44 protein-coding genes, 1 tRNA gene and 1 riboswitch (1 of these 46 cut by a window edge) are annotated in these 57,671 nt (G+C 56.7%); of the genes, 30 read left to right on the top strand and 15 right to left on the bottom strand.

The window, feature by feature from the left end:
• A protein-coding gene (locus ABD796_RS08855; protein WP_344906038.1) for a response regulator transcription factor crosses the window boundary here: on the bottom strand, positions 1–255 show its beginning. The gene continues 456 nt to the left of window position 1, outside the view; the window shows 255 of its 711 coding nt (coding positions 1–255); the start codon lies at positions 253–255; its stop codon lies beyond the left edge, outside the window.
• A gap of 171 nt (positions 256–426) precedes the next feature.
• On the opposite strand from ABD796_RS08855, the gene ABD796_RS08850 reads away from it, so the two are divergent.
• The 4 genes from ABD796_RS08850 to ABD796_RS08835 all read left to right on the top strand — a co-directional run bounded on the left by ABD796_RS08850 (position 427) and on the right by ABD796_RS08835 (position 3,670).
• Complete coding sequence (locus ABD796_RS08850) at positions 427–1,338, top strand: ABC transporter ATP-binding protein (RefSeq protein ID WP_344906035.1); 912 nt, start codon at positions 427–429, stop codon at positions 1,336–1,338.
• A complete protein-coding gene (locus ABD796_RS08845) occupies positions 1,338–2,093 on the top strand; it encodes an ABC transporter permease (RefSeq protein WP_344906032.1) in 756 nt (251 codons plus the stop codon). The genes ABD796_RS08850 and ABD796_RS08845 overlap by 1 nt, the downstream gene beginning before the upstream one ends.
• Positions 2,094–2,096: 3 nt before the next feature.
• Positions 2,097–2,834 (top strand): ABC transporter permease, encoded by a 738-nt coding sequence (locus ABD796_RS08840; RefSeq protein ID WP_344906029.1) that lies wholly within the window; start codon positions 2,097–2,099, stop codon positions 2,832–2,834.
• Between the two features lie 266 nt (positions 2,835–3,100).
• A complete protein-coding gene (locus ABD796_RS08835) occupies positions 3,101–3,670 on the top strand; it encodes a beta-class carbonic anhydrase (RefSeq protein WP_344906026.1) in 570 nt (189 codons plus the stop codon).
• A 60-nt stretch (positions 3,671–3,730) separates the two neighbouring features.
• Here ABD796_RS08835 and ABD796_RS08830 read toward each other — a convergent pair whose 3' ends face one another.
• Complete coding sequence (locus ABD796_RS08830) at positions 3,731–4,792, bottom strand: carbohydrate deacetylase (protein WP_344906023.1); 1,062 nt, start codon at positions 4,790–4,792, stop codon at positions 3,731–3,733.
• A gap of 268 nt (positions 4,793–5,060) precedes the next feature.
• Between ABD796_RS08830 and ABD796_RS08825 the strand changes: the two genes are divergently transcribed.
• Together ABD796_RS08825 and ABD796_RS08820 are read left to right on the top strand one after the other, a co-directional pair.
• Positions 5,061–5,261, top strand: a complete 201-nt coding sequence (locus tag ABD796_RS08825; protein ID WP_138879127.1) for a cold-shock protein — start codon at positions 5,061–5,063, stop codon at positions 5,259–5,261.
• Between the two features lie 216 nt (positions 5,262–5,477).
• Positions 5,478–5,711, top strand: coding sequence for a cold-shock protein (locus tag ABD796_RS08820; protein ID WP_344906016.1), 234 nt, complete (start codon positions 5,478–5,480; stop codon positions 5,709–5,711).
• Positions 5,712–5,805: 94 nt separating this feature from the next.
• Here the strand turns inward: ABD796_RS08820 and ABD796_RS08815 are convergent, their stop codons facing one another.
• The gene (locus ABD796_RS08815) at positions 5,806–6,198 is read right to left on the bottom strand and encodes a hypothetical protein (protein WP_344906013.1); all 393 of its coding nucleotides are present in this window, start codon (positions 6,196–6,198) and stop codon (positions 5,806–5,808) included.
• Positions 6,199–6,402: 204 nt separating this feature from the next.
• On the opposite strand from ABD796_RS08815, the gene ABD796_RS08810 reads away from it, so the two are divergent.
• From ABD796_RS08810 to ABD796_RS08800, 3 genes are all read left to right on the top strand, one after another.
• A complete protein-coding gene (locus ABD796_RS08810; RefSeq protein WP_344906010.1) occupies positions 6,403–7,353 on the top strand; it encodes a ring-cleaving dioxygenase in 951 nt (316 codons plus the stop codon).
• A complete protein-coding gene (locus ABD796_RS08805; protein WP_344906007.1) occupies positions 7,350–7,967 on the top strand; it encodes an alpha/beta hydrolase in 618 nt (205 codons plus the stop codon). The genes ABD796_RS08810 and ABD796_RS08805 overlap by 4 nt, the downstream gene beginning before the upstream one ends.
• Before the next feature lie 262 nt (positions 7,968–8,229).
• A complete protein-coding gene (locus ABD796_RS08800; RefSeq protein WP_344906004.1) occupies positions 8,230–9,618 on the top strand; it encodes an ABC transporter substrate-binding protein in 1,389 nt (462 codons plus the stop codon).
• 44 nt (positions 9,619–9,662) lie between these two features.
• On the opposite strand, the gene ABD796_RS08795 is transcribed toward ABD796_RS08800, so the two are convergent.
• The gene (locus ABD796_RS08795) at positions 9,663–10,631 is read right to left on the bottom strand and encodes a helix-turn-helix domain-containing protein (RefSeq protein ID WP_344906001.1); all 969 of its coding nucleotides are present in this window, start codon (positions 10,629–10,631) and stop codon (positions 9,663–9,665) included.
• Between the two features lie 100 nt (positions 10,632–10,731).
• Here ABD796_RS08795 and ABD796_RS08790 point away from each other — a divergent pair, with 100 nt between their 5' ends.
• A complete protein-coding gene (locus tag ABD796_RS08790; protein WP_344905998.1) occupies positions 10,732–14,526 on the top strand; it encodes a heparinase II/III domain-containing protein in 3,795 nt (1,264 codons plus the stop codon).
• Complete coding sequence (locus ABD796_RS08785; protein WP_344905995.1) at positions 14,523–16,289, top strand: glycosyl hydrolase family 28-related protein; 1,767 nt, start codon at positions 14,523–14,525, stop codon at positions 16,287–16,289. The genes ABD796_RS08790 and ABD796_RS08785 overlap by 4 nt, the downstream gene beginning before the upstream one ends.
• 135 nt (positions 16,290–16,424) lie before the next feature.
• Here the strand turns inward: ABD796_RS08785 and ABD796_RS08780 are convergent, their stop codons facing one another.
• Entirely contained in the window at positions 16,425–17,852 is a 1,428-nt protein-coding gene (locus ABD796_RS08780; RefSeq protein WP_344905992.1) for an MFS transporter, read from the bottom strand.
• Positions 17,853–18,180: 328 nt separating this feature from the next.
• Between ABD796_RS08780 and ABD796_RS08775 the strand changes: the two genes are divergently transcribed.
• Positions 18,181–18,756: a TetR/AcrR family transcriptional regulator gene (locus ABD796_RS08775; protein WP_344905989.1), complete on the top strand. Its 576-nt coding sequence runs from the start codon at positions 18,181–18,183 to the stop codon at positions 18,754–18,756.
• 80 nt (positions 18,757–18,836) lie between these two features.
• Positions 18,837–21,071 (top strand): YhgE/Pip family protein, encoded by a 2,235-nt coding sequence (locus ABD796_RS08770; protein ID WP_344905986.1) that lies wholly within the window; start codon positions 18,837–18,839, stop codon positions 21,069–21,071.
• A gap of 125 nt (positions 21,072–21,196) precedes the next feature.
• Here ABD796_RS08770 and ABD796_RS08765 read toward each other — a convergent pair whose 3' ends face one another.
• Positions 21,197–23,554, bottom strand: a complete 2,358-nt coding sequence (locus ABD796_RS08765; protein ID WP_344905983.1) for a PHP domain-containing protein — start codon at positions 23,552–23,554, stop codon at positions 21,197–21,199.
• A 220-nt stretch (positions 23,555–23,774) separates the two neighbouring features.
• Between ABD796_RS08765 and ABD796_RS08760 the strand changes: the two genes are divergently transcribed.
• From ABD796_RS08760 to ABD796_RS08725, 8 genes are all read left to right on the top strand, one after another.
• On the top strand, positions 23,775–24,536 hold the full coding sequence (locus tag ABD796_RS08760; RefSeq protein ID WP_344905980.1) for a transporter substrate-binding domain-containing protein: 762 nt from the start codon (positions 23,775–23,777) through the stop codon (positions 24,534–24,536).
• A 278-nt stretch (positions 24,537–24,814) separates the two neighbouring features.
• On the top strand, positions 24,815–26,929 hold the full coding sequence (locus tag ABD796_RS08755) for a hypothetical protein (RefSeq protein WP_344905977.1): 2,115 nt from the start codon (positions 24,815–24,817) through the stop codon (positions 26,927–26,929).
• A gap of 190 nt (positions 26,930–27,119) precedes the next feature.
• Positions 27,120–27,809 (top strand): response regulator transcription factor, encoded by a 690-nt coding sequence (locus ABD796_RS08750; RefSeq protein ID WP_344905974.1) that lies wholly within the window; start codon positions 27,120–27,122, stop codon positions 27,807–27,809.
• Positions 27,806–29,272: a sensor histidine kinase gene (locus tag ABD796_RS08745; RefSeq protein ID WP_344905971.1), complete on the top strand. Its 1,467-nt coding sequence runs from the start codon at positions 27,806–27,808 to the stop codon at positions 29,270–29,272. Before ABD796_RS08750 ends, ABD796_RS08745 begins: the two co-directional genes overlap by 4 nt.
• 104 nt (positions 29,273–29,376) lie before the next feature.
• Entirely contained in the window at positions 29,377–29,892 is a 516-nt protein-coding gene (locus ABD796_RS08740; RefSeq protein ID WP_379116499.1) for an acyl-CoA thioesterase, read from the top strand.
• Positions 29,893–29,986: 94 nt separating this feature from the next.
• A complete protein-coding gene (locus ABD796_RS08735; RefSeq protein WP_344905968.1) occupies positions 29,987–30,418 on the top strand; it encodes an Rrf2 family transcriptional regulator in 432 nt (143 codons plus the stop codon).
• 213 nt (positions 30,419–30,631) lie between these two features.
• Positions 30,632–31,309 carry a response regulator transcription factor gene (locus ABD796_RS08730; RefSeq protein WP_344905965.1) on the top strand — a complete coding sequence of 226 codons (678 nt, stop codon included), beginning with the start codon at positions 30,632–30,634 and terminating at the stop codon, positions 31,307–31,309.
• A gap of 108 nt (positions 31,310–31,417) precedes the next feature.
• Positions 31,418–32,404 carry a polysaccharide deacetylase family protein gene (locus tag ABD796_RS08725; RefSeq protein WP_344905963.1) on the top strand — a complete coding sequence of 329 codons (987 nt, stop codon included), beginning with the start codon at positions 31,418–31,420 and terminating at the stop codon, positions 32,402–32,404.
• Between the two features lie 14 nt (positions 32,405–32,418).
• On the opposite strand, the gene ABD796_RS08720 is transcribed toward ABD796_RS08725, so the two are convergent.
• Positions 32,419–33,201, bottom strand: a complete 783-nt coding sequence (locus tag ABD796_RS08720; protein ID WP_344905961.1) for a 3D domain-containing protein — start codon at positions 33,199–33,201, stop codon at positions 32,419–32,421.
• A gap of 9 nt (positions 33,202–33,210) precedes the next feature.
• Positions 33,211–33,374: riboswitch (cyclic di-AMP (ydaO/yuaA leader) on the bottom strand.
• 632 nt (positions 33,375–34,006) lie between these two features.
• Here ABD796_RS08720 and ABD796_RS08715 point away from each other — a divergent pair.
• Together ABD796_RS08715 and ABD796_RS08710 are read left to right on the top strand one after the other, a co-directional pair.
• Complete coding sequence (locus ABD796_RS08715) at positions 34,007–35,368, top strand: ABC transporter substrate-binding protein (protein WP_344905959.1); 1,362 nt, start codon at positions 34,007–34,009, stop codon at positions 35,366–35,368.
• Positions 35,369–35,582: 214 nt separating this feature from the next.
• Positions 35,583–40,127, top strand: a complete 4,545-nt coding sequence (locus tag ABD796_RS08710; protein WP_344905957.1) for a glycoside hydrolase family protein — start codon at positions 35,583–35,585, stop codon at positions 40,125–40,127.
• Between the two features lie 98 nt (positions 40,128–40,225).
• Here the strand turns inward: ABD796_RS08710 and ABD796_RS08705 are convergent, their stop codons facing one another.
• The 4 genes from ABD796_RS08705 to ABD796_RS08690 form a co-directional block, all read right to left on the bottom strand.
• Entirely contained in the window at positions 40,226–41,803 is a 1,578-nt protein-coding gene (locus ABD796_RS08705) for an extracellular solute-binding protein (RefSeq protein ID WP_344905954.1), read from the bottom strand.
• Between the two features lie 78 nt (positions 41,804–41,881).
• A complete protein-coding gene (locus tag ABD796_RS08700) occupies positions 41,882–42,754 on the bottom strand; it encodes a carbohydrate ABC transporter permease (protein ID WP_344905951.1) in 873 nt (290 codons plus the stop codon).
• Between the two features lie 27 nt (positions 42,755–42,781).
• Positions 42,782–43,729: an ABC transporter permease gene (locus tag ABD796_RS08695; protein ID WP_344905948.1), complete on the bottom strand. Its 948-nt coding sequence runs from the start codon at positions 43,727–43,729 to the stop codon at positions 42,782–42,784.
• Positions 43,730–43,965: 236 nt separating this feature from the next.
• The gene (locus ABD796_RS08690) at positions 43,966–46,263 is read right to left on the bottom strand and encodes a helix-turn-helix domain-containing protein (protein ID WP_344905946.1); all 2,298 of its coding nucleotides are present in this window, start codon (positions 46,261–46,263) and stop codon (positions 43,966–43,968) included.
• Positions 46,264–46,485: 222 nt separating this feature from the next.
• Here ABD796_RS08690 and ABD796_RS08685 point away from each other — a divergent pair.
• Positions 46,486–46,558: transfer RNA gene (locus tag ABD796_RS08685), tRNA-Thr, on the top strand.
• A 182-nt stretch (positions 46,559–46,740) separates the two neighbouring features.
• Positions 46,741–47,052: a hypothetical protein gene (locus tag ABD796_RS08680; protein WP_344905943.1), complete on the top strand. Its 312-nt coding sequence runs from the start codon at positions 46,741–46,743 to the stop codon at positions 47,050–47,052.
• A 106-nt stretch (positions 47,053–47,158) separates the two neighbouring features.
• Here the strand turns inward: ABD796_RS08680 and ABD796_RS08675 are convergent, their stop codons facing one another.
• Positions 47,159–48,103 (bottom strand): SPL family radical SAM protein, encoded by a 945-nt coding sequence (locus ABD796_RS08675; RefSeq protein WP_344905940.1) that lies wholly within the window; start codon positions 48,101–48,103, stop codon positions 47,159–47,161.
• A gap of 242 nt (positions 48,104–48,345) precedes the next feature.
• Here ABD796_RS08675 and ABD796_RS08670 point away from each other — a divergent pair, with 242 nt between their 5' ends.
• Positions 48,346–48,669, top strand: a complete 324-nt coding sequence (locus ABD796_RS08670) for a hypothetical protein (protein WP_344905937.1) — start codon at positions 48,346–48,348, stop codon at positions 48,667–48,669.
• Between the two features lie 258 nt (positions 48,670–48,927).
• Here ABD796_RS08670 and ABD796_RS08665 read toward each other — a convergent pair whose 3' ends face one another.
• The 3 genes from ABD796_RS08665 to ABD796_RS08655 form a co-directional block, all read right to left on the bottom strand.
• On the bottom strand, positions 48,928–49,248 hold the full coding sequence (locus ABD796_RS08665; protein ID WP_344905934.1) for a hypothetical protein: 321 nt from the start codon (positions 49,246–49,248) through the stop codon (positions 48,928–48,930).
• Between the two features lie 328 nt (positions 49,249–49,576).
• Positions 49,577–51,334, bottom strand: coding sequence for an ABC transporter ATP-binding protein (locus ABD796_RS08660; RefSeq protein ID WP_344905931.1), 1,758 nt, complete (start codon positions 51,332–51,334; stop codon positions 49,577–49,579).
• Complete coding sequence (locus ABD796_RS08655) at positions 51,331–53,088, bottom strand: ABC transporter ATP-binding protein (RefSeq protein WP_344905929.1); 1,758 nt, start codon at positions 53,086–53,088, stop codon at positions 51,331–51,333. The genes ABD796_RS08660 and ABD796_RS08655 overlap by 4 nt, the downstream gene beginning before the upstream one ends.
• Positions 53,089–53,522: 434 nt before the next feature.
• Here ABD796_RS08655 and ABD796_RS08650 point away from each other — a divergent pair, with 434 nt between their 5' ends.
• From ABD796_RS08650 to ABD796_RS08635, 4 genes are all read left to right on the top strand, one after another.
• The gene (locus ABD796_RS08650; RefSeq protein ID WP_344905926.1) at positions 53,523–55,349 is read left to right on the top strand and encodes a putative bifunctional diguanylate cyclase/phosphodiesterase; all 1,827 of its coding nucleotides are present in this window, start codon (positions 53,523–53,525) and stop codon (positions 55,347–55,349) included.
• Positions 55,350–55,406: 57 nt separating this feature from the next.
• Positions 55,407–56,075: a GNAT family N-acetyltransferase gene (locus ABD796_RS08645; RefSeq protein ID WP_344905924.1), complete on the top strand. Its 669-nt coding sequence runs from the start codon at positions 55,407–55,409 to the stop codon at positions 56,073–56,075.
• On the top strand, positions 56,015–57,307 hold the full coding sequence (locus ABD796_RS08640) for an acyltransferase domain-containing protein (protein WP_344905921.1): 1,293 nt from the start codon (positions 56,015–56,017) through the stop codon (positions 57,305–57,307). Before ABD796_RS08645 ends, ABD796_RS08640 begins: the two co-directional genes overlap by 61 nt.
• Positions 57,308–57,415: 108 nt before the next feature.
• Positions 57,416–57,601, top strand: a complete 186-nt coding sequence (locus tag ABD796_RS08635; protein ID WP_344905918.1) for a hypothetical protein — start codon at positions 57,416–57,418, stop codon at positions 57,599–57,601.
• Positions 57,602–57,671 lie beyond the last annotated feature (70 nt).

Here is a 57,671-nt window from a genome sequence, read left to right as displayed (position 1 = left end):
CGATAAAAAAAGAACCGGCACGTCCGACAGCTGCCGGAGGGAAGCGAGCAGGGAGAACCCGTCGCCGTCGGGCAGCATAATATCCAGAATCACCAGATCCGGCTTGACCGACTGGCAAAGCTCCAGCGCTCCCGCGCAAGTGGAAGCTTGATAGATGCGGGTAAACCCTTCCTTGCGTAAAAATCCGTCCACCATATCCCGCAAGTCGCGTTCGTCGTCCACGATAAGCAGCTTCCTGCTTTTGAAATCCTCCATATGCCATCCTCCCTTTGTTTAGTATACCTTGCTTTTTTCGTCCGGCGATCCGTATCGTTGCGTTTTCGCGCGATTTAAGGCTGCCGTAAGGTTCGCTTCAGCTTGATGAAAGACGGGACCGTTACCATGAAGATACAAATATAAGGGCCAGCCCGGTAGGAGACGACGACAATGAGTTCCATCGTAGCCACGTATAATCTTTGCAAGCGATACGGCAATACCCATTCGGTGCAGGATGTCAACTTGTCCGTGCAAGAGGGGGAAATTTACGGCTTTCTGGGTCCCAATGGCGCGGGGAAATCCACGACCTTGAAAATGATTCTGGGACTGGCGCATCCCACCGGAGGGACAGTCACCGTGTTCGGAAAAGAGTTTGCCGCGAACCGCCGCCATATTTTGCGCCAAACAGGCTCTCTGATCGAGTCGCCTTCCTATTACGGCCATCTGACCGGGCTCGAAAATATGCGCGTCGTTCAGCGGCTGCGCAACGTGCCGGATCGGAATGTATCGGAGGCGCTGGCGATCGTCCGTCTGGAAAAGCAGAAAGACAAAAAAACGTCGCAATATTCGTTGGGCATGAAGCAGCGTCTGGGCATTGCCATGGCTCTGCTTGCTTCTCCGAGGCTGCTCGTCTTGGACGAGCCGACCAACGGCCTGGATCCGGCGGGAATCGGGGAAATTCGCGAGCTGATTCAATCGCTGCCCCAGCGGTACGGGATGACGGTGCTGCTTTCAAGCCACCTGCTGTCGGAGATCGAGCAGATCGCTACGTCGGTGGGCATTATCAATCAGGGTAAAATGCTGTTTCAAGGCAGGCTGGACCAGCTGCAAAACAGAAGCAGGCCGGCGATTTCGATCAAGACGCTCAAAAATGAGGAAGCGGAGAAACTGCTCGCTGGCAAGGGCTATGCACCCGCAGTACAGGGAGACACGCTCCGGCTGGAAAGCTTGACGGATGTCCAAGTTGCGCAGATCAACCGGGATTTGACGCTGGCGGGCATCGGCGTGCTGCGGATAGAAGAACATAAGCGGAACCTGGAGAGCATTTTTCTAGACCTTACCGGAAAGGAGCACAGCCTTTAATGAAAGCATTCGGTCTCGAATGGTACAAATTGCGCCGAAAGCGCCTGTTTTTGATGGTCCTATTGCTGGCCGGCGTAGAGATGGCGTGGGCTTTTATGGCGGCGAGCATGTCGATCTCCCGCATCCCCGATCAGGCCGAATGGGAGCCGGTTGTGGCGATGGTCGCTTCCTTGAACGGTTTGTTTGCACCGATCTTGGTCGCCGTCTGCGTCTCGCGAATATGCGATATGGAGCACAAGGGAAATACATGGAAGCTGCTGCTGTCGGTATCGGCCAAGCGCGGGCAGCTCTATGCGGCCAAGTACGGCTGCGCATTCCTGATCATGGCGGGGGTCTGCCTTGCGCAAGTGTTGGCGATTGCGGCTTTCGGCGCCGCTCATGGATTCGGGCAACAAGTTCCCTTTGTGCTGCTGGCGCGGTTTTTCATCGGCACGGTGATCGCTCATGCGGTCGTGATCGCTGTGCAGCAATGGTTGTCCATGGCGGTAAAAAACCAGGCGTTCGCGCTCTGTCTCGGCATGCTCGGCGGGTTCGTCGGCATGGCGGCCGATTTGTTTCCGGCCGGGATACGAAGCCTGCTCCTCTGGTCGTACTATACGGGTTTAAGCCCGATTGCCCAAAGCTATGCGAATGACAACGTGCAGTTTATGGTGAGGGAACCGGCTGCGGGCGTACCGATCATGGCGCTGTTGATCGCGGCGGGCCTCGTTCTATATGCGGCGGGGAGCATTCATGTTTCCAGGCAGGAGGTGTAGGGGATGCAACTGCTAAAACAATGCATAAGCGCCGAATGGCTGAAGCTGCGCCATTCCCATCTGTGGGCCGTCCTGCTGGCCCTGCCAGTCGTAAGCGCGCTGATCGGCTGCGCCAACTTCTCGATCAACAGGGGAGCTTTGAGTCATGAATGGTACAGTTTGTGGTCCCAGGTCGGTTTGTTTTACGCGGAATTTTTCTTGCCTACGCTTATCGCCATATGCTGCGCTTATTTGTGCAGACTGGAGCATTTGAACAAAAATTGGAACACGATAATGACGGCGCCCGTACCGGCGTCCGGCATTTTTGCAGCCAAGCTTGCCGTAGCGGGCATGCTGATGGCGGGGGTCCAAGCGTTGATGTTTGTACTCTATTACATCGGCGGAAAAGTCATTGGACTCGTATCACCTCTCCCGCCCGAGCTGTTCGGCTGGCTGCTGCGCGGTTGGCTGGCGGCGGTTGCGATCTGCAGCCTGCAGCTGGCGTTGTCGCTCAGAATCCGCAGCTTTGCAGCGCCCGTCGGCATCGGCTTATGCGCCGCTTTTGCGGGGCTGGGGATGTATGTATTGAAGGCGGGACTGCTGTTTCCACATTCGCTGCTGACGATCGGAATGGGCGTGCTCAGCCAGACGAGTCTTTCGTTTCGCGACCAGCTTCTGTTCTGCATCATGAGTCTGCTTTATGCCGCAGCGTTCGGCGGGTGGGCGATCTACCGGCTGCGAACGTCCGACGTTACGGCGTAAAGGCGTAAAGGAGTGCGGAAAGGAGCTTTGTTGCCCGAACCCGGGGCACGGCTCCTTTTTGGCGATTATTGCAGGTTGGCGCCTTTAGGCAGCGGTTATGGCGAAACAACTGCTGTATGCAGCAAGCCTGTTTTTGTTAAAAAAACGTAAAATTCACTCGTACGGCAGGCATTGTTTTGCTACGAGGGGCGATGGAATGGTAAAATTGAAACACAAGATTATAGTATTGCCGGATATACAAACCGCGCATGCAAGGAGGCCACGAGATGTCTATCGTTCCAAGCTTATTGGAGGTTAACCGGAAATTTGTCGAAGAGAAACGGTATGAGGACTACTTAACGGACAAGTATCCGGAGAAAAAAGTGGCGATCCTGACTTGTATGGATACGCGGCTGAGCGAGCTGCTGCCGAAGGCTTTGGGGTTGAAAAACGGGGACGCGAAGTTTATCAAGAATGCCGGCGCCATATTGACCCAGCCTTTCGGGAGCGCCATGCGCAGCATCCTGGTGGCGGTGTACGAGCTGGGAGCGCGTGAGGTTATCGTGATCGGCCATCACAGCTGCGGCATGACCGAGATAGAACCGGGTCGGATGGTGAGCAAATTCGTCGAGAACGGCATCGACCCGACGGTAATCGAGACACTGGAAAATTCCGGAATCCGCATGGAAAAGTTTTTGCGCGGTTTTGAGCGCGCAGAGGATGGCGTTATGCACAGCGTCAAAATGATCCGGAGGCACCCTCTCTTTCCGAAAGCGGTGCCTGTGCATGGCTTCGTGATGGACCCCGAGACGGGGGCGGTGGAGGTCATCGTCGAGGACTACCGGGAAGAAGCTTGAAAATTTTACGGTACGTAGCGTCGTCTGACCTCGGAGTGGTTATTTGAAGCCTATGAGCGGTCAGCGGCGAACGCTTCTGTCGGCAGATGGTTTCCTCCTGCCGGCACGGGAGCGGTGCGGCTTTCGACGGCCCGGCGAGAGGGGCGGACGGTTTTTTTGAAGCGGCCGGAAGCTTTTTCCGGCGCGGCGCTTCCGGCTTGAGCGCTTGGAGCGCTTGCGTTTGGACGTTCGCGCGAAGCGAAGGTGACGGCTCGCAGCCTTATCTGGCGAGACTGGCGGTAGGTTGATATCGTCCGCGGAAGTGCCGCTGGCTGTCGATTCATCGACGAAGGAGACGGCGGCGTTAGTTTCCGGCGAATCGGCCTCGGCGGTCGCTTGCCGTTCCGAGGGAAGCTGGCCGAAGTGAATGAGCGCGACAGACGGATGCCTTGCCGCCTCGAGCACTCTCGGATCGGTCAGAGCTCCAAGCTCCGTGCTCTGCTCCGCTTGCCACGCAAAGCGGGAAGGCATGCGGGTATCAGGTGCGCTCGGATGGCACATGATTTCCGTACATCCTTCGGGCAGCGATTGCAGATGGGCGAGCAGCCGTTCCACTCCATCGATCGTATCGAAGGTGTCCAGAATAAGAAAATCCGTTGTGCGAGGATCCTCTGGATCGCGTTCGGCCCACGGATGCAGCCGTACGGGAATGCGATGAAGGCGTCCCAGCTTCCTCATCGCCGAATGGACGGCCGGAACTTCGAGATGGATATGGTGATGGGAGTCCAGATGGGTGGGAAGCAAACCGGCCGACGTCAGCTTGCCGTATTGCAGCCCCAGTTCCCGTTCGATTTCGTCCTCCCGCCATTCGCGGCGCCGATCCGAGAATGTCCCGTCCGGATTGACGAGCGAAGCTACCGTCTCCTTCGGGGAAAGCGCCTTGCCGATCGTCAGGTTGACATGGAGACCGACGCCGAGGGTCGGGATTTTCCGGGCCAGCGCGACGGCATGTAGGAAGCCGGGCATATTGGGCAGCAGCGACGTGCTGGAGACGAGGCCGCGGGTATGGGCAATCCGGATCGCTTCATTGACGCGGTCCGATAAGCCAAAATCGTCTGCGTTTACGATCACATAACGGGTCAAAGCGATCTCTCCTCCATGAATGCTTCCTTATTCTATGCGCATGCCATCGGCCCGGACAGGACGAATGACGGTATGCCGGTTGGGTCATTTTGAAATATTTGCTTTTCTCGATAAACCGTGTTATCATGTAGTTAACCATGATTGAAACCTATTCACATATTGGAAAGGGTTGCTATTGGGTGAAGTAAGTAACCTTTTCCAATATGTGAATTTTTATTTTTCTAAGCGAAAAAGAAAATCATGTAAATAACAATGTGGAGGTAATACCATGCAAACAGGAACAGTTAAATGGTTTAATGCAGAAAAAGGCTTTGGATTCATCGAAGTAGAAGGCGGAAACGACGTATTCGTACACTTCAGCGCGATTACGGGTGAAGGCTTCAAAACTTTGGACGAAGGCCAACGCGTTCAATTCAATGTGGTACAAGGCAACCGCGGACCGCAAGCTGAGAACGTAGTAAAGCTGTAAGCCAAAAAAGAAGAGCCGCCCTTGACGTCAGTTGAGGCGGCTTTTTTTTTAACTTCCGCAGTAACTTGATTTCGCTGAATAGCCGGTGGTCTGGCGATCGACGAGCCAATGTTTTTCCGGTTGAAGTGATGGAAACGGGCTCGGCTGCATATGCTAGATGGGACAGGGCTATTTTTGGCTGTTTTGGGTAAAACTGTGTAAGGGAGGGGCTCATCTATGTATTCAAGGAAAAAGCAGGTTGAGGAAGTTCCCGAAGAACTGACAGCCATTTGGCTGTGCGCGAAAGACGGTTGCAACGGCTGGATGAGAGACAACTTCTCGTTCGAGGAAGCGCCAACCTGTCGGCAGTGCGCGTCTCCTATGCAACGCGGTACAAGGATGCTCCCCTTACTGGTCAACACAAACAGCGACCAGAAGTCGTTGAAAAAGGGTGTAAAAATCGGCGATTAACACCGTCGCCAAGCAGAAAAAGAGCCTTCCCCGGTCAGCCGGAAGAGGGCTCTTTTTCGTTTGCCCCGGTAGGGGGGGGAGGAACGGCTTGCCGTCAAAGGTTGCCGTACACGCTGTCGGCGATCATCAGCCGCAGCTCGGCCTTGTGGGCTTCGTATTGATGGGCAGGCAGGCTGCCGCTCTCGTACCGTCGGTCCAATTGCTCGGACAATTGGGCGACCTGAAGGTCGATCAGCTGCTGCACGTCTCTCTGATTGGCGTCGGCGATATCCGCCAGACTCCGTCCGTCGTACAAAGCGTCGTATACTTCTTCATCGGAGCTGACGCCCAAGGCGAGATGAAATTCATCCAGGGCGTTCGAGCAGGACGGGCGGTCCAGCGAAGGCGCTCCAGGGCTTTGGGCATAAGCTTTATGTTCTTGCATCATGGAGCTGAAGGAGATGACGAGCGCCATTGTGCTGACGATAATAAATTGTTTGGGATTCATGCGATACATCCTCTACTTTCGCCATAAATAAGTCTCTCTTGTTTATACGGGCGAGTCGCAAATAAGTTACAAAAAAACTTTTGGCGAATATGTGCCAACGATTAGGGTATTGCCAAATTGCACATTTCGGTGTATATTTATCTTAAATTAAAGATAATACAAATTAAGATTAATCCGGATGCGGAACGAATGGAGGACTTTCAGATGACGATGAAAACGGCAGGTATTCATCATATTACTGCTTTTGTAACGGACGCGCAGCGCAACGTCGATTTTTATGCCGGGGTTCTCGGTCTTAGGCTGGTGAAGAAGACGATCAATTTCGATGCCCCGGAGGTGTACCATCTGTACTTCGGCAACGAATCGGGCAGCCCGGGCACGGCCATCACCTTCTTCCCGTGGGCGGGGGGACGCAAGGGCAAAATCGGGGGAGGTCAAGTCGGCGTTACGGTGTATGCCGTGCCTGTCGGTTCCTTTGAATTTTGGCAGGACCGGCTGAACCGGCTCGGAATCGCTTCGACCCGCACGGAACGGTTCGGCGAGTCGTTCATCCGCTTCGCCGATTGGGACGGTCTGGCAATCGAACTGGTCGAGCGCGAGCTGGGAACGCCGAGCCGTTGGTCGTTCGGCGGAGTTCCGGCCGATATGGCGATCAAAGGCTTCGGCGGAGCCGTGCTGAACAGCTTCGCCCCGGAGCGTACGATGCACGTGCTCGAATCGGTTATGGGGTTGGAGCGCGAAGGCCGGGAAGGGGAGCTTGTCCGCTTCCGCGCTTCCGGCGAGCTGGGCAATGTCATCGATGTGAATCATACCCCGATGGGGTGGGGCATCGGCGGAGCCGGGACCGTTCACCATATCGCCTGGCGGGCCAAGGACGAGGCCGAGCATCGCAGCTGGCGGGAGCATATTGTGCGGAGCGGGTTCGAGCCGACGCCGGTGATCGATCGGCAATACTTTAACGCTATTTATTTTCGCGAGGAAGGAGGCATTTTATTCGAGATCGCCTCGGATACGCCCGGATTCGCTCATGACGAACCGTTCGAGACGTTGGGCGAGAAACTGATGCTGCCCCATTGGCTGGAAGACCGGCGAGACGAAGTGGCGCAGGGCTTGCCGCCGATTCAAGTCCGGGAACTGGAGGGAGATACGCAATGAAGCACGTATTCAAGCAAGGAATCGTCGATGCGCCAACGCTGCTGCTGCTGCACGGAACCGGCGGGACGGAGCGCGATTTGCTGCCGCTCGCCGAGGCGCTGGCGCCGCAAGCTTCCGTTCTCGGCTTGCGGGGGAATGTGCTGGAGAACGGGATGCCGCGGTTTTTTCGTCGGTTGGCCGAGGGGGTGTTCGATGAGGAGGACCTCGTTCTCCGGACTCATGAGCTGCACGACTATGTCGGTGAAGCTGCCGCTCAATACGGCTTCGATCGCAGCCGGGTCATTGCGGTAGGCTATTCCAATGGCGCGAACATGGCGGCAAGCCTGCTGTTCCATTACAAGGACGCTCTCGCCGGCGCGGTGCTGCATCATCCGATGGTGCCGCTGCGCGGGATTGCCTTGCCGGATCTGTCGGGAACGCCGGTCTGGATCGGCGCCGGGACGAATGATCCGATCTGCGCGCCTGGCGAGACGGAGCAGCTTGAACGGCTGCTCTCCGGAGCCGGAGCTTCCGTGGAGGTGCATTGGGAGCGCCAGGGCCACCAATTGACCGGAACCGAGGTTCGGGCTGCAGCCGACTGGTTCGCCCGGCATTTTGGCGAAACGAGGACGTGAGCCGGATAGCGACGTGGATCGGATTGTGCTTTATCGGAATGACTTTCGGAAACGGGTGGAGTAGAATGGGTAGGGAACAAGCATGAAAAGGGTATGAAACAAGCATGGGGACGGAGCTGCCGGTGGCGGAGCTTCGTTTTCATGCTTGTTTCCTATGTATGCCGACGAAGAAGCAAAACTATCGGACTTTTTTGCACTGTTTTTTGCAGCGCTTTCTTCTACACTTACATCATTCAAACGATTTCCTAGAGGGGGAACACATATGACCGACACGACAGCTTCCAAACGATGGCTCGCTTTATCCGCGGCGTCTCTGCTCGCGGTATCTCTGACGGCCTGCTCCGGCTCGGGCAAAGATGAAAACGGTAACAAGGGTGCCGACGGCACCGCGCCGTCCCCGGCGCAGCAGCCGAAAACAGCGGCCAAGCTGGAGCCCAAGAAGGACTCGGTGGAGTTGGTGTTTTACTCCGCATCGGGCGATTTTGACAACGACGGGTTTATGAAGATGTTCGGCAATAAAATCAAGGAGAAGTTTCCCCATGTCACGGTCAAGTTTCTGCCTTACAACAGCGCCAACCTCATGGACAAGATGATCGCCGCCGGACAGACGCTCGATATTTTGTACTATTCCACCGGTCAGACCGGCGACCTGCTCGATTACAAGCTCCAGTACGACATCTCCGATCTGGTCAAAGGGTACGGGTTTGATCTGGAGAAGCTGGAGCCGACGGCGGTCGATTTTCAGCGCAAGCTGGCCAAGGGCGGACTGTACGGCTTGCCCGTATTCAATAACACGCTGACGCTCTTCTACAACAAAGACTTGTTCGACAAGTTCGGGGTCCCTTATCCGAAGGACGGACTGACGTGGGACGGCCTGTACGATATTGCGAAAACGATGTCGCGCGTCGACGGAGGCGAGCAGTACCACGGCTTGACGCTTTCGATGTCGCATTCGATGTTGTTGAACCAGCTTTCTTTGCCGTATATCGACGCGACGACGCAGAAGGTCAACTTCGACTCCGATACGTTCAAGAAGCTGTTCGATACTTGGACCAGTATGTATCAGATTCCCGGCAACGAGGTGGACAAGAAAACCGTCGACTTCGGCTCGCAGGTCAATATGTTCGACAAGGACAAGAAGGCGGCGATGTTCATGGGCTTGTCCGCGCTCGGCCCGTCGCGGTTCAAGGAGGCGGTCAATTGGGACGTCGCCTCGTATCCGGTGTTCGCCGACAAGCCGGGCGTCGGTCCGCAGCCTTATCCGAGCTATTTCTATGTAACGAACACAAGTAAGTACAAAGAACAGGCGTTCGAGGTCATTGCCTATTTGGCATCGGAGGAATTCCAGCTGCATTTGGCTAAAAACGGTTTGCTGCCTGCGCTGAAAAACCGCGACGAGGCGATGAAGCAATACGGCGCCGACATTCCTTATCTGAAGACGAAAAATGCCTCGGCGCTAATGCCCAAGCAGTTCGCGCCGCTCTCGATGACGACGAAGGAGCAGCTGCTGGCCAACACGAAGGCGTACAACAGCCTGCTTCCGGCCTACAATGCCGTGGTATTGAAGGAAAAAGACAAGAACACGGCGCTGCGCGAGGCGGAGGAGCAAGGGAACAAGGACATCGCGGCGTTTCTGGAGACGAAGAAATAGACCGTTGTTTAGGGCTGCCGGAATACGGCCTTGACCGCGCCGGGTCAGTCGTCCGGAGGCAGGTCGAGCAAAGGGGTGACGAGGAAGGGGTTCGCGGAGAGCGCGGTCAGGCTGGCGTCCCCTCTCCCGAAGCGCACCTGAACGGTCTTGCCGTATTCGGTCGGCTTCATGCCGCAGATTCGTTTGAACTGCTTGGAAAAATATTGCACATTATTGTATCCGAGCCGGTCGGCGATTTCGGTGACCGTGCAATTATTTTCGCGAATGAGCTTCTTGGCTTCTTCGATTTTGAGCAAATTGAAATATTCCATCAGCCCGTAGCCGGTGCTTTGCTTGAAGGAAGCGCTCAGCTGCGCTTTGCCGACGCCGAACTGGCGGCACAACGCCTCCACGGACAAGGGAGTCGACAGATGCTTGCGCATATGCCGGACGATTTCGGCGTGCAGCCGGCTGTCCCGGTTTTGCTTCAACGTGGACGTAATGCCCGCCTGTTCCGCGTCCGGCAGCGCTTGGCGGCGGATTAGGCGCAACAGCAAAATTTCCAGATAGTTTTTGACCAGCTGCTCACCGGCGAACGGGACGGCAGGCTTGCGGATAATCATGCAGTCCTGGGTCAGCAGCTCGAACGCTCCGTACGCCTCCTGAAGCAGGATGGAAATAATCTTCTTCTCGTCGTCCAGCAGGGGAAACGAGGCGTCGCGCAAGCCGTCCAGACAAGGCGAAGCGCAATCGAACGTAACGATCATGATGTTGGGCGCGTTTTTGCCGGTTGTCTGGCCCCAGTGATGGGTGTCGGGCGCATAAAGGATGATGTCGCCTTGCTTCAGCAGGCGTTCGCGTCCGTCGGTAAATACCCGGATCTCGCCTTTGTCCATATAGCACAACGTCCAGAAGTCGTTTTGCTCCTTCACGGTCGTGTAATGGGGCGGGAGTTCGAAGTAATAGTACGTATACAAATGCTCGATGGCGAGTTCCAATTGCAGCGTAAATCTGGGGTAACCGAGCGTGCTCAAGCTGGCGTCACTTCCCCGTATATCGGAATCTTCTACCTACATTATAGCGGAATTCGGGATTCGTCGCATGAGCCTAATCGGACAGGAAAGGAATGCTAGCGTGAGAAACGGGTCAGTAAAACATCCGCGCCGAACGGGGGAGGAACAAGCCGGACGGGGCGCGGTTCGCGGCGTATTGGCGGACAGATGGGCGGTCGTTCCGCTGAAGGAGGAGGCGGGCGAACGGGATGAGGGCGGCCGCAGCCGGATCGGAGACGGCTCGGCCGAGCCCGACTGGAATGCGGCGGCCTGTCTGTCGGACTTCCGCAAGCTGCGCAGCGGCAAGCCTGCCGAAGCGCGTACCGAAATTCGCATCGGTTGCGACAGCGTACATCTGTACATTCGGGTAACGGCTTTCCCTCCGGACAACGCCCCGGAGACGCCGCTCTTCGAACAGATCGACCTGATTATAAGCCCCGAGGGCGCCGAGGGACGTTTTTTCCAGCTGCCAATCCCGCTGTCCAACCGGGCGACGGACACGGAAGCCGGGCTCGCTTACGAGTTGAGATGGGATCATTTCGGACCCGAGCGGAGCCGTCTTCCGCTGCCTGAGAACGCCTGCCGCCTGACGACGCTGGCAGAAGGGGAAGAACGTATCCGTATCGCAGAGGCAGTTATTCCGTTCGCCTCCTTGACCCTTCCCGGCGGCGCGGCGTGCGGACCGGTCGGGGAATGGCGGTTCAATGCGGTTCGTTACCGCGAAGGCCCGGAGCCGGTCAGCTCGTGGGCGCCGTTATGGCGCTCGTATTACATGGACAGCGCCGTGGACGTGAAGCCGCTGGAGCGGAGAACGTATGTTGTGGCCTGCCACGCGGCCGGCGAAGGGCGGACGGGCAGCTTGTTTTTTGGTGACTTGCCGGCTGCCTCGGGGGACGAGGGGGACTGCGCCAAGCGCTCTGTCGCACCGTGGAAACCGGAAGGGGTAGAGGTTCGTTATCGATCGTTCGGGGAGAAGGAGCTGGCGCTGCCGATTCCACCCGAAACGGGGGATTCGGGCGAAGCCGATACTCGGCTTCATCTGGGGTGGCGCCACCCGGACGGAACCGGGACGACTGTCCGGGTGCTGAACTTGAGCCGGGAGGGGGATCGGTGGATAGCCCGCTTCGCCCATCCGAAGCCGGAAGGCAGCGGCGTCGTTCAGCTCCGCATTCGGCTGGAGGTGGGGAAGGACCGCGCCTATGCCGCTTTCGTCTCGTTCGAGACGGAATGCCTGATTGCCGCCGGCCATGAGCTGTACCGTCATCGCCTTGAAAGCGAGGCTGAAGAGCTGCGGGACGACGGGCAAAAGGCGAATGTGGAGCTTGTGCCTGCCTCGAAACGGGTGCGGCGGATCATGGGACTCATCCCCGATCGCGTCGGCTTTCTGTTCGCCGGAGTGCCGCACGACCCGGAAGCGCGGACCGACCGCGTCTACGCCTGGAGCGCGGATTCGCCGCAGCGGCTCGTGACGGTAAGCGACGGCGTCGAATACCCGCATCCGGATTACCCGGAGGACCGTACGCTTGTCGTCCGGAACCGGAAGGGCGAGGAGGTGATCTATCCGTACTATGAGGATGAAGCGGGAAGAAGATATTTCGTCACCGCCCACTTGTGGTACGAGCAGAAGAAATACGCTCTGGCGGCTACGCGAGATGTGGCCGCGGACGACCCGCTCGGAGCGGCGCGGCTGCTGTACGCTTGGGCTCTGGCCTATGCCGGCTATGTGCCGGTAAACGATTTTATATGGCGTAACTATCCCGTCGACCCGGCGTTGACGCCGCCGTATCCGTATTGGGGAGGCATCTTCGAGCGCTGGCACATCATGGAGCTGTACGCCATTATACCGCTGGCCGAAGCGTACGCCGCCGTTTCCCGTACGGATGCGTTCGAGAAGCTGGGCAAGGAAGTAGGGCAAGATGTCGGGCGTCTCGTCGTCGAGGAGCTGTTTCGTCCGGAGCTCGAGTACGCCGACAGCTACCCGATCATTGAAGGCAATATGGATTACGTCCATTGGCTCGGCCAGATCGCGCTGGGCAAAGCGTTGAACGAGCCCGACCTCATTCACCGGGCGACCGAGCGGATGAAGCGATTGTGCGAGCGGCGCTTTCTCGCGGACGGCCTGTGGGGCGAAGCGGCGTTCAGCTACCATGAACAGATCGCCAGCGGTCTCGCGGAATGCATGGAGGCTTTGAAAGGCTGGAGCGATCCTGCCGGATACGTCTCGCCGCGCACCGGGGAGCGTTACGACGACCTCGATATGGGGGCCCGTTTCCCTGCGCTGGAGCGCTCGCTGTCGCTTCGCCGGCAGTGGACTTATCCGGACGGACGTTACGTGCCGGTCAACGATACGTGGGCGTTCGAGCGCCATCCGGCACCGGCGGAGGACGCGCCTATGGCTCTGCTCCCGGCGGGCGGGCTGGTCAAGCTGTGCAGAGGGACGGGCGAGCGGCAGATGCAGGCCGTTCTCAACTTCTCGCCGAAATACGGCCACCACCACGCCGACCCGCTGGGGCTGCTTCTGTACGCGAAGCGTCTGGAGCTGCTGCCGGACATCGGGTACACGTATACGCGGTACCGGCTGCTGTTCAATTCCACGTTTGCCCACAATACCGTTGTGGTGGACGGCCGGGACATGTCGACGGCCGGGGCGGCCCGGCACGGAGGAAACATCCGCGCAATCTCCCCGGTGGACGAAGCGGTGCAAATCGTGCAGGCGGAGCAGGAGACGGCGTATCCGGGCATCGTCGACGCCTATTCGCGCGAGCTGTGGTCCGTCGGTTTCGACGGAAGCGATCCAGGGGAAGGCGAAGGCTACATCGTGGATTTGTTCCGTGTGGCGGGCGGCAGCCGGCACGAATATACGCTGAACGGCGCGGCCAACGAGGACTCGGCCTTCGAGACATCGATCCCTTTGTCCGACTATGGTCCTTACCTGCTGCCGCCCGGAACGCAAACGGCCGAGCCGGTGTCGGAATACGATAAGGGCCGGGCTGAGGACCATTACTACGCTTACTTGTATATGCGGGATGTGCGCCGCGGAGAGATCGCTGACGGCCGCTACGAGATGGTGATGACAACGGGCTCGGGTGCGAGGCTGCGCCTGTTCGGCTTTACCGAAGCAAGCGGCGGCGAGCTGTTTCTCGGTCGTGCCGCTTCGCTGCGGGCGACCCGTACGGGCGGCAAGCAGACGGATACGAACGACCAGCTGGACCGGCATTTTCTCCCCAAATTCGTGCTTCGGCGCGAGGGAGAGCATCTGCGCAGCACGTTTGCGAATGTTATGGAGCCTTATACGGGAGCGGCCGGACGTATCCGGAGCGTGGAACGCCCGGATATTGAAAGGGATGTCGAAGGGGACGCCGCACTAATCGTAACCTACGGCGAGACGGTCGACATCGTGCTCAGCTCGGGGGACCCCAGTCGTCCGATGCGGGTGCGGGATATGACGCTCCAAGGTCATAAGGGGTTTATCCGCCTCCGTCAAGGACGCGTTGTGCAGATGCGTCTGTTCGGAGGCAAGCTGCTGCAGATCGGCTCCACGGTATTGAGCGGCGAAGGTCCCCTGGTGGGAAGCGTGCGGGGAACCAGAAGGTCGGGTGCCGGCGACGGAGCGGACGGCTTCGTTACCGATGCCCTTGTGCCGTCGACCGCGGTAGGCTCGTTCGTCATCGTCACCCACCCCGACGGCCGATCGAGCGGCTACCGGATTACCGGCATCGCCCGCGAAGGACGGGAGACGCTGATCGCGACCGACGGCGATCCGGGCTTTGCTTTTCGCCCGGACGGCAGCTCCGCGCAAGTGTATATGCCGCATCTCGCCTGGGAGGGCGAGCATCGGTTTCGGATCGACAATTTGGAGAGGATGGATGAAGCATGAGCGACCACACGATGTCCAGAAGAAAGCTGTTAGGCACATTGGGGGCTGCCGGGGCGGCTCTGGCGGCGGGCAATTTGCTCGGCGTTCCGTACGGCAGCGCGGCCGGCTCCGTAACGGGCAGCGTATACGGCAGCAGCTTGGGCGACACCTGCTGCGATGCATGGATAAACGCAGCCGATTACGGCGTCGTAGGCGACAATGTGACCGACGATACGGCCGCCCTGCAAGCCGCGGCCGATGCCGCCCGCACGAACGGCAAGCCTCTGTTCATTCCGCAGACGATGCTGGTCAAGATTACGTCCACGGTCAATATGCGGTATATTCCGTACATCGAGTCGCTCGGTACGATCGTCTCCTATGTCGATCATACGTACGCCATCCTCGCCGGCAACGACTCGCGCAACTCCAAGACGTACCGGCTGTTCTTCGCCAGCGTGACGAAGAGCGGCACCTTGAACGCCGACGATATCGGAATCCGGCTAGTCGGGTTGAAAAACGGCAAAGTGACGGTCATGAACTGCTACTATTTGCAGTTGTTCGCCGATGCGGCCGATGTGACGATGTCCAGCATCGCTTATTCGGAATTTTACTTGGGCCGAATGATCAACACGCTAGAGCTCTACGGGGCAGCGGGATTGAGCTGGATTAACGAAAACACGTTTTACGAAGGCGCGGTCAAAAAGCTGGTTATTGACGGCGTAACCTACGCCCATAACAACAACGTATTCATCAAAACGTGCGTGGAAAGCGCGGGCTCGATCATTCAGATCAAGAAAGGCGTCCGCAACAAGTTTTACGATCTGCGCACCGAAGGCGGGACGCAGATCGAATTCGCCGCGGGCACGTACTACAATGTGCTTATCGACAACTTTATCTCGGCGCCTGGCAATACGGCCGGAGGAGCGGTCGTCACCGATAACGGGCAGGAAAACTTCGTGTTGTCCAGCATGGAAGCGCTGTACCGGATCGACGATGTCATGCGGATCGACAGGACAAGCCTTATCTATGACAATACCGCGGAGGTGAATAACGTACAGAAGGTGACCCGCAGCGGTTTTGACAAGCTGGTGGCGCAAAACTTTGCGGTCATCTACGAAACCGGCTTGATCCCGGTTCAGGACATTCGCCGGTTCAAGTTCGATTCGGACGCCAAGCTATTCCGCTTCCGGGTGTACGCTTACGACGAGAATAAAGTTTTGCTGAACGACCGGCTTTACATCAGTAATATCGGGGGCTGGACGTTGACCGGGGATTACGCCAGCTTCGGGACGAACGTCAGCACCGCGTGGGTCGTGTTTAACGATCCTGCGGTCAAATATGCCAACCTGGCCGTATACCATAACGGCCCGGGCAGCTTCGAATATGTGCGGCTGATGGCTTATTTGAAGCCGACGGCGAGCGCCCAGACGGTGGAAACGATCCGGCGCTTGCAGCAGCGGCCGCTCGTTCAGGCCGCAAAGCCGGTACGGGGACTTGCCTATGCCGGTCAGGCGGTGGCCAAAAGCGACGGCAGCGGCTTCTGGATGTGTACGGCCCGGATCGATTCTGCGCTTGCAGCGGCGGCGACATCGGGAGCGACATTGGTCGGCGTGTCGAGCGCGGCGGGCATGACGGCAGGCGATGTCGTCGCGGTACTGCTGGACGACCGCACGACGCATTGGTCGACGATCAGCGCCGTAGCCGGCAGCACGATTACGCTGACGAATGCGTTGACGGGAAGCGCCTCGGCGGGCGGAGCGGTCGCGGCGATTCGCTGGGTGTAAAAGGACGGAAGCAAGCGGCTTGCCCGGGTCTATAAAAGAAACAGCGGCAGACTAAGACTTGACAATAGAGTCTCAGACTGCCGCTGTTTTTATTGCGTTCCTATTCGGGTCTTCATCGTCAACAAGCATTTCGCGTTAGCTGTCATTTCGCAGTCCCAACGCGGCTATCCATGCAATACACACACTGGCGGCCGCAGCCAGAAATGCATCGGAATAAGGGATAGCATCCAGCCCGTACAAGGGATTCCAAGCATTCGCGGCTTCCCGACGAGCGGTTAATAATGCCCCGATCATCCCCGCTCCCACGCCTGCTCCAAGGTACAAACCACCCTGGAATATCCCCATCCCGACACCGACTTGTTCTTGGGTCAGCGCGCTTACCGCAGCGTTATTGGCAGGGGAAGTCGTAAGCGCAAAAGCGATCCCTGCGCCTAGGACCCCTAGACCAACCAAAACGGGAGATGCTCCAGAGGCATAGGTCGACAAGAATAGGGTGGATATCCCCATCACCGTCACCCCTACCATAATCAGGCGTTTCGTCCCCAATCGATCCGAGATACGACCTATGAATGGCGAAAGAATCGCCACAGCCGCACCTCCCGGCAATAGAAGCATTCCCGCCTGTCCGGGGAAAAGTCCGTGTACCTCCACGACCAGCAGCGGAACGAAAACAAGTACCGAAAAATAAGCAAACATCGAAAAAACGGCCACCATAACCGAACTCACATAAAACCTGTTTTTAAACAAGAGCGGAGGAACAAACGGATGCTCTACGGTGACAATACGCCAGACAAATCCGATCAGAGCTAAGAGAGACCCCGTCATACTGCCCAATGCAGGGAACGAGAAAAAACCGGCTGTTTCACCTTGTGTTACACCAAATAGAAGCAGCCCTGCCGTAAGTCCGAGCAGCCCTCCTCCGAGGAGATCAAATTTACGATGCTGTCTGGCCTCCAGCGCCGGTTCGATCTTCGGTAACGCACAGAGCGCTCCAATAACGATAAGGAGAGACAGTAGAAACGTAATCCAGAACAGAGACTGCCAACCTATAAGTTGCCCGATCTTTCCTCCCAATATGGGGCCACCGGCTGTTCCGACACCAATACAACCTGCTATGATGCCGAGAGCCCCTCCTTGTTTTCCCGGAGCAAAAACTTTGGAAATGGCAATGACGGAAAGGACGGGGATGGCTGACATCCCGGCACCTTGAACCATTCGGCCCAAAACCAGGACGAGAAGGTTCGGAGCGAAAGCGCAAATCAGACTTCCCAGCGACAGTATCGATACAGCGAAAGAAAACAGCTTCTTCAGCTCAAAGAAATCCGACATGCGCCCATACAGCGGAACTCCGATCGCCAGCATAAGTGCTATTCCGCTCACTACCCAGCTCACATGGGCCTCCGAGGCTTCCAATTGGTCGCTTATCAGAGGAAGTACCGGATTGACCATATCCACCGTTATAGCGGCCACGAGGACGGATAGAGCGAATACGGCCAACAAAAGCGTTGACGATCCTTGCTTTTGTAAACGTTTGGATGTTACGGACTTCATATTTGGTTTCATTGTTTTTTGCCTCCTAAAAACGATTCGTTTTATTTTTAGGAGGCAAAATCAACTGCTTTTTTCACTAAACTCCTCACCCCAACCGTATATGGATGCCAAAAGTCGCTGCATGAACGAAGCGTCTGGTATTACGCTTTTCATTGCAGCGAATTCCCCGATTTATCGTTATATTTAAAATAATAAATAATGTGGAGTAAGAGTGCAATGACATTCACTCCCTTGCGTGCTTATATTCGATTGCTCTTGTCAAATCGTTCGGCGGGTGTTACAATAACCCCTGACTAAATGACCGAAAATGAAAATTGGTCAATCGGTCGGAGGTGATGGAATGTCGGTTGATCGGCGCAAATGGATCATCGACGCGGCGGCCAAGTCGTTTGCCCTGTTCGGCTATAAAGCGACGACGATGGATCAGGTGGCGAAGATCGGAGGCGTGGGCAAAGGAACGATCTACACGTTTTTCGCCAACAAGGAAGAGCTGTTCCAGGAAATCATGAACCGGCTCGTTCAGGAAATGAAGCGGGTGGCCGAGGAGGTCGTCAACCCGGAACGCAATTTCTTCGACAATCTGCACCGGGTGCTCGACCGGGTGCTCGATTTCCGCGAGGAGCACGAGCTGGCTATCAAGCTCGCCCAGGAGGTACGGGAGATCGGCACGCCGATGGCGCAGGCCGGCATTCAGCAGATCGAGCGGGCGATCGTCGGCTACATCCAGCATCAGGTCGGCCTGGCGGTCGGCAAGGGCGAGATCAAGCCGTGCGATCCGGAGATGACCGCCTTCGTCATGCTGAAGCTGTACATGGCGTTGACCGCGGACTGGAAGAAGTCGCACGAACCGCTGCCCAAAGAGAAAGTCGCCGAGCTGCTGCGTTTTTATTTGCAGGGAGGATTGGCTCCGGATTAAACCGGAAGCCGTTTTTTTCATTATAAAATGACCAAATGACTGTTATGGTCATAAAGTTCAACTCAGGAGTGTGGACAGAGATGCTAAATGGCATGAAACAATTCGGCCGGGAGCTCGGCTCGATCGGGCGCAATTATAAAGTGCTGATCCCGGTATTGGCGGTTATTCTGATTCCGGTGCTGTATTCGGCGCTGTTCCTCGGGGCGTTCTGGGACCCGTACGGCCGCCTGAGCGATTTGCCAGTGGCGATCGTGAACAACGACAAAGGGGCGGAGTTTAACGGCAAAACGCTGCAGATCGGCAGCGACTTTACCGGCCAGCTTAAGCAGAACCCGCAGTTCGACTGGCAATTCGTCAGCAAGGAAGAGGCAGAGGCCGGTCTTACGGACAATAAGTATTACATGGCAATCGAAATACCGGAGGATTTCTCCGAGAAGACGACGACTCTTACATCAGACCGTCCGACGGCGGCCCGGCTTTCTTTTATGCCTAATGAAAGCTACAATTTCCTGGCTTCGCAGATCGGCAATTCCGCAGTAGAGAAGATGAAAGCTCTGCTCAATAAGGAAGTGACCGAGGCTTACGCCCGGACGGTATTCGGCCAAATGGAGCTGCTCGCTTCCGGCATCGGGCAAGCGAGCGACGGTGCTGGCCAACTGGCCGACGGCACGGCCAAAGCCAAGGATGGCGCGCGGCTGATCGAGCAAAATTTGAGCAAGCTGGCTGGCGGCTCCGTGTCGCTTCAGGACGGTATCGTCAAGCTGGAGGCCGGCGGCGGTCAGGTGAAGCAAGGAGCGGCGCAGCTGAGCGACGGAGCCGCTGCGCTGTCCGAAGGGTTGACCCGGCTGAATGCGGCCGGGCAAGAGCTTGGCGCAGGCGCAGCCGCGCTTGGCCACGGTGCGGAGTCGCTGCGTACCGGCTCCGCCAGTTTGAGCGGAGGCTTGGCCCGGCTCGCGGAGGGGAGCGGCCGGCTCGTGGCCGGCTCGGACCAGGCGGAGCAGGCAGCGGGTCAATTGGCCGGCGGACTCGGCCGGGCCGCAGCCGGAACGGTGAAGCTGGAGCAGGGAGCGGAGCAGCTGGAGCAGTCGCTAGCGCAGTTGGCTCAGGCGGATCCGGCTCTCGGGCAAAACGCCGAATTTCAGAAGCTGCTCGCCGCCAGCCGCCAACTGGCAGCCGGATTGGGTGAAGCGAAGCAGGCTCAGCAGCAGCTGAGCGCCGGAGCGGAACAGCTGCATACCGGCACCGTGCAGGTTAAAGAAGGCATCGCCGCGCTGAATGTCGGCATCGGGGAAGCCCGTACGGGCGGAGAGCAATTGGCCGCTGGAGGCCAGCAACTGGTTACGGGCGCCGGCCGGTGGCAAGCGGGGATGGAGCAGCTGGGCGGAAAGCTGACCGAGGCGAAGAACGGCGGAGAAGCGCTGGCAGCTGGCGCCAAGCAGTTGAACGGCGGCGCTGTCGACCTGTATCAAGGGCTGGGAAAGTTGAAGGAAAATGTCGTTCCTTTCGTGGACGGGACGGTTCAACTGGAGGGCGGCGCCAAGCAGGTAGCCGACGGCTTGCTGACCTTGGGCGACGGTTCGCGGCAACTGGCCGACCAGTTGGGCGAGGCCAAGGGCAAGACGGCCGGCTTGCAGGCAACCGACGCGATGTACGATATGTTCGCCGGTCCGATCGATCTCGATGTGGAGAAGGTCAATGAAGTGCCGAATTACGGTACGGGCTTCGCACCGTATTTCATTTCGCTCGGTCTGTATGTGGGGGCTCTGCTTCTGACGATCGTTTATTCGGTCAGAGAGCCCGCGGCGCTGCCGGCGAATGGGCGGAGCTGGTTCTGGAGCAAGGCGCTCACGCTCGTAACCGTCGGCATCGTACAGGCGCTGATCGTGGACGCAGCGCTGCTGTTCGTGTTGAGAATGGATGTGCAAAGCGTCCCGCTGTTTATCCTGTTCTCGCTCATCACCAGCGTTACGTTTATGATGCTAATTCAATTTCTCGTTACGGTGCTGCAAAACCCGGGACGATTCGTGGCCATCGTCGTGCTGATCTTCCAACTGACGAGCTCGGCAGGAACGTTCCCATTGGAACTGATACCGAACTGGCTGCAAAAGGTGACGCCTTGGCTGCCGATGACGTATTCCGTAGCCGGCTTCAAGGATGTCATCTCCAGCGGCGATACCGCTTCGATGTGGGCGAATGCCGGAGTGCTCGGCCTATTCGCGGTGCTGTTCGCCGCCTTGACGCTCCTTTACTTTGTGGTTACGCATCGTAAGCAGCACCGTCCGGCCGCACAGCCGACGACGGCGACCATGGCTTAAAGTTAAACATCAAGTCCGGTGAACAAAGTTCGCCGCGCTTCGGGGAACGCCTCCGATCGCGCGGCGGCTGCGTTCGCCGGACTTTTTGCTTGATCAATGGTTTGGCCTATGAATGGTTTACGTCATTAAAAATACGGATTTGCGGTTACGAGCAGCCGTCTGTCGTCGTCTTCTACGGCGAATGCCGCGTCTTGGGAAGCGTCTCCGCTGCCGAAGCGAAAACCGCGCGCCGTCATCTCCATGGCAACTTCGAGAGCCGCCAGGGCGGCCGCCGAGCTGTCGCCGGGGTTCGACTCGGCTTGCTCTACGCGCTCCCAGATATCCTCGTACCGGCCGCTGCCCGGAGCGAAGCGGCTGCGCGGCCCGTACACGGTGAAATAGGCGGCGTAAAACTCCAGCGGGCGATACAGCTTGTAATAGGCATGCCGGATGGCCGAAGCGACATATGTAACGGCATGGGCTCGGGGAAATAAATAGCCGATACGGCGGCACGATTCGATGTACCATTCCGCTATGCCTGCTCCGCGCATTTCTACTATGTATGATGGACAGAGACCTTTTCCTTTGCGCACGCCCTCGGCTATCCGGAAAGCTTGCTCCCGGTCGATGCCGCGTTCCGTTAGCTCCAGCATAATATCGTCCCGGCAGGCGATCACGGCGCTGATCGTACACGTCCTCGAACGGATTAGCTCGCGGGCGTTGTTTTCCCAGACGCCGGTGCCATGCGTCAGTCCGGATATTCGCAGCAAGTCGGAGAAGGCGGCTGGTTTCGTCTCCTCCAGCACGGCACGGACAAACGGGAGCCCCATCTCCGGTATGCCGTAAGTGGCTGCCTCCGTGCGGATTTGCCCGGCCGTAACGCCAAGCGCTGCGGGCGAGCGAAACAGGCTGAGCACGCGCGGATCGTTCATCGGAATCGAAGACGGATCGACCCCAGTCAGCCGATGAAGCAGACGCAGCATTGATAAAGGGCTGTGGGGAAACACGTCCAGCTTTAGAAGCGCCGTTTCCAAGTCGCGATAATCGAAATGCGCCATCCTCCAGCCGTCCGGCAGACCGGGAGCGAAGTCATAGACCGGCGTGAACTGTTCCGCCGTATGTTGTTCCGGCACAAGAACAACGCCGCCCGGGTAGAGACCGCCGCTTATCCGGCTCACCCGAAGAGCCCGCTCTTTCCCGAACCTGACCCCCAGTCCGTCCAATGCCCGCTCTTGGTATTCCTCCGGGACAAGAAGATCAAGGTCTGGTACTATATTGCCGTTCAGGCCAAGGAACATTTCGGCGGGAATATTATGCCCGTCCCCCTTCATAAGGCTGCCGCATACCGGACAGCTCCGGTCGGGAAAATCAAAGCCGCTCGTTGCCGCATCGCTGTCCGGCCATTCCGACCGGCTGCACGCCTCGCACACATAATGCGGCGGCAGCGGATTCGTTTCGGTCAAGCCGAGCAAATGGGCCACGAGACTTGCCCCGGCCGAGCCTCTCGTTTCGACCGGGCAGCCGTCGGCTCGGCTTTGCGCGGCCGTGTCGGCGGCGAGGATGTAAGGCGCGGCAAAGCCGTGCGCCGTGATCCGCTCGAGCTCCCAATCGAGGCGAACGGCCACCTGACGGGGCAGCTGCTGCCCGTACCGTTCTGCTGCGCGGTCCGTACACTTGGTACGAATAAATTGTTCCGCGCCTTCCACAACAGGAAGATGCAGTTGCTTCGGCATAAGCTCAAATTCTTCAATGAGATCGGCAAAGCGGTTCGGATGGTCGACGACCGCCGCATAAGCCTGCTGCGGCCCAAGATAGCCGAGTAATCCGGTAATAGGGTCGTCTGTTGCGCCAAACCGTTCCGTATCGCCCGCGGACTCTCCGACTGTGCAGCCCGCCAGCAGCGGCTTGCCGAGCTTGTCCGCGATGTCCGCTAGGAGTCGATGGGCTTCTTCCGTCTGCAGCCGGACTTCCTCGGAAACGATGGAAGATAAGCTGCGCGAGTCGGGTATGAAAGGCTGAATCTCGATCGCGTCGAACTGCCCGGCAATCCGTTCCGCTTGATCGCGGGCTCCGAGCAGAGCCGCCTCCAGCAGCTCGCTTCCGGGAAAGCCGGACGACAGGAGCAGTCTTTCCCGCAGCTTCTCCAGCGTCTGTGTGGAGACGGCCTGCGGCGCAGTGGATCGGTCTGGGCAGGATAGCGAGACGAGCTTGTACAGATGCTTCCGGCCGAAGTCGTTTTTGACATAGATGCGGCAGGGATAAGAGGGGACGTCGTCATGGCCGGTTGAGACAAGCAGCTCAAATCCGAAGATCGGCTTGATGCCGCACCGTCTGGCTGTCCGTTCGGCTCCGGGGAACCATTCGATGCCGGATCGGCTGACGAGGCGAAGCGCTTGGCGGCCCGAACGCGCAGCTTGCTCGATCCAGGCGTCCGCCGAGGATTCCGAACCCGGACATAGAACATGCAATTCCATCCGCATGGCGGGCGTAGGGTGGTCTGTCATTGCAGCATACCTCCAATTGTTTAAAAATTGAGTTGATAATCATATCAACAAACTCATTGTTGCTTATGTTGATGTTTTTGTCAACATACTGCCGTTGGAGTTTCGCGGACTGCATAATGTGCTTCTCTCCTACAAAAGCTAATTAAAAAGTCCGGTGATCCTTTCGGCCGCGTTGCCGGATCTGTTCACCGGCTTTCCAAAGCGTACAGGGAGGTAAGCGATGAATTTCGGACTGCGCGTCATTACAGGGCTGCTGCTATCGGCCGGATTGCTGCTGTCGGGCTGCGCCCAAAGCAAAACGCTGAAGGTCGGGGTGGAGAACGATTTTCGGCCGTTTACTTACATGGAAAGCGGGGAGCATAAGGGCTTCGAAGTGGAGCTATGGGAAGCCATTGCGCAAAAGGGCGGGCTGAGATACGAGCTTGTGCCGATGGAAACGCAGGAGATATCCCCGGCGCTGAAGAGCGGCAAGATCGATCTGGCTATTGCCGGAATGACCGTCAACAAAGCCCGGAAGGACGAGTTGGCCTTTTCCGACCCGTATTTTCAAACCGGTCTCGTCATGCTGACTACTGCCGACAATGAAACGATTCGCAGCAAGGACGATTTGCAGGGCAAGACGGTCGCGACCAAGCTGGACTCCACCTCTTATGTCTATGCCGGGAGCCTGCCGGGGCTGAAGGAGGCGAAAGGCTACCCCGACATCGATCAGGCCTACGCCGACCTGCTGGCCAAAAAAGCGGACTGCGTCATATTCGACGAACGGAACATCCACGACTTTATGCAGCACGCCGGGAACGGAAGAGTCAAGCTTGTCGGAGAAGTATTGAACAAGGAAAGCTATGCGGTGGCGGCCAAAAAGCGTAACCGCTACCTTGGGAGCGTGAACAGTGCAATCGAGCAAGTTTCCCGCAATGGCACGTACGAATCGTTGTATATGAAATGGTTCGGCAGCGAGCCGCGCAAGCTGCCTGGCGAGTAAAACGTGTACCCGAAACAGCCGACCGCGCCGGCGGGCCGGAACAACTGCTCAGCTTCAACAGCCCGTTATGCGGTGCGGTGCTGCATGGACGACGATAAATATTATGCCTGTGAAAATCGCTCTTCTGATGTCGGGATGGGCGATTTTCTTTTTATTTTTCTATATACCAACATTAAATTATATATGATATAGTACATATAGTGTTGAATTCAATAAATGAATTGGGCAAATTCATTGGCCAGCAGGGGCGGCTGACGCTTCCTGTACAGGAGGTTCCCATGGGAGAACGCAATTATGAATTTCGCAACCGGCTGGACGTCGTGCATAAGCCGAATCGGCGCGACCCTCGGCTGCAGCCGGAACCGGACGAATGCCGGATCGACGAGACGTGGCGTATTGTCATTTCCGAAGAGGCCAGCCCTCCGGTCGTTCACGTCGCTAAAGATTTACAGGATTATTTATTTACCAGCATGAATGTTTCCGTCTTGTTGACGAAAGCTTCCGATCTCGGGGAGGCGGCGGAGGGCGGGGAACGGCTTATCGTTCTTGGCAACCTCAATCAGTTAAGCGCTTACGGGGGTGAGCTGGAAGAGCCCCGCAGCTACCGGATCGTAAGCGGCGCGGACCGCATCGTCGTATGCGGCTTTGACGACAGGGGCGTAGGCCAAGGCAGCTATTTTCTGGAAGACTTGATGAATTTGCGCGAGGCGCCGTTCGTGAGCAGCCAGGATACGATACGGAAACCGCTGTTCTCGCCGCGTATGATTCATTCCGGGTGGGGGCTCGACGTGTATCCCGACGCGCATCTGAGCGCGATGGCCCATGCCGGTATCGATGCCATACTCGTATTCGTGAAAGATATCGACGAGACGCCGTTCGGCTATCTGGATTTTAACCATGTTATCGACCGGGCTGATTTGCACGGCCTGGATGTGTATATGTACAGTTATTTGACCAGCAAGAAGCATCCCGACGATCCGGATGCGGAAGCGTATTACGACAGCACGTACGGGCGCATTTTAAAGCAATATCCGCGATTCAAGGGCATTATATTCGTCGGCGAATCATGCGAGTTTCCGAGCAAGGACCCGAACACGACCGGCATGCTGCGTCTGGAGTGGCCGGCCGACAAGCCGAGGACGAAGCCGTCTCCGGGCTGGTGGCCTTGTACGGACTATCCGCAATGGCTCGATATGATCAAGCGGGTGACGCTGAAGCACAACCCTGAGCTGGATATCGTCTTCTGGACGTACAACTGGGGCTATGCGCCCGAGGCCGAGCGGCTGAGGCTCATTGCCTCGCTGCCGACGGATATCTCGCTGATGGCTACGTTCGAAATGTTCGAACAGTACGAGAAAGGCGGCGTCATTCACCGCTGCGTCGATTATACGGCGTCTTTCGAAGGGCCAGGCACTTATTTCGCCAGCGAAGCGAAAGCGGCCCACGAGCGCGGTATCCGGCTGTATACGATGGCCAATACGGGAGGCTTGAGCTGGGATATCGGAGTTATCCCGTACGAGCCGATTCCGTATCAGTGGGCCCGCCGGCATGCGGGGCTGCTTGCCGCGCGCAACGATTGGGGGCTTGCCGGGCTGATGGAATCGCATCATTTCGGCTGGTGGCCTTCTTTCGTAACCGATCTGACGAAATGGGCGTACTGGAGTCCGAGCCCGTCTTCGGAAGAGACGTTCGCCGCAGTCGCCCGGAGGGACTTCAGCTTGGAGGCCGAGCCGCACGTGCTGGAGGCTTGGCGACATTGGAGCGAGGGCATCCGCCATTACATCCCGACCAATTACGACCAGTACGGCCCTTTTCGCGTCGGTCCTTCCTATCCGCTGCTGTTTCAGGAGACGCATCATATTCCACAAGCCTGGTACGCCCATTTCGGCAGCGACAACCGGATCGTGACCCCGATCTATAATCCCATTAACGATCATCCGGATTATTTGCGGCTGAACGTCGAGATTGACAGTCTGCAGCAGATGGCCGAATGGTGGAGCAAGGGGAACGAGGCGCTGGAACGGGCGATCGCGTTGACGCCGCAGCGCAAGCTGGAGGAGGCGCACCTGCTGCTAGGCTTGAACCGCTTTATTCTGCGTTCGGTGTTAACCGTCATCCATACGAAGCAGTGGTGGAAGCTGAAGCACCGTTTGCTGCAGGAGCAGGACGCGACCCAGGCGCAAGCGTTGGCAGCCGAAATGGCCCAGTTGGGCGAGCGGGAGATCGCCAATGCCGAAGCGGCCATTCCGCTCACTGAGGCGGACTCGCGTCTCGGCTGGGAGCCGTCGATGGAATACATGACCGATCCCGAGCATTTGCGCTGGAAAATCGCCCAAGTTCGCGCTGTTCTCGATCGGGAGCTGCCCGAGTATATCCGATCTTTGCAAGGATAATCCACCGCCATAAGCGTAAGCGCATATCCCGGCCGGGCCAGGCCGGGTTTTTGCGTTGTCCGCCCCCGGTGTTTGGTGTATGCTGAATCCGAAACGTTCAGCCGGCATTCAGGATGCATTCAGCATGATTTAAGCCTTGTATCGGATAATAAAGGGATACGGTAATGACGTTGTCGGAGGGGATATACGTATGGCACATACCCAATTGAAAGGGATCAAAATTTTGCTTGTGGACGACGAGCCGAATATTTTGCAGTTTCTCGAGCTGGGGCTTATGAACGAGGGATTCGAGATGCAGACGGCTGCGGACGGAATGACGGCGGTGACGGCAGCCAAGTCGTTTCAACCGCATATCGTCATTCTCGACGTGATGATGCCCGGTATGGACGGCTTCGAGGTTTGCCGGCTGCTGAAAAAAACCGAGCATGTCGCCATCATTATGCTGACGGCCAGAGACGAGGTCGACGATCGCGTGAAGGGGCTGACGCTTGGGGCCGACGATTACGTCGTCAAGCCGTTCAGCTTCGAGGAACTGCTCGCGCGCATCCATGCCCGAATCCGCAACCAATTCCCGAACTTGCTCGGGGAAGTGACGGTCGGCCCTTTCCGGATCGACGACCGGCGCAAGGAAATCGCCCACCACGACCGGGTACTGGAGCTTTCTCCGACCGAATACGAGCTGCTGAAATTTATGGTCATTAACCATGGCCTGGTGCTGAGCAAGAGCGTCATTCTGGACAAAGTATGGGGCTACGATTTCGGCGGCGAAGAAAATATTGTGGAAGTGTACATCCGCTCGCTGCGCGACAAGCTGGGGGACAAGGAGCACCGGATTATACGCACGCTGCGCGGTGCGGGCTACAGGGTCGATGCGACATGAAGCTCCCGTTTAAGCTTCCGGCCGCAATGACCCCCCATTCGCTCCGGTTTCAGCTGCTGTCCCGTTCGCTGCTCGTGATGGCCGTGATCCTGCTGTTCATCGGCATCGTCCAGTATGCCGTGATGCGGGAGTTTTTGTTCCGGAATAAGGCCGATACGATGCAAAGCCAACTGCTCTCGGTTCCCCGCGAAGCGCTGCTCAATTTGGAGCAGGGCAACGAGGGAGGGGGACGGGGGCCGAAGCCGATGTTTTTTTTGCCCGACATGTCGCTCGCCGTTGTCGATCTGTCCGGAAATGTGACGAACGTGTCCAATTGGCCCAATTCCGGCAACCCGCCGAAGCTGGATCGGGAAATTTATGAAGCGGCCCGCAAGAAGAAAAGGCAGGACTATAAAATCGCCAGCGATGCGGAAGGCTATGAATATCTCGTCGTGCTCCAGCCGCTCGATGTGCGGGGGCGCGTGCAAGGCGTCGTCCAGCTGAGCGCGAGCACGAAGCCGTTGAAGGAAGTGGCGGTCCGGCAGTTCATGACCTTCGTATCGCTGTCGCTGGTCGCGCTTGTGCTAGGGCTGCTGGCCTTTATTCCGGTTTTGAAAAAGACGCTGGTGCCGCTGTCCAAAATGGTCAACACGGTCGGCAGGATCGATGCCGGAAGCTTGGGAGAGCGGCTGCCGCCGCAGCAAGGCCAGCAAGAGATCGACAGCTTGGCTCACTCGTTCAACGGCATGCTGGAAAGGCTGGAAGCGTCGTTTCTTGCCGAGAAGGAAGCCCGGGAGCAGATGCGGCGCTTTATCGCCGATGCCTCTCACGAGCTGCGTACGCCGCTCACATCGATACACGGGTTTCTGGAGGTGCTGCTGCGCGGGGCGATGCATCAGCCGAATCAGCTGCATAAGGCGCTGACCAGCATGCACGGCGAATCGGAGCGGATCAACAAGCTGGTGAACGATCTGCTGCTGCTCGCCAAGCTCGATCGCGCCCCACGGATGGAAGTGCGCCCAGGCGAGCTGGACCAGCTGTTGAAGGAAATGGAAGCGCAGCTTCGGCTGCTGGCCGATCAGCGCTCCGTGACGTTTAGATTGATGAACGGGGCCCAGGCTGTATACGACGCGGATAAAATGAAGCAGGTGGTGCTTAATTTGTTTCAGAATGCCGTTCAACATACCGATTCGGCCACTGGAACAATCGCCGTTTCGTTGACAAAGGAAGAGAACGCGGTCGAACTGGCGATCCGCGATAACGGCTCGGGCATTCCCGAGGAGCATCTGTCCCGCATCTTTGACCGTTTTTACCGGAGCGAGTCGTCGCGTACGCGCAAATCCGGCGGAGCCGGACTCGGCTTGTCGATCAGCAAGTCGATCGTGGAGGCGATGAACGGGACGATACGCGCCGAAAGCCGCATCGGGGAAGGAACGGTATTTTACGTTCGCGTGCCATCGGCTGAACCTGCCTCCCTATCGTGAACGGCGTCGTTGTGAACGGCTGTGCGGAGTAGTACAATAACCGTAAACGTGACCGGAGCCCCGAATCGATAGATCCGGCAGGCCGGCGGAAAGGCGTGGGAAATATGGTGGAACAACGATTTGTGAAAGAGACCCGCTGCTACAAGACGTTCCGGGTGTTTCCGACGGACGTAAACAACTACAATACGTTATTCGGCGGCAAGCTGATGGCGTATATCGACGATATCGCTTCGATCTCCGCAGCCAAGCATTGCCGGCGCTCGGCGGTAACGGCGTCTACCGACTCCGTCGATTTTTTGTCGCCCATTCCGATGACGGCTTCGGTATGCCTCGAATCGTTCGTCACCTATACGGGACGGACGTCGATGGAAGTATTCGTGAAAGTGATTACGGAAGATATGCTTTCCGGAGAGCGCCATATTGCGGCGACGTCTTTCCTGACGTTCGTAGCGCTTGGCGAAGACAAGAAGCCGGTTCCGGTTCCGCAGGTCGTACCGGAGACGGAGGAGGAAATCCAGCTCCATCAGACGGCTGTTGGACGGGCGCATATGCGGAGGCACCGCCGCGAGGAGAGCAAGAAGTTCGCCGACTTCCTGACTACCACGTATTCCTGGGAATAAGGCGACTTCGCCCGGTGACGGCTGTTGACGGGGATAGCGGTTCAAGCTACAATGACTGTCATGATACGGGTACACATTCAGGAGGTGCGGGCAGGTGGCGATCAACAGCCGTTTTGCGGTCGGCGTTCATATCTTGTCTTTGCTCGAAGTGAACAAGGATGGCCGCAACACTTCGGACTATATAGCGGCGAGCGTGAATACGAATCCGGTTGTCGTGCGGAGAATTACGAGCATGCTGAGCAAGGCGGGGCTGGTGCTGACGAGCCCGGGCGTAGCCGGAGCCAAGCTCGCCCGTCCCGTCGAGCACATTACGCTGTATGACGTATACAAGGCGGTAAGGGACGATGAAACGGACAGACTGTTCGCGATTCACGACAAACCGAATCCCGACTGCAGCGTCGGTCAGCATATTCAAGGCGCCCTCGAAACGAATCTCCGCCAAGTCCAGGCGGCCATGGAGAACGAGCTGGCCGGCATTACGCTTAGCCAGGTGATCCGCTCGATCGTTCAGCCGGAGCAGGTGTGAGCCGCCGCTCCTTTTCCTTCAATAACACCCGCTCGCCGGGATCTGCAAGACGCACCCCTTCTTTTCCTTTCCTCTTGCGGTAGTTCCCACCCTCTGTCCTCGAAGAAACATGCGTTAACTTTTCCCAGGGCAAATCTTCAATGCGGTTCATCTGGAGTTCATAAAATGGCGTTATACTGAGTTCACAAGAAATCATCAAAAGGGGGCTTTCTCGTGACCCGACTCTTGATCGTGGACGACGATCCGCACATTCGTGAATTGATCAAGCATTTTATGGAACGGGAAGGATTCGATACGATCGAAGCGTCTGACGGCGTGGAGGCTTTGTCCAAGCTTGGGACGATGCAGGCGGATATGGTTATCCTGGACATTATGATGCCGAATATGGATGGCTGGGAGCTTTGCCGCGAGTTGAGGGAGCATTACGATATTCCGCTGCTTATGCTAACGGCCAAAGGCGAGACGTCTCAGAAGGTAAAAGGGTTCGAGCTCGGCACCGACGACTATCTGGTTAAGCCGTTCCAGCCGGCCGAGCTCGTCGTCCGGGTCAAGGCTCTTCTGAAACGGTACAAAATCGCTTCCTCGCAAACCGTCCAGGTCGGCGAGCTGACGCTGAATCGCAAAACGTACGAGACGGCGGTGGACGGAAAAAGCTTGACGCTGCCGCTGAAGGAGTTCGAGCTATTGTTCCGGCTGGCTAGCTATCCCGGCAAAACGTTTTCCCGCGATCACCTGATCGAACAAATATGGGGGTTCGATTACGAAGGAGACGAGCGTACCGTGGACGTGCATATTAAGCGGCTGCGGGAACGGTTTCCGGAAGACAAGCATTCATTCAAAATCAAAACGATCCGCGGGCTCGGCTACCGGCTGGAGGCCGCGGCGGAATGAGAAGCGGCGGCATGAACGTGAAGCGCCCTTCCATAATCGAGTAACGGATAATTCCCTCCCGAACAAGCATACTAAGCCGTATTACGGGTCCTACGGGAGGGAAAGTCCATGAAGAGCGTTATCGGTATTGCGCTTTGCTGCGTACTTATTACGACAGCGGGATGCGCGGATTCGCGGCGGCCGGCCGGCGTTCCTGAGACCCGTTCCGAGCCGCACACAGGGGCAAAGATGCTGGGATCCGATCCCGCGACGTTCGTCTCCGACGGCGAGCTGTTGGCGGAGACGGCGAGCAGCGAAAAAGAGCGGGCGAAGACCTTTTCCGTGCCGCCGGTAGTGGCTGCTCCGCCTCCGGCAGAAGCTCCGGCCGTCAAGCAGAAGCCGCAGCCGAAAACGCCGTCCGTATCGGTTCAGAAATCGCAGTCCGGCTCTTCCGGCAAGCTTACGTTGCCGCAGCTGCGCGCCAAATATCCGGATATCTTCAAAGTAAGCGGCGCTTCTCAGGAGCGGGGTGTCGCCTTGACCTTTGACGATGGACCGGACGAACGGTTTACTCCGCAAGTGCTGGACGTGCTGAAGGAGCATGGCGTGAAAGCCACCTTCTTTTTGCTTGGCAAAAAAGCGGAGGCCCACCCGAACATTGTCAAACGGATCGTCCGCGAGGGGCATACGATCGGCAATCATTCTTACGGTCATCCGTTGTTCACGAAAATCACCGTCGACCGGTTTGCCGGAGAAATCGAGCAATCGGAGGAAGTGCTGAACCGTCTTGCGGGTTATCGTCCAAAGCTGCTGCGCCCCCCGTACGGCGAAATCAACGAAGAGCAGCTGCGATGGGCGAACAGTCGGGGTTATGTTATCGTGAACTGGAACGTCGATTCGCTGGATTGGAAAAACCTCGGCGAGCAGCAGGTAACCGGCAATATTCTGGGCCATACGAAAGCCGGATCGATCGTTCTTCAGCATTCGGCCGGCGGGAGCAGTCAGGATTTGAGCGGAACGGTCAAGGCGCTGCCCGGTATTATTACGAAGCTGAAAAGCCAGGGATATCATCTTGTGACGGTGCCCGAGCTGCTGCATTTGTCGAAAGACAAATAAAAAAGCCGTCGACCTTAGTCGACGACGTAGATGGTAACATTCTGATAACCGAATTTTTTCGCTTTTTCTCTCGTATCGGGCACATAAATATCGATCCGGCTTCCGTTGATCGCCCCTCCGATATCGGAAGCTTTGGCAATCATGCCGCCAGCTGGCAGGCCGTCATAATTGTATCCCGTCACGTACACGGTCGTGCCAAGCGGAATGATCTTGGGATCGACAGCGATCGTTCCGACCTGCAGCGCATTGCCGAAATAGTCTTTACCGGCGTAGCCGCCGTTCTCCGCGGCACTCCCTGTGTAGGCGGAAGCGACGGCGTCGATCGTTTGCTTCGGCGTAATCGTCGCCCCGGTAGCGGTAATGATTTTGTTTTTTGTTTCGACCAGTTCCGGTTCGACCGGCGCGGCCGCGGGCGCGATTTTTGCCTTGGGCGCGGCAGCGATCTCCGTCTTTTGCGCCGTGAAGAGGGCAGGGTCGGAGGTATCGCCCGACTTGACGGTGTAGGACAACGGCTCGATGGCGGCAAACAGCGGGCTAAGCCCTCCCGGCAGCATCGGGCCCCAGATGGGGGCCATTTCCGATAAGAGCAGCGGTTTATATAAGGATAACGTTTTGTAAGGAGAAGCATCCGCATTCGTTTTGGTCAGAAAATCGCTTTGCATTGTCAGCGGCGACCATACAGGCTGCAGCAAAGTCGGGTCCAGTGGACGGCCTGCGGCCGAAACCGCCGAAGAGGATAGCAAGAATAGGGCGAAGACGCCCGTAAGCCATATACGCTTCCAGGTCGATTTGAACACGGTATTCGTTTCTCTCCTTTTGTCCGCCTACGAGGTTAGTTGTCGGATTCGGATTGAGGGCTACAACCCTACGCGTCATTTCGCGATTCACCCCGAATGGAACGGCATAGTCCGCCATACCGCCCATGTGTAAAAATCCCCCGCACTCCAGAATAAAAGAGCAAGATTGAAAATCCCTGCAACTTCCATGATCCGGAGTTTCGGCTACTTGTAGAAGGCTACCATACATAAAGACCTCAGGAAAACCCTCAATTTCTGGAATCCGCCCTTTCGGAGCAAGGCCTAATCGCTCAAACCGTTGGGGGCGTAGCGTTAGAAGGCATGGCACAATTCTCCTTTTTTTCTACACATAGGATTGACGATTACAAAAGAAACCTATATCATAATAAGTAACGTTGTATTATGGTATGACCATGATATATCATCAATGTTACCGCCACCTCAGATACTATGCCCGGAGATTCCTCCAAAAGCCCTTCACTCCACGAGCACACCTTCAAGCGAATCTTGGTAAGACCTCCATCACGATTTTACACGCAAACGAACACAACCGACTCGAACCGGTACAAAATCAGACCTTATCGATATCATGGAATGCAACTTAATGATAGCGTTTTCAATCGCGTATTAGCGGGAACCGCTGAATTCCGACTGGGATAGGATGGAAACTTTCATTTTTAAGGAGGTGATGGAGCTTAGCTTACCGGATTGTATTGGAATGGGGACGGTTTCGTTCGGAGCGCCGTCAAGCGTATGTTGCGTTTTCAGGAAATGCTATACATTGCAAACGGGAGGGTCTACACGTATGAGAAACAAGCGGAGCCTGTTATTATGGCTGGCAGGAGTTATGGCGGTATCGACACTGGCGGGGTGCGGCGGAACCACAAAGAGCCCGGACAAGGACGCAAACGCCGAAAGCGCCAAAGAAAACGTACAGCAGAAGCCAAAGGAACCTGTGGAAATATCGATTTTCCATTACAACGGCACATGGGGCGAGGACCAGAACACCAAAGTGTTTGCGGAGCCGATTACGAAGAAATACCCGCATATCAAGGTCAAAGCGATCAGCTACACCGGGCCGAAACAGCTGGAGGAGATGGTTGTGTCGGGTACGCTGCCGGACTTGATCATAACGACTCCGGGCCCCGGATTCGAGTCGACGATAAGGAAATTTGAGGGACAATTTGATTTGACTCCGCTGATCAAACAATATAATTACGATTTGAATCAACTGGATCCGGCCGCAGTCGGTTCCGTGCGCAGCTTGTCGACCAAAAACGAGCTGTTTAGCCTTCCGATTTACATGTCGCCGAACACTTTGTATTACAACAAAGGAGTGTTCGATAAATTCGGCGTCGCTTATCCGAAAGACGGCATGACTTGGGACGATTTGTATGAAATGTCGAAGAAACTGACACGCAGTGAGAACGGTGTACAGTATCGCGGTTTTTTGGCTTCCTACGTCCATTTGATGAGACTGAACCAAGTGTCGCAGAAGCTGTTTGACAGCACCGGGCAAAAGGTCGCCTTCGATACGAGCGAATTCAAAAATTACTTGAAGGACATTTTCCGCATATTTGAGCTCCCCGGCTACGACATGGACAAAATATCGCTGGAATCGAACGTACATAACGCGTTGTTTGTCAAAGACCAAACCGTTGCCATGATCGAGCCGGGCGGCACGCTGCTGGGCGAGGAATCGTTGGCGGCTCTCGGAAATCAATGGGACTTTATTACTTATCCTACGATGAAAGAAAAGCCGGGCATAGGCTACCAGCCGTACCCGTTTATCCTATCCATGTTCAATACGAGCAAGCATAAGGAAGCCGCATTCGAAGCGATGACCTTCCTGACTTCCGCCGAATTCCAGACTGCGGCTGCCAAGCAAGGTACGCTGCTGCCCGTTCTGAACGACAAATCGATCGTGAAACTATTCGGCCAAGATTCGTCTTTCTATAAGGGCAAAAATGTCGGCGCCTTGCTGCCGAAGCAATTTGCTCCGGTTCCGGCCGAACCGTTCTCCGAATTTACCGCGACAGCCCAGAACGAGCTGTACAACGTTTTCCGGAAAGTCGTGACGGGTAAAGCGGACATGAATACAGCCTTCCGGGAAGCGACCGAGGCGGCCAATAAAAAGATAGAGGAGATCAAGGCGGGAAAGAAATAACGAAGGAACGTTCGGGACAGGGGGCTTGATAAAGGTCAACTGTCCCCGCTTTGGGGCAAATAAACGGGATCGAGGTGTCGGCATGTTTACACTTGTATGGCGAAGAAGGATCAGTTTGCTCGTCATGGTTTTGATCGTAGTCGGAATATGGCCCATTTCCCCATTTTTCGGGCCCCCAAACACCGCACTCGCAGATCCGCAGGAGGGAAAAGTTTTGCGTTTCGAAGACAATGGTTCTAGCCTGCAAGCCGCAGGATGGAGCAGGCGAATACCGCCTGAGGCCGGCGTGTACATTATCGACTCTACACATTCCTTGGGCAATCCCAAACTGACGGCAACGAAGCCCGTCCCCGCTGGACAGTACTTGTTGTACGGGGACCAGAACGCCAGCGCCTTGTCCCAATACAGCACGATATCGAAAAAGATGCCGATCGGTCCCGCAGCTTGGACCTTGGAGCTGTCAGCCAAGTTCGTGGATTTGATGAAGCCGAGCCAGTCTCCCGTATACCGCGGGATCAGCTTTGAAATATTCGCAGCTGGGAAAGAATACAAAATTACATTTAACGATACGAACAAAATTTTGGCGATGACGAATGCATCGGGCGCCTATGTGCAGCAAGAAGCGGTAATGCCGGAGGATAACGATTTTCATGACTGGCAAATCGCCTATGACGGCAATACCATGGTGTCCGTGAAGCTGGACGGAAATACGGTGGCGAGCTTTGCCAACATCGGATTTCCCGTAACAGGGAGAGGAGACGAGCTCGTTATTTTGAATGCTCCGCTCAACTGGCAGTCCGGCACGAATGAAGTGTATATAGATAGCATGGCGCTGTACTCCGGCGGTCAAGAAGTTCTTGTGGATATGCTGCTTGAAGATGACGCTTCCCGCTTAAGCGCTGCAGGCTGGTCCAGATCGCTGGCTCCCATTAACGGATTGTACATCACCGATAACGAAAACTCGCTAGGCAATCCGAACGGCGTAAATATGAAAGCGGTACCATTGGGACAGTACTTGTTATACGGCGACGAACAGGCCAGTATCCAAGGCAAATACGTACGAATATCGAAGAATGTGCCGATCGGTCCCGGCTCGTGGACGCTGGAATTTTCCGCGCGCTTTGTTTATCTAATGAAGCCTTCCTCCAACCACGCGGACCGGGGCGTTTATTTCGATATTTATGCCGCTGAGAAACGGTACAAGATTACGTTTAACGACACGAATAAAATTATGGCGAATGCCTCATCCAGGGAAGAAGTGCAAATGCCGGTCGATGATGCTTTCCACAAGTGGGAAATTGCCTTCAACGGAGCAGATACGGTTTATGTAAAGCTGGATGGGGCCATTGTGGCGACATTCGTGCACATTTCTACGGCGGCTGCGGGGATTCCGGACCGGGTGAACATCGCCAACGTGCCGCTGAATTGGGAGTCGGGAACGAATGAAGTTTATTTGGACTCTATGCTGTTGTATACGTCGGCGATCGGCGATCCCAATCGGTTGATTGATGACGACGGTTCCAATTTCCAGAAGGCGAAATGGACGGTAGATTCTCCCTCCGCGGAGGCGTATTTTACCGACTATGGCCGAACGAACGGTTCCGTTCCAGGTATGCTTCCTGCCGAAGAAGGGAGATATTTGACTTACGCCGGAGCCGCTGCGGCAAGTGCAGTGCAGATGACCCAAGCCGTCGATATCGGCGCCGGGCCATGGGCGCTTGAATTCGACGCCAGAATGGCTTCTCTCGTCCGACCCGATCCGTCCGGAGCGGAGCAAGGATTCGGCGTCGAGGTCATCGCCGGCGGGAAGAAGTATCAGCTTTTATTTAACGACAATAATAAGCTGTACGTAAGCAAAGGCAGCGGCGGTTATGAGGTTGTCGAGAGCGGCCTTCTGTCCGATACTTACTATGACAACTGGGGCATAGCCTACGATGAGCACGGACGGCTGATCGTCTCGCGCAATGGGAGCAAGCTTGGGTTTTGGTCCGGCGCAGGTGTGCCCGTGCAGCAAAGCGACCGAATCTCCATCGTCAACCAGGCGGCAGGCGCCGTCGGAGAAACAAAGGTGTATGTGGACCGAATCAAGCTGCTGAAGAACCTAATGCCCGATTGGAGCCGATTTCGGCCATTAATCGCCGGTGCAACCGTTCTTCCTACTTCGGATGCTGCGGAAATTACGACCGTCGTTCCGCTATTCGACGCCGATCCGCTGCGGTTTGATACGAACCGGCTTACGCTGGAGGCGGAACTGCTGCAGGACGGTCAAGTCGTAAATCGCATTGAGCAGGAAGTGACTGGCCCGACGGTATTGCTGCCATTAACTGCGAATGGCCGCAGCGGCTGGATGGACTTGTCGCTGAAGCTGAAAGACGGCAGCGTCGTAAAAAGCGAGGTTTCCTACAAGACCGACGTGTATGCGAGTGTCTCTCTTCTGCAGCCCGGTCAAACGGCAACTTCGGTAACCGGCCAAGTGTATTTGTTTACGGATGTCGATCAGGCTGCCGATTCATCGGGCAAGCCGCCATGGGAAGCCGGTTGGAAGCTGGCCAGCTACAGCTATGACGGGAGCGATAGCGGCGGACTGCTGGTAGAGAGCACGAGCGAAGCCGGTACGCTGGAGCTTCCGGTTAGCTTACACGGCTGGTATGGCGTATATATCGGTTACGTAAGCGGGACCGAAGGATTGACCGTCTCGGCCGGAACGCAGTCCCGTTCGATTGTTTTGGATGGAGTTGAGACGAGCGATCCCTACGGGAGCAAGGCGATAGCGGAAGTATTCGCGTTCGCTTCGGATTTTCAGAACGGAACGGTCGCCTTGTCCGCGATTCCCGGCAAACAAGCGAGAGTGGCTTATGTCAAGCTGAAGGGACTGACGCCGGAGGAGATCTTGCTGAACGCCAAACCGGACGAAGGGGCAGCGGGCAAACGGGTCATTTACAATAACGACGGTTATAGCGATTATTTCAGCGGCAAATATGACACGGAACAAAAACTGATCGATAATGCTGTTACTATTTTGGCCGGTCAAGATGCCAATTCCTTGTATTGGGCGCTTGGAACGACGATGTTAATACTGCGGGACAGCGTGGCGGCCGGACGGCCGTATGCGAGCTTGACGCCGGAGCAAGAGCGGGATTTGATGCGGGACGGGGACAAGCGGGTGAGGGACGCCGTGTTGGGCTTTGTCGACGCGGGCAAAGACCCTTTGACGATCGTAGCCCGGAAGGCGAACGAGCTTGGCATGGACGCATACGCGTCTTTGCGGATGAGCGCCTTTTACAACCAAAATGTTTATCCATGGCTAAACGGCAATTTGTACACCGACTTTGCGAATAAAGGCTATTTGCAGAAAAAAAGCAACGGTACTCCGGATGTGCGGATGAGTTATGCGTATCCCGAGTATAGGGAATACATCATCGATGTATTGAAAGAAGCCGTCTCCGTAACCGATGAACAAGGGCAAAAGCTGCTGAGGGGCGTGGAACTGGATTACAGCAGATACCCTTACGTGCTGGGCTACGAACCGGTTCTCACGAATGCCTACGCTGTCCAGTACGGAACCGCGCCTCAGCAAGAGACGACACCGGGAGGCCAGGCCAGGTGGAACGAGTTCAAAGCGGGAGTTATGACCGAGTTTATGCGCGAGGTGCGCAGCGAACTGCCCGGACAGCAAATTTCGGTTCGCATTCCCTATGACCTGTATGTCCAAAACGGACTGGATATCGAGACGTGGATTCAGGAGCAGTTGATCGATACGCTTGTCGTTTGCACGCTGAGCCATGAAACCTTTTTCGCCGAGATCGGTTCTTTCCGGGATATGACCGCAGGCACGGGCGTAAAGCTGTATGGCAACATTAATGGAACGCTTTCCGGCAATGATTTGACGCGGCAAGAGGAAGAGCTGTTAAAGCGCGGAATTCGCATCAAGACGGGGCACGAGACCGTCAGCAAGCAGCAATACTTGCTGAGGACGCATGAGTTTTACGAAGCCGGCTATGACGGCGTCTATATTTTCAACAATTGGTCGGGACGGGCGGACGGCGGCCAATCGATACTTGGCGAATTGGGCGATAAAGTGAAGGTCGAGAAATGGTACCAATTCGCTTATCCTTCGGAATGGGTGCAAAATCTGGTGACGGTTCAGCCCGCGCAGCCGCCGGACCTCACCCCTCCGGATATTGCAGTGACAATGGCTACTGCGGACGGGAGCCCTTATGCGAGTGACTCCTGGACGAATCAGAGCGTCGTCGTCAGCGTTTATGCGCAGGACGGGCAAAGCGGACTCGCCTTACTGGAGATTTCGCAGAATGAAGGAGTCGCCTGGAGCGTCTATGGAGACACGCTTCGCTTTGAAAGGGACGGAATTTACTCTCTCTGGATCAGGGCGACGGACAAGGCGGGCAATGAAGCGTTGGAGCGTCGCACGATCAAAATATCGACGTCCGGACTCATGCTGACCACCCAGCTCCAGCTATTCGACGGATCCCCGTACAGCAGCGGAACATGGGCGCGTCAGGGGGTGACCGCTAGCGTATATGCGGAACATAGACCAGGTTTCACGGTTACGGCTGTCACTTATTCGCTGGACGAAGGAGACTCGTGGCATCCCTACGCCGTTTCCGGTCCCTTGAAGTTCGAGGAAGACGGGATTTACCCGGTATGGTTTCAAGCCGAGGATGAAGTCGGAAACCGACTGCTGAGCAAAGTTTGGATACGAATCGACCGGCACTTGCATATTCGGGCCGCTTTAGAATAGCAACGATACGACAACGAGGAAAAACAGCCGGATGGCGCTGCGCAAGAATGACTGACCTGCGCCGTGCCGTCCGGCTGTTTTCGTGTGGCCTTATCGTATTATTGCTTGGCGGCTTTGATGCCGTCATTCACTTCTTTCATCAGCTGCGTGCCTCCGCGGCCTTTCCATTCCTCGATCATCTTATCCCAATCGGCGATCGGGCGTTGGCCGGAGATCATCTTCGTTTGCTCGCCGAGCAAATATTTGTCCAGCTCGGAGCCTTTGGACGCTTGCGTTTCCGAGTAGACGAGGTTGATCGGATCGTCGTACGGGTTTTTGTTGTACGTTTTTTCCATTTGCTCGATCGAAGCGATGAATGCTTGCATTTCCGGCGAGTTGTACGACGCCTTGGAGAACTGGTTCGCATCGTCGCTCGGCGCCCACGGTTTCCAGAATTCATGGCGCTGCAGCATATATTGGATCGGCGTGTTGGACTCCTGGCCGGCTTTCGGCACGGCTTTTCCGTTGACCATCTCGTAGCCCGAGCCATTGCCTCCCATGATCCAGTCGAACTGCTCGTTACTCGGCGTACGTTGGTCAAGCGGCAGGAATTGGCGTCCGTAATCGAGAATCTCGAAAATTTTCTTCACTTTGTCCGGATCATTCTTCAGCTTGGCGGACAAGGTCGTGAGACCGAAGAATCCGCGGCCCTTCAGGTTGCCTTGCGAGCCGTCCGGAGCTTGGAAGAACGGAATCGGCACGACCTTTGCCTTAGGATCGACTTTAAGCAGGCCGGTGTAATATTCCTCGACCATTCCGCTCGGCGTGCCGATGAAGATACCCGCCTTGCCGGAGTAAAATTCCTTGTTCGTCTGCGCCCAGTTGAGCACCGCGAAGTCTTTGGTGACAGCGCCTTCTTTATAGGCGGCGGCCAGCGTTTCGACAACTTCCTTGCGTCCTGGACTGATCAGGCCCGGCATGAAGTTGCCTTCCTTGTCCTTATGATACCAAGCGGTGGACCAGTAAGCGCCCATCGTCGGGGCCGGGTTGACGTCCTGGCCGAGCGCGAAGCCGTACGTGTCGTTTTTGCCGTTTTTGTCCGGGTCGTTTTTCGTGAAGGCGACGGCTACTTCCAACAGCTCTTTGTAGTTCGTCGGCATTTTCAACCCCAGATTGTCCAGCCAGTCCTGACGGATCGTTCCGGAGAACGTGTAGGTCGGTTGGTACATCGGAATGCTGTAAATTTTGCCATTTACGCGGAACTGGTCATAGATCGATTTCGGCACGCCCTTGAGCGTGGCATACTGGTCGATATAGCTGTCAAGTTCCAGAAACGCGCCTTGCTTCGCCCATTTGTAGTAGTTGGCATCCAGATCCTTGATGGCTACCACGTCCGGCATATCGCCGGAAGCCATAATGACGTTCAGCTTTTCCTTGTAGTCGGATTGCAGCACGAATTGCGATTTGATGTTGGCGCCGAACTTTTGCTTGATTGCTTCTACCCCTTTGCCGCTCGGGTCGGGGAAGATCGTGTAGGCGAAGTTAAGGAAGCCGATATCGTATATTTTCGTTTTCGTGGCGTTGGCATCGCCGGTTTTCGGCTTATCGGTTGTGCTGCCGCCGCCGCTCGAACAAGCAGCCAAAGCTGCGGTCAATACGGCTACGGTCGTCAGGCTGACGAATGTTTTTCCCTTCATGTTGAGGACACCTCCGTTTGGATTATACCCGATACACTCTTGCTTAGCATGAAACCCCTTTTATGGCGGAACATGATGTTACCCTTTCACCGAACCGATCATCACCCCCTTCGCGAAATGCTTTTGCAGAAACGGGTACACGATCAGAATCGGTACGGTGGCCAGCAGAATCGCGGCCATTTGAATCGTTTCCGCAGGCGGCGGTTGTATGTTGACGAATTGGTCGGCCGACAGCGAGGAGGTGTCGTTTACTACGACAATTTGCCTCAGCAGCAATTGAATCGGCCACAGCTTCGGATTGCTCAGGTACAGCATGCCGGTAAAATAAGAGTTCCAATGCATAACGGCGTAGAACAGTCCGAACGTAGCCAGAGCCGGCTTGGACAGCGGCAGGACGATACGCGCGAAGACGGTGAACGGTCCCGCTCCGTCGATATGGGCCGCTTCGTTCAGTTCCTCCGGAATGCTCTTGAAAAACTGGCTGAACACGATCAGATTCCATGGACTGATCAGGACCGGGATAATGAGCGCCCATATGGAGTTAAGCAGCCCGGTCGACTTGACGATCAGATAGGTCGGGATTATACCGGCGCTGAACAGAAAGGTGAACAACACCATGAACAGCAGCAGCTTTTGCCCGTAGAACGGTTTGGCCAGCGCATAAGCCATAGTCGAAGTAAAAGCGAGATTGAGCGTTGTGCCAAGCACGGTGATGAAGATCGTGATGAACACGGATTTGACGAATTTATCGTTGGATAAAATGTAGCGGTAAGCGTCCGTCACCCAATGCTCCGGCCATAAAATGAAGTCTTTACGCAAGTATTCCTCCATCGAGGAGAAAGATACGGAAAAAATGTACAGGAACGGCACGATCATCGCCGCGGCGATAACGGTCAGCACAAGCACGTTCAGCCAGTCGGCCGCCCGGTCGAGCCCGGTACGGTGATTCATAGGCTCACGCACCCCCTTCGCGGAAAATTAATAGATGCCTTCTTCGCCGAACCGTTTGGCCAGCTTGTTGGCGGCAACGACGAGCACAAGCCCGACGACCGATTTGAACAGGCCGACAGCGGTTGCAAAGCTGAAATCGGATTGCAGAACGCCTTTATAGTACACATAGGTATCGAGCACTTCGCCGACTTCCTTGACGTACGGGTTGAGCATCAGGAAAATTTGCTCGAAGCCGTTGTCGAGCACCGTTCCGAGCCTCAAAATGAGCAGGATGACGATCGTGCTGCGGATGGCGGGGAGCGTAATGCTCCAGATGCGCCGCCACCGGCTGGCTCCGTCGACTACAGCGGCTTCGTATAGCTCCGGATTGACGCCGGACAGCGCGGCCAGGAACACGATGGTGCTCCAGCCCGATTCCTTCCAGATGACCTCCAGCACGATCAAAGGCTTGAACAGGAACGGCTGCTGCAGGAACATGATCGGCTCGGTCCCGAACAGCGAGGCGAGTAGGCTGTTGACGACCCCGTCGCTTCTCAGAAAAATCGTAACCAGCCCGATGACGACGACCCAGGACAGAAAATGCGGCAAGTAGACGAATGATTGAATAAGCCGTTTGAACCACTCCTGCCGGGCTTCGTTCAGCATAAGCGCCAGTATGATCGGAAACGGAAACGCGAAGACGATTTGCAGCAGCGATAAAGTCAGCGTATTCATCAGAACCTGCACCACTTCGGCGTTGTCGAAAATGCTGCGGAAATGAGCGAAACCAACCCAGTCGCTATGAAGGAACCCTTGGAAGGGGCTGTAATCCTGAAAGGCGATAACCGATCCGAGCAGTGGCACATATTTGTAAATAATGAAGTAAAGCGTGCCGGGTAAAGCGAACAAATACATAGCGCGGCTTTTCCAAATCTTTCTCCAAACCGTGGCGTTCGGTCCGACTGTCCCCGCCGCCGGTTTTGTAATCGTTCTCATTATGGCGGTAACCCCCCTTTCCGGTTCAACCGGTTATTTGGAATGTTGTCATGGGCTCATCATAGGGAAAGGGGAACGGGCCTGTAAACGATCTATTTTTTTCGGCGCTCCGGCAAAAGATGATACGGATCTGCAAAACATGAGCCTTGTCCGTGAGCCCTTTCGCGGCGCGGGCTCACGGCAAAAAAGCCCCACGTTGACGTGAGGCCTGGCGCTGTATATACAGGTATTGCGGACTACTGCTGATGGCGGACGGTAATCCGGTATTGCCCCGGCGACATGCCGGTCGTTTGCTTGAAGGCGCGCGAGAAATTTTGCGTTGTCGTATATTGCAGCCTGTCAGCTATTTGTTTGATCGGCATATCCGAATGGACGAGCCATTCTTTGGCTCTCGACATGCGGGCCTGAATGCAATAATCAATGAAATTAACGTTCATTTCCTCCTTGAACATCCGGCTCAGTTGGGAGGAGGAAAGCCCGAAGCGCGAGGCGGCCTCTTGCAGGGAAAGCTCGCCCTCTGCGCCGTTCCGGATATATTCGGCGACCTGGTGAACGATTTTCGTCTGATTGGGCACGGTCAGCTTCTCGAAGTGCTCGTGGAAGGCCGGGAAAAATTGCTGCTTGAACCAATCCCGCAGCTCGTCGAGCGATTGAAACTGGTTCATGCGGCCGTACACGTTATAAGGGAACATCGGCTGCAACTCGAACCCGAGCTGGTCGAGCAGGTGGTCGATTTCGGCGATCAGATTCGTGAAAATTCCGATAACCGGCTTGAATCCGGTAACCTGATGAGGAATGTCCCGCACCATCGCGTCAAACTCCGCATAGACGGTATCCATGTCCCCTTCGGCAATCCGTTTGACGATCGTGTTTTGGCGTTTGATCAAATTACGCGTGGATTGCTTAACGGCATCCAGCGATTCGATGGAACGTTGGCTGATCGTCAAGTCGTGACCGAGCAGCAAGCGGAAGCTGAGCAGGTCGATCGCTTCCAGATAGCTTTCGTGAATGCCCCGGTACTGGGGACGTGCCCGGCTGACCCCGGCGGTCAGTGTGAAGCGGAACAACTCCTTCGCCTTATGGCGAACTTTGACGGACAACTGCTCGATCCGTTCGGCGAAAGCGGTGTCAGGTCCGTCCGTACCGACGATCAGCGCCACCTGGCCGAGCGACGGAGATACAGTGACGGAGCTAAATTCGGCATCGGCCGCCATCTCCGCGACCAGCTTCGTCAATGCATACATCATCAAGGAGCGATCTTTGCCTTCGTAGCTGTTCCGGAACTCCATAAACGCATCGACCTCGAACACGCACACGGCAAACGAATGCCCGTGCAGAGGCAGCTCGTACTGCTGCGACTTGATGGCGAATTCGGCATCGTTCCATTCCCCGTACAGCAGCTTGAGCAGCGTATTCTCCCGCAGCTGCGGCGCCTGCTCGCGAAGCTCGTTGTCCAGCCGGCGGTTCGTATCCATCACTTGCTGCATGAACGCATCGAGATGCTGCAGCCCGTCATCGGAAGGCTTGGCGCGGTTCGGCAGCTTTTGCAGCAGCGTACGGATCGGGTTGTAAAGCCGCTTGGAGGCGAACAGGGCAATCAAAGCCCAGACGAGCGCCACGCAACCCGCGATCAGCCAGGTCACCTGCCGGATCAACGCGGCTTTGGCGGTAAGGTCGCTTTGCGGGACGATAATCACATAGGTCCAATCATTGTAGCCCGAGCGGTGCACGGTCACATGGTAGTCGTCGTCCCCGTAGGAGACCGGTTTGGCCCGCGAGTCCCCGGAAGGCGAAGCGGCCAGCTTTTTGGCGAATGGCGTCGGCAAAGTCGTGCCGATCTCCTGCGGCTTTTGACTGAGCACGATCCGGCCATTGCGGTCCACGACGAGCAGTTGGCTGTCGGCGCCCATTTGCACTGACTGCAGCAGTTCGTACAGCTTGGTCGGCTCCGCTTCCAAAAACAGCACTCCGTCCACCGTGGAGGAGCTGCCGATCGGGCGGACGATCAGAAAATCGGGCTGATTCGGGTACGTATTGGATGGCAGAAACAGCGAGCCTGTGAAATTTGGCGTATATTGCCGAAGGACATCGAAGTAAGGAAACGTTTGCTTTGTCAGCAGCCCGTCTTTATTGGAGTACACCGTGTCGAACCGGTTGTAGACGATGTAGGCGTTGAACGGGATGTCCGCCACCGTGCGATATTTGCGAATCGTTTCGACCATGTCGAGGGTTGATTCAAGCGCTTCCCGGTCGTCCATGGAAATGCCCAGCCTTACCGACTTCTCGATCGTGACGTCTCCGGCAATCTGGATGGACATATAATCGAGCCGTTTCAGCTGCGAGTCGACTTGAAACTCGATTTGCCGCAGCATCGTATCGTGCTTGGCGTTTACTTCCGCCTGAATGCTGGTAGAAGCGACGAACGATGCAGCCGTTCCGAGCAGCAGCACCGGCAGAACGCTCAGCAGAAGCGAAGAAAGGAGCAGCTTTCGTTGAAACGAAAGCTTGCCCAATATAGGAATATGTCCGAACATGCAGCCCACCGTCCCCTTTCTTCTCTATCGTTCGCGTGCGCTCTGCTTCAGGACCGTTGAAAGCGTTATATCTTAATCATATACGATAACCGTTATGCAGCCAACACCACTTTCTAGAACTTTCGCCAATGTTCGTGTCGATTCCCGTACAAAAATAAAAAACGCTGTTGACATTTAGCAAAAAATGAGTAATATATATTAAGTGCGAACCAATACAAGCACGCTGATGTAGCTCAGCTGGTAGAGCAACGCATTCGTAATGCGTAGGTCGGGGGTTCGAATCCCTTCATCAGCATACACCCTTAACCTGGTAACAACGCGCCTTCTCGATATCGAGGGGGCGCGTTTTTTCATGCGAAAACAACCGGAACCGGATTGTCCAAACGTCCCGGAAAAAAGTGACCATCGAAGCATTTTTCCATTTTCATCCTTTTGCTATACTGGAAAACAACCAAAAACGAAAGGAAGGGATAAATAATGAAAAGAAACAAGCTTGCAGGTAGCGCTATCCGGCTTGCTCTTGCCGCTGCTCTGGTTATAGGCGGAACGCTCGTCGTGAAAGCGCCGACTTCCCACGCCGGCGATATGGGCTGTTATGGTTGGTTCGATTATGTATACAAATCAACGGGGGATTTGAAATTCGCCAATTGGCACTTCGAGTCGTGTCTCCTTCGCAAAGCCGCGTCCGTGAAGCCGAACCTCTTAAATCCGGGGCCGATCTTTTCTCTGCCGGACGGCAAGCCAATCGAGTTCCAGCCTTATAATCCAGGCATATTGGACCTGGATTGAGTTACGCTCCGACAAAATGCTGAAACAAGACGTTTTCGTTGCCCGCTAAGAAAACGGGGACGGGGGCGTCTTGTTTGTTGTGCTTGTTTCACTCCGAGAGGCTGTCTCAGAACAAATAAAGCTGCTGCGCCGGTTCCGGCAGCGCCGCTGCAATCGCCGCCGCTTCGGGCAGACGGGGCTGCGCGCCGGATGCGGACAGTCCATGCTCCTCCAGCAGCAGCCTAACCGTCCGCTTGAGCGTCTCCCGGTAATGTTCCGGTGCATGGGCGCTGCCGCTGTACAGACGGGCGTACGTCTCGCACAGCTGCGGGTAGCGCTCGTGCAGGGTGCGGAAAAACCACATTTTTACTTCGCGGGTGCTCAGACGCAGAACGGAGGTCATCACGCTATCGGGCTTGCAGCCGGCGATGGCTTCGATCAGGGAGCGCAGGTCGGAGGCGTCGTCGGTCAGGTAGGGCAGGACGGGAGCGATGAATACGTTCGTCGATATGTGGGCGTCTGCAAGCCGCTGGAGCGTCTCGACCCGTTTGGCCGGGGAGGGGGTGCTGGGCTCGAAGCTGCGCCAAACGTCTTGACGGAGCGTGCCGATGCTTAGGTTGACCGAAACGTCCGGTAAGCGCATTAACAGGTCCAGATCGCGCAAAATAAGCGGAGAGCGAGTCGTGATGGAGACGGGAACGTTGTACTCGGCTAAAACCTCCAGGCACCTGCGGGTCAGCATCGCTTTGGCCTCCACCTGCTGATAAGGGTCGGTCGCCGTTCCGATGGCGATGCGGCCCAGTCCGCTTAGACCTTTGCGGGAGCGAGCCGCTTTGCGCAGCTGTTCGTGGAGCGCTTCCGGACCGTTGTCCTTCGTAAAAATATGGTTTTGGAACGTATCGTCGGTTTCGGCGCCAAGGAAAGCATGAGTCGCCCGGGCGTAGCAGAAGGCGCAGCCGTGCTGGCAGCCGCGGTACGGATTCACCGACCAGTCGAAAGGCATGGACGGCGCTTTGACCGGATTGAGCAGCGTTTTGACCGGCAGGGACTCGTATCGGATGCTGCGCTTCATAGGCTCACCTCAATATTTTAAAATGGGAACATTTGTTCCTATGATAACAGACTCGAAGCGTCCAAGCAATACAACTGTTGCTGGCAGATCATTCCGGTAGCAAACGCGGGCCGTATCCGGTGCGGGGAGGAAAGATGAACCAGACCGCGGACGGGGGAATGCCTTCTCTTTGGTCCGATGCCGCCTCCGAAGGACGGGTGCTATACTACAGGTACAGAACAAACAGGCAGGAGGATACCGATATGAGCTTATCGCGACTGATGAAATTCGTTACGGGGATCATGGAAGGATGCTTGGGCATTCCCGTGCTGGGCGGCGCCTTTGTCATATTCACCGGTTACAACGCCTTGTGGGTCATGCTGCTTCTCCACTTGGTCACCCTGTTGATTAGTCATAAGGGAAACGCCGGAAGGCTGGGCAGCGTCGTCGGGATCGTCACTTCGTGTATCGGCATGATTCCGGTGCTCGGTATGATCATGCACATTATCTCTGCTATCGTGCTGCTGCTGAGCGCCTTGACGCAGCAGGACCGTATCGTAAGACCCGGTCCTCGGCGGGTGCGGTAACCGTTTTATGGGAAGGAAGATCGACCGATTCGTTCACACCAGAGTAGTAATGCAAATCGCCGGAAGCGTAATCCGGCGATTTTTTGTGCTTCCCGCCATTAGGGATTCTTGATGTCCGCTATGCGACTTCCGCTGTCCGACGTTTTGGCGAATTGGGAATCGTCGTTCCAGCCGCCTGCGGCTTCCGATAGGAGACGTTAAACAGGCCTGCCGCAATCCGGCAAGCCTGTACAAGCGATATTCTAGGGCAAGGCTTCGTTACACCGAATCGGCGGTTTGCTTGGGCTTCGGCGTGCGCGGTTTGCGCTGTTTTTTGGACATATCGCCCAAAGCAATGTTCTCCATTGCCCATTCTTCATAATGCTTGGCGCAGACGCCCATGCCGTACACTTCCTCGTTGCATAGCCAGGCGGCGCAAGTGCCTCTGTCGGTCGTGGCGGCTACGGCTGCTTTTGCCGGTTGGATCGGCGCGTTTCCAGCTTCAAGCAGCTGCTGCTTTCTGTTCTTGATATAGCATTTTTGGCAAAGGTCTTTGGCATAATGGCCTTTGCCGCATATTTTACATACCCGGTCTCTCATACGATTTCACCCTCCAGCTTGGATTTATAAGCGGGCTTGCCGCGGCAAAATGGAAAATACCTCCTTGCGGTATATAGGATTTTTCACAACATACCATTCGACGCGGGGTACGGAATTCCTTCCGTTTTGACCGGTCTGAAAGTCATTTTATCCGCCGGGCCTTTTTTCAATTTAGGAGTTGAAAACAAGCCTGAGCAGCAAGGCGGTCCTTCATTCGGAAGGGAAGGGACTAGAAAACACAAACAGGCCAACCGATCATCCGGCGGCCTGGCATGTATACGAGCAGAGATTAGCCGTCAGTCCCTCGGAGCCGCGGACGGCTGCGCGCCTATTCCAGCTCGCGGTTCCACAACCGGCGCATTTCCTCGCTCTCCCGGAGCAGCTGCTCGAGCGTTCCGGACGCTTCGACTCGGCCGTCCTTCAGGACGAGAATTCTGTCGGCGTAGGCCAAAGCGGCTTTGCGGTGGGAGACGACGAGGCAGGTGGCAGAGCGCCGCTCAAACAGCCTTTCCCACAGCTTACGTTCCGTCTCGACGTCTAGCGCGCTCGACAAATCGTCGAACACGAGCAGCTCGGCGTCGCGGGCGAACATGCGCGCGGCAGCCGTCCGCTGCGCCTGGCCTCCGGACAGCTTGACGCCGCGAGGGCCGATCAGGGTATCGAGTCCGGCGGGCAGTCCGGCAATATCCGGCTCGAGCACGGCGGCGCGGATCGCATTGTCCAGCGCCTCGGGATTGTCGGCCGCCCCGAGCAAAATATTGCGCTTCAGCGTGTCGCTGTACAGCCGCGGAACCTGCGGGGTGTAGGCGCTGCGCGGCGGCACGAAGAAGCTGCCGGGATCCCCGACCGGCTGACCGTTCCAGCGGATGTCGCCGCTGTCCTTCGGCAGCAGCCCGAGCAGGACGCGGGCGAGCGTCGTCTTGCCGGAGCCGATGCGCCCGGTGACGACGGTGAAGGAATGGCGGGGCAGCCGAAGATCGATGTCCTCGATGCCCCGTCCCGTCTCCGGGTAACGGTAGGAGAGTGCTTTTACCTCCAATACGTCGAGCCGGTCGGCGGCCGTCTTCGCCGGAATGACCGGTTCCTGAAGCGGCCCGCGTAAGTAGAGCGGATGCGGCTCGACGAGCAGCTGCGGGCTGCCGTTTTGCAGCAACTGTTCCATTCGCTGTTTGGCCACCTCGGTTTGTTTGAAGTAAGTCAGAAACTTGCCGAAGTTCTGGATAAACTGCGTCACGAACGTCAGGTAATAGACGAACAGGGCGAAATCGCCGACCGTCAGACTGCCGCTTCGCATCGATTGGGCGCCGAGCAGCAGAATAAGTCCGGTTCCGAGATTGACGGTGTTGGAAAAGATCGAATCGAGCGTCTGGTTGAACAACTTGTCCTTCAGCATGGCGCTTCTGCGCTGCTCGTTCAGCTTCCGGAAGCGGCCGATGACGCGCTCCTCGGCTCCGGCGACCTGAATCGCCTGAACGGCGCCGAACATTTCGCTGATCGCTTCCGTCACTTGCCCGGTCGCTTCGCGGCTGGCCGCGCGGTACTTTTGCAGCCTCGCCGTCGATAGCTGGGCTGCGGTGACGACCAGCACGAGCGGGACGAACACGAACAGAGTCAGCTGCGCGTCGATTCGCACCAGAATGGCGAACGAGACGATGGCGAACACCGTCATGCCTAAAGCGTCCACCGACCAGCTGACCGCTTCCTCCGTCTGCTCGACGTCGTCGCGGAAGTTGCTGATCGCTTCGCCCGGCGATACCGGAATCGCCTTCGCGCCCGGCTCCTTCAGAATATGGCGGAGCATGTTGCGCCGGAGCAAGCCGCCCATGCGCATCCGGAAGTTAACGTCGGTCATAAACCCGAGGACGATCAGTACGGCGCGCCCTCCGGCGGCCGCGAGCAGCAGGGCGATGATCGCCCATAAGCCGAGCTTCGCGGCCGCGGAATCGGTCAATGCGTCAAAAAACGCTTTGGTCAGCAGGCCGGGCGCGATCGGGGCGAGATAGATCAACGTCCACATAAGCGCATTGACGGTATACCAGAGCGGACGGTAACGAACGAGCTTCCAGATCAGTTGAAACGTCGTCATGCGAGCACCTCTTCCATGCCGGTCGCCAGAATGCGGCTGAACCGCGACTCCGGATCGTCCGCCAACGCCTGGCGGTTTCCGTATTCGGCTACCTGCCCGTTGTCCAGAATGAGAATCCGGTCGGCGCGCTGGACGGTCGCGAGACGATGGGCGATGATGATGCACGTCCGGTCGCTCAGCAGCTTCGTAATCGCCGCTTCCAGCCGCTGCTCGGTCGCCGGGTCGAGCCGAGACGAAGCTTCGTCGAGTATAACCAGGCCGGGATCGGTCAGGAAGACGCGAGCGAAGGCGAGCAGCTGGGCTTCTCCGGCGGACAGCCCGCCGCCGCCCGAATCGAGCCTCGTGTCCAGACCGTGCGGCAGCGAGCGCAGCCAGTCTTCGAGACCGAGCTCTGCAAGTACAAGCCCGATGCGTTCGTCAGTGACGGCAGAGTCGTAGAATGTCAAATTATCCCGCACCGTGCCTTGGAATATTTCGATGTTTTGCGTAACCAGACCTACGCGCTTGCGCAGATGCGTAAGCTTGTCGTTGCGGATCGGTACCCCGCCGAGCGAGATATCGCCGTACTGGGGGTCGTAAAACCTAAGCAGAAGCCGGGCCAGCGTCGTTTTGCCGCTGCCGGTCCGCCCCAGCAAGCCGAGCGACTGCCCCGGCTCCAGCCGGAAGTCGATCCGGTCCAGTGTCGGCCGGTCTCCGCTTTCGTAAGAAAACGACACTCCGTCGAAGGTGACGGACAGCGGCCCCTCCGGAATGGGCGCTCCGGCTCCGTCGCGGATTGCCGGCTTTGTATCGAGCAGCTGCCGGATGCGGACGATGCTGGCGTCGGCCTTCTGCAAATCTTCCATCTGCGTACGGATTTTCTCGATCGGCTTGGCCATCAGCTCGGTGTAGTAGAAGATCATGTACACGGTGCCGATCGAGATAGCCCCCTGCTTGAACAAATAGGCGCTCAAGGCGAAGGCGATCGCGTTGCCGAGCGTAAAGACGACAAGCGTCGTGATCCACATCGCCGCCCAGCCGAGAAAGGCGCGTACGCGAATGGGCAGCCATTGCCTCAGCAGCGTATGGAATTTGTGCATGACGAAATCGCTCGCGCCATTGGCGCGGGTGTCCTCCGTCCCTTCCAGGTGCTCCCCGAGAAACCCGTAGAAATCCGCGCTCATCTGCCGCAGCTTTCCCCAGTGCGGGATGGCGAATTTGCGGATATATTGGATGGCCCAGATGGCCAGCACGACGAAGACGGACATGCCAGCCCCGATCAGCCAGCCTTCGCGGAACAGCAAGATGACGATGCCGACGACGAGCAGCAGGTTGCTGACCAGCGTAATAATGAAGTTGGAGAAAAAGTTGGCGAGCGCGTTAATATCGCCGTCCACCCGTTCGATAATCGCGCCGGTCGTATGCGATTTATGGAATGTCATATCGAGGCGAAGACAATGCTCGGCCACGTCGCCGCGCAGCTTGTTGGTGGCGATCCAGCCTACGTTCTCGCTAATGTAGGCGGCCGCGATCGCGACGCCTTGCTGGACGAGAGACACCCCGATGAACAAGGCGGCGGCGATCCACAGCGCCCGGTCGGAAGCGGCACCTTGCGCGGAATCGATAAAGTAACGGATCAGCTGCGGATTGACAAGCTGCATGACCAGTCCGGCCGCAAGCAGAACGGATAGCCAGACGATCGACGAACGCTGGGCGCTTAAGTAGCCGCGAAGCAGTCCGACATACTGGCGCAGGGGGATTTTAAAAGCAGGCATAGGCAACTTCCTTTCGCACCGAATCGGTCATGCTTTCTAAATGACTGTAGAAGATTTGGACGATCGAGTCAACCGCTTTTGCAGAGGCGCAATTCCGAAAGCGAGTCCGCCGCAGCGGCAAGTCGTTTCCAGTATTTCCGATTTAGGGATGCGGGCTGCTAGATTCGAAGGAACGGATTTTTTTGGGAAATAAGCACAGTATCGTATCCAGGGCAGCAGGGGAACGGAAAAAAATGTCGAAATAAGACGTCTAGTACAAAGTCAGACCTTAAACGGTATCCTTGGAATGGACTTAATCCCTTGCACCCCAAGGGATCGGGCCTTCCCGAATACACAGGATCAGCTTTGGTTTTGTACTCAGTACGCACGGCGCGCAAACAGAAGTAGCGGGCCGATATACCGCAAGGTCATTTCCTACAATCGGAGCTTTTGCCATGAGTCTGTTGGATTTCAGCATGAACGACATGCTTCTTCTCGCGTTTGCCAGCGCGGCGGCCGCCGGCTGCTGCGCCGCAGCTTTTCGCCGCGGCAAACGTCATGCGAACAGGCTGGTCAAACCGGGGGAAAGCCGAAACTCCCCGTTCCAGACCTTGTTCGACCGTCACGCCGACGCGGTATTTTCATTCGATGCCCAAGGCCGGCTTGTCGGAGTTAATCCCGCGGCGGTGACGATTACCGGGCAACCTCCCGACTATTTCCTGAACCGGCCGTTCGCGGATATCGTTCAGCAGGAGCGGGGGCAATCGCTGTCCATGTTCGCCGCGGCGCTGGCCGGAGAACCGCAGACGTTCGAAGCGGCTTACGCCCGTTTGGACGGCACAGAGGTCGAGCTGGCGTTTCAATTGGTACCCGTCGCTTCCGGCGGCGAAGTGATCGGAGCCTATTGCATGGCCCGGGACCGGACGGAAAGCAGACGCGCCGAGCGGCGCATGCACCATCTGGCTTATTACGACGAGCTGACCGGATTGCCAAACCGGAGAAGCTTCATGGACGCTTTGGAGCAGATGCTCGATGCGTCGCCCGACCGCTCGGGAACGTTCGCGGTCATCTGCTTGAACCTGGACCGCTTCAAATCGTTCACGCATATGGTAGGGCATACGCTCGGGGACAAGCTGCTTCAGACGTACGCCGACCGGTTCCGCGAGGAGATCGGATCATTCGGCCCCCACGCTGTGGCGTCCCGCATCGGCGGCGACGAATTCGCCTGCATCCTTTGCGTGACGAACGAACGCGAAGCGAGGAGCGCGGCGGAGCGGCTGGTCGGGCTGGATGAGCCGTTCAACGTAGAGGACAGGGAGTTTCACTTGACCGCCAGCATCGGCTACGCCCTGTACCCGATTCACAAGGGCAACGGCGAAACGCTGCTCAAAAAAGCGCAAACGGCGCTCGACCATGCCAAGAAACGGGGCGGCAATCAGGCGCATATGTACGATGCGGGCATGGACGAGGCGATCCACCGCAAGCTGGAGATCGAGAACGGTCTGCGCAAGGCGATCGAGCGCGGCGAGCTGCGCGTGCATTACCAGCCGCAGGTGGAGCTGCAGACCGGCAGCCTGATCGGCGCGGAAGCTCTCGTCCGCTGGGCGCATCCGGACAAGGGATTGATCCCTCCGGGGCAGTTCATCCCGATCGCCGAGGAAACCGGACTGATCAAGCCGATCGGGGAATGGGTGCTGCGCGAAGCATGCCGTCAGGCCAAAGCCTGGCAGGATGCGGGCTATCCCCCTATCACGGTATCCGTCAATTTGTCCAACCGGCAGTTCGAGGAGCAGCATTTGGCCGAAACGGTTCATGCGGTTTTATGCGAATACGGGCTCGACCCCGGATTCCTGGAACTGGAAATAACCGAAAGTATGGCGATGGACATCATGCGGACGATTCCGGCGCTGGCCAATCTGAAAGGGCTCGGCATACAGATCAGCATCGACGATTTCGGGACCGGGTACAGCTCGCTCAGCTACCTGAAGCAATTCCCGATCGATAAAATCAAAATCGACAAATCGTTCGTCAGCGATATTGCCGAATCCAATGACAACGACAACGCGATCGTATCGGCGATCGTCGCGGTCGCCCATCATTTAAAATTAAAAGTAATCGCAGAGGGGGTCGAGACGGCCGATCAGTTGGAATATTTGCGCAAGCAGAAATGCGATATGCTTCAGGGATATTACTTTAGCCCGCCGGTTCCGGCTGGTGAATTCGAACGGTTGATGGGCGAGTTCGTCAATCGGCCGGGAGTTCTGCCGATAGGGCGCACATGACTTCGCAGAGACGTTTCTGCTACAATTAGCGGTATGGAAGGGAAAGGGGAATGACTTATGGAATTCGTCCGGATAACCGGAATTGACGACGCTTATTTTCGGCAAATGCATGAACTGATGGGACAAGTATTTCCGCCCGAGGAAGTGCTGGCGTTCGAGCTGTGGGCCGAGCCTTTGCGGGACGAAGGCTTGCGCGTAATGGTCGCCGTGCTTGACGGAAAGGTCGTAGGAGCTACGGAATACCGGTATTATCCCGAGATGGGCGTGGCAATGACCGATTTTACGATTATCGGCCGCGAGGGGCTTGGCATCGGCCACTTCCTGGCTTCGGAAAGACAGAAGGATCTGAACCGGTGGGCCGGCGAGCAGGGAACGTTGACGGGCATGTTTGCGGAAATATACAACCCGTATTTGGTCGAAGAGCACGGCTTCGGCGGAATCAAGCCGATGGACCCGTTCGTCCGGCGCGAAGTGCTGTCCCATCTCGGCTACCGGCGGCTCGACTTCCCGTACGTGCACCCTTCCTGGGAGCTGAACGGGGAAGCGGTGAGCGGCCTTGACTTGTGTTTTCTGGCGTACGACGAGTCGCTTAAGGAGCTTTCGGGCGATCTGGTCGTTCGTTTCCTGAAGACGTACTACGCGATTCAGGAGCGGAAGCCGGAATCGTGGTACGCGATGATCCGCGAGCTGGAGAAGCTGGAATCGATCCGTTTGCTGCCAATCTGAAGCAAGCGATCATGACTATAGAAGGCGGGGGAGCCGGTTTGCTGAATAGTCCGATACTGGGGAGCGGTGACGACGGCAGCGTCGATGTACTGCATCCCGATTTTATCCGCTGGGCTTGCGATACAGCCCGATTGCCCGATGATGCGGCAGCGGCGGTAGCCGAAGGGGCTGCGGTTGTACGGGCGGAGCCGGAACAGGCCGACCGGGTGCGTCAATTTCACCGGGAGCTGTTTGTAGAAAAGACGGCCCCCAGAGAGACGAACGAGCGGCTTCTGAAAGCCGGTCCGCAGGCGGGGATGCTGGCGGCGCTCGTCTATCTGGGCGGGATCCCGCAGATGATCGAAGTGTATAAGGCAAAAGGAATTCCCGAACGGATATTGACCGATACGCTGGGCGATATCACGATCTGGATGCGGCGGTATTACAGCGAGCACGGCACATGGGGGCTCGATCAGGCCAACTGGCTCTACACTCATCTGACGGGCCAACTGTTCCGGCTCGGTAGGCTGCAGTTCCACTTTATGGCGTACAACAGGCCTTTTAAGGTGTTCCGCAACCGGGCCAGCGGAGAGGTGCTTGGTCTCAGCGAAGCCGGCGTTCGCTACCGCGCGGACGGCAAGGCGGACGGGACGAACGGCATCTCCGATCCTGCGGGGGAATGGACGTCCTCGCTCGATGAGGACGGTTCCGCGTATACCGGACATCCGGTGCTTCCGGGCGCGGTTGCCGGTCGAACGGCCGTTACGGTATCGTTGCGCGACTGGGAGCTAGTTCTGGAGCGCGGAAATACCGTATTGAACGTTCACATTCCCGAGGGCAGCAAAATGTCCCACGAGCTTTGCCGGGATTCGTACGGCCAAGCCGTGGAATTTTTCGCGGCTTTTTTTCCGGAAAAACCGTTCCTGGCTTTCGTCTGCTCGTCCTGGCTCCTGGCTCCGCAATGGCCTGTTCTCCTTCCGGCAGAAGCGAACATCGTCCGTTTCCAGAGCGACTATTGCGTCACTCCGGGCGCATACGATGAGCTGCAGACGCTGGAGCGCGTATTCGGATTCGGCACCAAGCTGGCGGATTTGCCGAACGTGCCGCGGGAAACGTCGCTGCAGCGCATCGTCTTCGATCATCTGGCTGCAGGCAAAGTCATTCACGGCGCAGCCGGCTTCTTGCTCCGGGACGATTGGGAGAAGGGGACGTCCCCTTCTCCGCAAGCGTCCATGCCGTCTGATCGTACATAACGGAGCGACGTTTGACGCATCCTAGGTTTGGCTTCCGCCGGCATGCGGCGAGAGGCCAGAACGAGCCGCCGGAGCTTCCGGCCGGCCGACCCGGGAGGTTATTCGTTTATGTCCAATCGATACAACAACAGCAAGCACGACGCCAGCCGCAAATCCGATCCGGTCGCCAGCGCCAACGAGCACGGCGAGCTGCGGAGAGGCCGGCTCAGCATGATCAAGAACAACAATCCGACCGGCGAGGGAAGCGAGAACGAGTATGTGAACGACGCTTCGGACAGCCGGGGCGATCACTGATCCCTGCATGACGGCTTTTCATGACCCGTAAGTCAGACGTAGTACCAAACAAGGGGCGTCTTCCCGGCAT

This window comes from Paenibacillus hodogayensis (genome assembly GCF_039536325.1).
Classification (GTDB): domain Bacteria; phylum Bacillota; class Bacilli; order Paenibacillales; family NBRC-103111; genus Paenibacillus_AB; species Paenibacillus_AB hodogayensis.
This window is presented reverse-complemented; position numbering and strand designations above follow the sequence as displayed.

What these genes read in the sequence shown, in the direction of transcription:
- ABD796_RS08785 (WP_344905995.1), top strand. Translation starts at nt 14,523, where the DNA reads ATGAGCGACCACACGATGTCCAGAAGAAAGCTGTTAGGCACATTGGGG.
- ABD796_RS08845 (WP_344906032.1), top strand. Translation starts at nt 1,338, where the DNA reads ATGAAAGCATTCGGTCTCGAATGGTACAAATTGCGCCGAAAGCGCCTG.
- ABD796_RS08750 (WP_344905974.1), top strand. Translation starts at nt 27,120, where the DNA reads ATGGCACATACCCAATTGAAAGGGATCAAAATTTTGCTTGTGGACGAC.
- ABD796_RS08835 (WP_344906026.1), top strand. Translation starts at nt 3,101, where the DNA reads ATGTCTATCGTTCCAAGCTTATTGGAGGTTAACCGGAAATTTGTCGAA.
- ABD796_RS08805 (WP_344906007.1), top strand. Translation starts at nt 7,350, where the DNA reads ATGAAGCACGTATTCAAGCAAGGAATCGTCGATGCGCCAACGCTGCTG.
- ABD796_RS08695 (WP_344905948.1), bottom strand. Translation starts at nt 43,729, where the DNA reads ATGAGAACGATTACAAAACCGGCGGCGGGGACAGTCGGACCGAACGCC.
- ABD796_RS08800 (WP_344906004.1), top strand. Translation starts at nt 8,230, where the DNA reads ATGACCGACACGACAGCTTCCAAACGATGGCTCGCTTTATCCGCGGCG.
- ABD796_RS08770 (WP_344905986.1), top strand. Translation starts at nt 18,837, where the DNA reads ATGCTAAATGGCATGAAACAATTCGGCCGGGAGCTCGGCTCGATCGGG.
- ABD796_RS08705 (WP_344905954.1), bottom strand. Translation starts at nt 41,803, where the DNA reads ATGAAGGGAAAAACATTCGTCAGCCTGACGACCGTAGCCGTATTGACC.
- ABD796_RS08745 (WP_344905971.1), top strand. Translation starts at nt 27,806, where the DNA reads ATGAAGCTCCCGTTTAAGCTTCCGGCCGCAATGACCCCCCATTCGCTC.
- ABD796_RS08775 (WP_344905989.1), top strand. Translation starts at nt 18,181, where the DNA reads ATGTCGGTTGATCGGCGCAAATGGATCATCGACGCGGCGGCCAAGTCG.
- ABD796_RS08655 (WP_344905929.1), bottom strand. Translation starts at nt 53,088, where the DNA reads ATGCCTGCTTTTAAAATCCCCCTGCGCCAGTATGTCGGACTGCTTCGC.
- ABD796_RS08665 (WP_344905934.1), bottom strand. Translation starts at nt 49,248, where the DNA reads ATGAGAGACCGGGTATGTAAAATATGCGGCAAAGGCCATTATGCCAAA.
- ABD796_RS08850 (WP_344906035.1), top strand. Translation starts at nt 427, where the DNA reads ATGAGTTCCATCGTAGCCACGTATAATCTTTGCAAGCGATACGGCAAT.
- ABD796_RS08635 (WP_344905918.1), top strand. Translation starts at nt 57,416, where the DNA reads ATGTCCAATCGATACAACAACAGCAAGCACGACGCCAGCCGCAAATCC.
- ABD796_RS08715 (WP_344905959.1), top strand. Translation starts at nt 34,007, where the DNA reads ATGAGAAACAAGCGGAGCCTGTTATTATGGCTGGCAGGAGTTATGGCG.
- ABD796_RS08810 (WP_344906010.1), top strand. Translation starts at nt 6,403, where the DNA reads ATGACGATGAAAACGGCAGGTATTCATCATATTACTGCTTTTGTAACG.
- ABD796_RS08690 (WP_344905946.1), bottom strand. Translation starts at nt 46,263, where the DNA reads ATGTTCGGACATATTCCTATATTGGGCAAGCTTTCGTTTCAACGAAAG.
- ABD796_RS08815 (WP_344906013.1), bottom strand. Translation starts at nt 6,198, where the DNA reads ATGAATCCCAAACAATTTATTATCGTCAGCACAATGGCGCTCGTCATC.
- ABD796_RS08820 (WP_344906016.1), top strand. Translation starts at nt 5,478, where the DNA reads ATGTATTCAAGGAAAAAGCAGGTTGAGGAAGTTCCCGAAGAACTGACA.
- ABD796_RS08660 (WP_344905931.1), bottom strand. Translation starts at nt 51,334, where the DNA reads ATGACGACGTTTCAACTGATCTGGAAGCTCGTTCGTTACCGTCCGCTC.
- ABD796_RS08725 (WP_344905963.1), top strand. Translation starts at nt 31,418, where the DNA reads ATGAAGAGCGTTATCGGTATTGCGCTTTGCTGCGTACTTATTACGACA.
- ABD796_RS08765 (WP_344905983.1), bottom strand. Translation starts at nt 23,554, where the DNA reads ATGACAGACCACCCTACGCCCGCCATGCGGATGGAATTGCATGTTCTA.
- ABD796_RS08740 (WP_379116499.1), top strand. Translation starts at nt 29,377, where the DNA reads ATGGTGGAACAACGATTTGTGAAAGAGACCCGCTGCTACAAGACGTTC.
- ABD796_RS08760 (WP_344905980.1), top strand. Translation starts at nt 23,775, where the DNA reads ATGAATTTCGGACTGCGCGTCATTACAGGGCTGCTGCTATCGGCCGGA.
- ABD796_RS08780 (WP_344905992.1), bottom strand. Translation starts at nt 17,852, where the DNA reads ATGAAACCAAATATGAAGTCCGTAACATCCAAACGTTTACAAAAGCAA.
- ABD796_RS08680 (WP_344905943.1), top strand. Translation starts at nt 46,741, where the DNA reads ATGAAAAGAAACAAGCTTGCAGGTAGCGCTATCCGGCTTGCTCTTGCC.
- ABD796_RS08755 (WP_344905977.1), top strand. Translation starts at nt 24,815, where the DNA reads ATGGGAGAACGCAATTATGAATTTCGCAACCGGCTGGACGTCGTGCAT.
- ABD796_RS08650 (WP_344905926.1), top strand. Translation starts at nt 53,523, where the DNA reads ATGAGTCTGTTGGATTTCAGCATGAACGACATGCTTCTTCTCGCGTTT.
- ABD796_RS08825 (WP_138879127.1), top strand. Translation starts at nt 5,061, where the DNA reads ATGCAAACAGGAACAGTTAAATGGTTTAATGCAGAAAAAGGCTTTGGA.
- ABD796_RS08700 (WP_344905951.1), bottom strand. Translation starts at nt 42,754, where the DNA reads ATGAATCACCGTACCGGGCTCGACCGGGCGGCCGACTGGCTGAACGTG.
- ABD796_RS08675 (WP_344905940.1), bottom strand. Translation starts at nt 48,103, where the DNA reads ATGAAGCGCAGCATCCGATACGAGTCCCTGCCGGTCAAAACGCTGCTC.
- ABD796_RS08840 (WP_344906029.1), top strand. Translation starts at nt 2,097, where the DNA reads ATGCAACTGCTAAAACAATGCATAAGCGCCGAATGGCTGAAGCTGCGC.
- ABD796_RS08670 (WP_344905937.1), top strand. Translation starts at nt 48,346, where the DNA reads ATGAGCTTATCGCGACTGATGAAATTCGTTACGGGGATCATGGAAGGA.
- ABD796_RS08645 (WP_344905924.1), top strand. Translation starts at nt 55,407, where the DNA reads ATGGAATTCGTCCGGATAACCGGAATTGACGACGCTTATTTTCGGCAA.